This is a genomic window from Calothrix sp. UHCC 0171 (assembly GCF_034931845.1).
Taxonomy (GTDB): domain Bacteria; phylum Cyanobacteriota; class Cyanobacteriia; order Cyanobacteriales; family Nostocaceae; genus Brunnivagina.
The window spans coordinates 1-57,671 of sequence record NZ_JAYGHN010000034.1; the positions used below are offsets into that span (position 1 = coordinate 1).

Sequence of the window (57,671 nt, forward strand, 5' to 3'; positions counted from 1 at the left end):
AGTTTATTTCCACCGTTCTACTTAGTTAACTATTAGCTTTTCTGAGACTGCTAGAATTCTGGATATTCTCAACTTTTAAATCACTAATTTTCTACACCATGAATCTACCTGCCTCCCAAACCAGGTACTCTGTTGGAAGCTCCAGGAACTCTGGAGCGAGGGCGTGTTCCTTCGGGGAAGGTGATAAATATGCGTTCACTACCTTTTAAACCCGAACGAACTTCAGTTTTATCGTTGACGGTGAGTCCTGTGCTAATTTGTACAAATTTGGGACGGTTATTTTCTCCTTGTACGTATACTCCTGTACCTTCGGTTTGGCGAACAATCGCCACTGTGGGCACAACTAAGACATTTTCTAAGGTGCCGGCATCGAATGTGACGTTAACATTCATACCGGAACGTAAAAGTTTCTCCTTGTCGTCCAGAATTTTGACTTTAACCTCAAAACTGGTAACGTTTTGGACAACAATCGATTGGGGGGAAATTTGCGTGACTTTACCTGCAAATTTCTTTCCTGGGTAAGCATCGGCTGTAATTGTCGCTTTTTGTTCCAGGCGCATTTGAGCAATGTTACTTTCGGCAACATTAACGACGATTTGATTGGCTGAGGCTAGGGAAAGTATTGAGGATGACGTAGCTGAAGATACAGCACTTCCGGCGGTAGTAGGAGTTACAAATGCCCCAGGGTCTGCATATTTACGGGTGACAGTGCCATCAAATGGGGCACGAATGAAGGTATCATTTACTTGAGTTTGGATTGTTGTCAGGGTTCCCCGTGCGGAGATAACTTGGGCGCGGGCTTGGGCAATGTCTTCGATGCGGGAGCCAGCTTTCGCCAGGGATAATGCCTGTTGTCTTTGTTGGACTGTGGCTTGGGCTTGGAGGATATCTTCGGGGCGAGAACCGACTTTTTGTAGTTCTAGGGCTTTTTGTGCCTCCAATACTTGAGACTGGGCGCGATCGCGTAGACTTTGGGAATCAAGCCAGGTACGTTCGGAGATAGCCCCTTGTTTGTAGAGGCGATCGTTTTGTTGGAAGGTTGATTCGGCTTGCTGTAATTGACTTTGGGCGTTTTGGAGTCTGGCTTGGGCTTGGGCTATATCTTGGGGACGATTGCCAAATTTTACTTTTTGGAGATTGGCTTGGGCTTCGTTTAATTGGGCTTGGGCTTGGGCAATCTCTTGGGGACGGTTCCCAGCGATGAGTTTTTGGAGGTTAGCTTCGGCTTGTGCAAGTTGTCCCTTGGCTTGGAGAAGTTGTCCTTGCAGATTTGAGTCATCCATTTTCGCCACTACTTGTCCAACCTTAACCGCATCTCCTTCTTTGACAAATAATTGTCGGAGAATTCCTGATGTTTTGGGGCTGAGGTTGATTGACATCTCTGGCTGGATGGTTCCATTCGCTGCCACTGTAACTGTCAAGTTCTCTCTGGCAATGGGAACTGTTTGGCGACTGCGTCTTGCTTGTTGACGAGGTTGAACCACTGTTTGTTGGTAAACAAAAAACCCTCCTCCACCCGCCAACAACAATAGTGATAAAAAAACTAGCCATTTTCCAAGGGCGTTAAAGTGCAGTTTCTTTTTTTGGAGTTGCTTGAGGGGTGGTTCAATTGGGTCAGAAATCATAGTGGTATTGCTATAATGGGTCGATGCAAAATAATATCAGCACTGGATTAGTTATTAATTTAACTTGTCAGAAATCTGCAAAATAATCTTGATTCTCAAACTTTAGTTGGGATATCTCCAATCTAATTCAATCTTAGTCCAATGCTTTCTACTCTATTATGTAACTTAATTTTATTTAATTTTATATATATTTAATCAGCGATCGCGAGTGAAAAAAGTCATACTATAGTCAATCATTAAAGACTGAAGACTTAATTTGTTAATTTTCAAATAATATCGAGGTGAAAATCATCAATTACATAATAATTCCATCTAAGTTTTATCAAATTTTATGAATATATTTAGGCAAAGAAAATCTCAAGCTGAAGCTAATATCAGCTAACCTACATTTCAATTGCATTGTCCCAAAATCCAAAACTCTAGTCAAAATTAAAAATATGATGGAAGAAATTAAAATACAGGGCACAGACTACTTCAAAATCGCCGAACAATTTGCCCTTAACGGCAAAATTACAGAGGCAAAAGCATTTGGTAGTGGTAATATTAATGACACTTACTTGATTAAATTAGATACAGTTGACAATACAGATTTTATTTTACAGAGAATTAATCATTATGTATTCCCGCAACCGCAACTGGTGATGCAGAATATGCGTATGCTCACAGAATATGCTGAGAATAAACTACAAAATATACATTTAGACCGGCGTTGGCAAGTTCCCCATGTCTTGTTAACCAAAGATGGTTTTGACCACTACACTGATGTAGATGGTTCATTTTGGCGGGCAATTAGCTTTATTCAAGATTCACAGACATTTGATACTATACAGAACATTGAACATAGCCAAGAAGTTGGTTATGCGTTGGGTATGTTCCACTATCTTATTGGCGATCTTTCACCGGAAAAATTCGCCGATACGCTTCCAGGATTCCACATTACACCAACTTATCTACAACAATATGAAGAAGTTTTACCTTTACATTCCAATACAAACCTGTCTGCGGAAGTCAAATATTGCTTAAAATTTGTGAGCGATCGCCAAAAATGGGCGGATGTATTAGAAAATGCCAAAGCGGAGAATAAGCTACCGTTACGTTTAATGCATGGCGACCCCAAAATCAATAATGTCATGTTTGACACTAGTACAAACAAAGCAGTTAGTGTGATTGACCTCGACACAGTGAAGCCAGGACTAATACATTATGATATTGGCGATTGTTTACGTTCTGCTTGCAACCCGGCTGGTGAGGAAGTTGAAGATTGGGAAGGAGTGTATTTTGATACGGATTTATCTCAGGGTATTCTCCAGGGTTATCTTTGCGTCGCCAAGGCTTTTCTGACGGAAAACGATTATTTGTATATGTATGATGCAATTCGACTAATTACATTTGAATTGGGATTGAGATTTTTCACTGACTATTTAGCAGGAAATGTTTATTTTAAAATTAAGTATCCAGAGCATAATCTTTTGAGAGCGTTAGTTCAGTTTAAATTGGCAGAAAGTATTGAATCGCAAGCAAACACAATTAATCAAATTATTGCAGATTTGCAAGCTTAATTTGTAAGATGCATTTGCAAAATTAATTTCCAAATCGTAATTATTCCCCCATTACTCGCCAATGGAACATCTTTTTACTCTCCAACCTTTTCCCACTCTAGAAACACTACCAAACATCACAATTATTGGTAATATTAACCAGAATGATAACTTATTAAATATTCGCTACGCTCTCAGAGGAAATATTACAGAAGTCGAAATTCCATTCCAGTCCCAAATTCCCCAGCGAAAAAATGAACTTTGGGAACATACATGTTTCGAGTTTTTTATTGGTGTTAAAAACTCACCTCGCTATTGGGAATTTAATCTTTCTCCGAGTAGAGATTGGAATGTCTACAGTTTTGAGGGATATCGTCAAGGAATGCAATCAGAAGCTGCATTGTCAATGCTACCATTTAGGATTCAAAATAGTGCGGATTGTTTAGAATTAGCTTTAAGCTTTGATTTAGATAAAATTATCCCTCCTAAACAAGATTTGGAAGTGGGGGTTACTGCTGTGATTAAATGTAAAAATAGTCAAGTTAGTTATTGGGCATTAACTCATTGTGCTGTAGAAGCTGATTTTCATCAACGAGATAGTTTTCTTTTGGATTTGAAGACTTTTTAATGTTGATAAATAACCTCTAAGATACCACTCAATACAGTTCGGTTAGAGACAATTTATAAAGTAAATATTCAGGATAGTCACCCAGGGAGAAACCCGGTTTCTGGCTTCACGTGCGTAAGTCCTGTGTAAAAATTAAGAAATGTGAAATTTAAAAAACTATTATGAATTTGACTGAAATTTTGATTTGACCTTTTGTTATCTGTTGTAGTCACTGAGAGATAAAACACTTATGCCAGCTAGCTTACAACCAACCAATTCTAATTACATCCCTCCTATATTTGAAGGTTTTTTTATTCAAATGGTGACACCAGGATTAGAGAGTAGATGTAAAGACATCGTCAATCAAGTGCTTGGTGGGGATTGGAGAGTAAAAGCAATTGGTGATAATTCAACCGAATTTGAAATCACTCTCAACGATGATGCATTAGCAGTCAAAGACGCTTGGGATAAAAGTTATGAATTGCGATCGCAACCCGGTATTATCGATGCAGAGCCTTTATTTACTGTTCCCGTACCAGAGCGTACAAACTGGGATGAACAACTAAAACCTCAACTCAGAGGGTTTGATATTCAAGCTAATCGGCAAGCTGCAAATGAAGGTGAAAATCCAGATTGGAGTCTCAGGCAACTTCGAGTCTTTGAGGCATGGGAGCGGTTTTTTCCTCACCCCAATCAATTACCTGGCGATGGAATTATTATCGGGCATCCCGATACTGGATATACACCACACCCAGAAATAATTAATAATTTACTCACCGCACAAGGTTACGATTTTATTAAAAATGATCATGATCCAATCGATGAACTGCAAAGATCGGGAGGAGAAGTTATCAACAATCCTGGGCATGGTACATCAACTGCCAGCGTTATCGTTAGTCCCCAATCTGGAGAAACTAATTATCCTAACGGTAAGTATGTGACGGGAGTTGCCCCAGGTGCAAAAATAATTCCCCTACGAGTTTCCTATTCAGTTGTACTTTTGAGCATTCGTAATCTGGCAGAAGCAATTGAGTATGCAGCAAACAATGGTGTACATATACTCACAATTAGTTTAGGTGCGGGTTTTCCCAACCAGCGTTTGCGAACAGCAATAATTTATGCTCAGAAGCGAGGTGTAATTATTGTGGCAGCATCAGGAACAACGGTTCCCTTTGTCGTTTATCCTGCGGCATACGATGAAGTGATAGCTGTTACAGGTAGTACCGTGGACAGAGGAATTTGGTGGGGTGCAACAACTGGGAAACAAGTAGATGTGGCAGCACCAGGAGATTCGATTTGGTATGCCAAAAGTCGTAGGGAAGAGAACAGTAATGAATTTAAATATAGTATCGAAAGTGGTTCTGGAACTTCATTTTCAGCCCCATTTGTTGCCGGTGTTGCCGCTTTGTGGCTTGCATATCATGGACGAGATAATTTAATTACCCGCTATGGGGCAGAAAAAATTCCCTTTATTTTCAATAAATTATTGCGTGACACCTGCGATAAATTTCCGACGTGGCAAGCAAATAAGCATGGTATGGGTATTGTGAATGCAGAGAAGTTACTTGATGCACCTTTGCCTGATAATGTGAATCAATCAATGATTGCGCCGGGGATGGCATTGCAACAGTATTCACCTGTAGATAGTGGTGGAATCGAGACGTTTAGCCATCTATTTGCATCACAGGTAGAAACAAGTGAATCGGAAAAGAATTTTCTCTTTCGAGACTATGACAAGTTGAATTCTAATCTTTGCCAAATCTTACAAGTCAGCGAAACCGAATTACCACAACAATTGCAAGAAGTCGGGCAAGAATTAGCTTTTTACTTGGCGACAAATCCAGAACTTTACAAGCAATTTGCCGCCACTTTGCATAGTCAAAAACCAGCATCAACCCAATTTAAAGCTGTGGGGAATGAGTCATTGGGCAAACTGAATAATATGAAATCTCTGCACGAAATACTTTTAAAACAAGGAATTTCTGAAGTCTTGAAAACCAAAATTGAAAAATAGTTATCGATTATCTGAACCAAGTTCTACGGCTACACCAAAGGCATAACCTACCCCGTAGCATTTCCGCAGGACTTGGTTACTGGTAGCTAAACTATCTCACTTACATACGTGACAAAGCAGCCACCTTTTTGATTTTATCTGTGTCTAACCCCGACAATTCATCAATTTTGAGCCAACCTTCTTTAACCAGACGGGCAAAAACAAAGATGAGTACAGAATACCTGTAGTCATATTTACCATCAATGTCATGTCTTCTAGCACTTAAAAAATCGTGTAAACCCCACATCTGTTCGAGATGTGCGATCGCACTTGCTTGTTCACGAACTTCTAAAATCAGAGCATTGATTTCCCGTTCATAAGCTTTATCGAAGGCTGCTTTAGCCACCTCCCGTTCTGTCTGAGACCACTGAATATCTGTCACTTGCATTATCAAATCTAAAATTTATGGGGTTATCCAAATGTTTGAGGTGATTAACTTTACCAAATTGTATTGTTAATTCCAACGCAGCGAAGCGCTCTATGAATTAAGAGCGCTCAGTCATCCAAATTTTATTTGTGTACTTCAGTACCCTTTTAGCGAACTAAATTTAGTAGTTCTTTGGGAGATGCTAACAAATCAATGGCGACAAAGAAAATTTGACCTTCAGGATTCAACAAAAATCTCCAAGCCATATTCATACCGACAGCAGCACCAAACCAAGGAGTTTGCACTTTACCAGTAACTTTGATTTGGGTGTAACCATCTTCAGCAGGTTCAACAACTCCCCGCTCTGGGATTAACTTCAGATTTTGACAATCTTCGCGGAAAAAGCGATATACCGCATCTTTACCAACAATTGGCTTTTGGAACGGAGGTTGTAAAGCTCCATCGGGAGTAAATAGCTTGATTAGTTCATCAAAGTCATTGGCATTCATGTTGTTCATGTAGTTCAACACGGTTGCATTATCAATCCCTTCAATGGTGACTTGAGTCCGCTTAGATAATTCTTGAGGAACAACTACAGGTTCAGCAACACGAGCGGCATTTCCCAATTTGTTGGGGTCAAATCCCATGTCAACTACGGAATTCCGCAACACAGTAATTTGTTGACCGGATTCCAAATTTCTAATAGCTTGTAATACTGCTGCCGCATTTGCCGAAAGTTGATAACCTTCAGGAATTGGAGCAACAATTCCTTCTTCCATCCATTTTCCTAACTGATACCAAAAACCTAACTTGATATTCGCAGACCAACTACCGTAGGTTCGACAAACTGGTGTATCAGCACGGTTTGCTAAATCACACATCACTTGTGACTGTTCCCGGAAACCCATTTGCTTGATTTCATTCATGGTTCCTTCCGCAAACTGCATATTCGCCGCACCAGGAGCCGCAATTGTAATGGTTTTACCCATTTCCAAGTAAGCAAACCAAATTAATGCTAACTGGTCTTCTGCACTGAGTTGAGTAAACCTAGCAATCGTTGCTGGTACTGCATCCGCAGATAGAGTATTGGGAAATATATTACGTGCTGAATCAATGGTAAATGGCATAGGAGATTTCTACCTTAGTATGGATTTGGATTTACGTACGTTCGTAAATAGCTGCAATCAAGAGCTTTTGGGGATGAAAATGTAACCCCCGCTACTTAAACCTATCACAATAAATTCATAAAAACACATAAAAATTTACAATAATTATCAGGTTGATTGCTTATGCAAGGAAGTAAATGCGATCGCTCGGATTGGGCAGTAATGTTTGAGTAATATTTAGAATTCTTGGCATATTTACTGGGATTTGTTTCGGAAAGGTATATTTGTTGGCTGAATCTAGTTGTATTCGGTTTAGCAAAATTCAATTACGTACAGTATTGACTAGCTGGAATCTTATCCTGTTAACTAACTGAATCTATAACCATACAAAATTTAGCCGCAGGTCGATGATGGAAAGCACTGATTCTTCTCAAAATACTCAGCAAGTGATAGATAGTGACACAGAAAATACTCCAATAAATAGTGGTGATATTACTGTTACAAATCCAGTTGATGTTTCCGCATCAGCAGATAGACAGAAATCTTCCAGTTCGCGTCAGATTTTACCCAAAATAGTTATTGGTGTAATTTTAGGTGCAGGTGCGATCGCATCGGGCATCTACTACTACCGTTGGTCACAATTTAGTCAAAGTCATCTGACAACTGATGTTGCTTACACCAATGCCGACACTTATCCTGTTACATCTCGCGTTGCCGGAATTGTCACTGAAGTCACAGTTAAGGATAACGAAGAAGTTAACCCAGGAAAGCTTCTCATCAAACTTGATCCCCGCGAAGTTCAAGCTTCTGTAGCTCAAGCAAAAGCGGCATTAGATGTTGCTAAACAACAAGCAGAAGTGGCACGGGAGAATATTAACAATGTGCCGACGACGATTATTTCCGAACCCTTGAGTCCAGTTCCCGGCGAGCAACCAAAGCTTGTGCTGCCGAAAGTAACCCAAAGTATCAACAAACAAATAGAAGTCAATCGTCAGCAGTATAAGGCAGCGCTGGCAACAGTCACACAAAGACAAGCAGAACTAAAACAAGCGGAACTTCAACTTTCCTACGCAAATATCAATGCTGTGACATCAGGTCAAATTGGCAACGTCAATGTCCGTGCGGGACAACAAGTGCAACCTGGACAAACTCTACTGGAAATCGTCCAACCAAACCCTTGGGTTGTGGCAAACTTCCAAGAAAATCAGTTAGAAAAATTACAACCAGGACAAACAGCCGAAATTAAAATTGCTGCTTTCCCCAGTCGTAAATTTGTGGGAAAAGTCGAAAGAGTATCCCCCAGTCCAGTAAATAGCGTTGCTGTTCCTTCTCCCAGTAATACTTACTCAGCTAGTAATTACACTAGTGCTGTTCGTCGTATTCCAGTCAAAATCGTCTTTGAGCCTGATAGTATACAGGGTTTTGAATCGCGAATTGCTCCGGGAATGTCGGCTAATGTCACAATCAACACAAAGTAGTTGTGGTTTTAGAGTGTTTTTATATCCCCGGTTTTCTCAAAAGTCGGGGATATTTGAGATGCGTTGCAGCTTATTAAGATCGAGTCTGGTAAGTCAGTTATCATTATTTTTTCTGTGCGTCCCTCGGAGAAACCCGGTTTTTCATCAAAAAGTCAGATGATCCTCGATACCTAAGTCCAAGAAACTGGGTTTCTTTGGTCTTAAGGTTTTACTTTATACATAACCTCTGAGAAAGAAAAAGGGTAAGAATAAGACCTAATGATCTATACGCTATTGATTCTAAAAGCTAAAAGCTAACTGCTAATAGCCCGCATCAGTTTCATCGTTGGTATTTAGGTGGACATGATATTAACCTGCCAATCCCGATTCCCACACCACACATACAAACCAGAATTTGAAAAATGCAATCAGGGAAAGGCAATTTTGCGGAAAAATGAGAAAGAGATGTTTTCGATTTGACTTGATTTATGAACATTTGCCGAACTGAAAACTGGGGAAATTGTTTGCCCATAGCCGATACCATCTTGGTAGCTGCTTAAGATTAGGCGATGCTATCCCAGGCTTGGGAGACTACTTGACTCAACCAGCGACGTTGTTGTTTGTCGAGTAAGGTATCATCTGCAAGCACTTGGGCTGTCAGTTCTTCCAGGGATTGTCCTTGGGCGCGAACAATTCTAATTACACCTGCGATCGCAGCTGCAACTAATTCTTCGTCAACGGGCTGTTGGCGCATCTCAAAAATGTCTTCGGGGTTGTCGGGAATGGGATAATTCATGGTGTGAGGTTATAAGCGAACGAATGAAAGGTATATTTGTTAAATTCTTAAGATTTCTTTACTGGATTTTCATCTAGCTGATAGCGCGGAGTTTACCGCAATTTACAGAGTTATTAAATCTGTCTTAATGAGTAGATTTATCGGAGTTTGCCAAAAAAATGAGAGAGCTACTTTATCTAGAAATCCCGACTCCCGATACAGCAAAGGTTTTAACTTGGCTGCAAAAGGAATTTGAGGTGGAATTTGGTCAAAAAATCGTGACTTATGACGGTTTTCGCCTGAGAATGGCTGATTCTACAACCGTAAATTCGGGTATTTCGGATAAATTACCGAATGAACTGTCGGTTTTTGTCTGGTCGGTACAGCGAACTACTTACCTCAAGGTTTTTCGCTGGGGAGAGAATTATAGTTCATATGAAGGGAGATTTGTCAAGCAATTAACAAAAAATATTCGCGATCGCTTTCCCCATGAATACCCGGAACCTCCTAAAATCGACTTATCGCAACAATCTATTTTTGAGGCTTTAGCACCGCGTTATCCTTTGACTGTTAAGTATTTCCAGAAAATGCCTAATGGCGAATATGATCTCAAACGTGCTTATTGGTGGGAACAGCGTTGGCGTGAAGGGGTGCGGAATCCCCAGCAACCAAAGCAGGTGATTTTTCGGGGCGAAGAAGATAAAGAAAATTTTTCTTCCCTAACTCCCCAATTTGATCTCATTTATGTTGGTGGTGCCTTGGGTGTTATCCATGCGGCGGTGATGGCACGCTTGGGTTATAAAGTCTTGCTGTTGGAAAGGTTGCCATTTGGGAGGATGAATCGGGAGTGGAATATTTCGCGGGATGAAATTCAAAGTTTAATTAATTTGGGTTTGCTGACTGCGAATGAAGTGGAATTAATTATTGCTAGGGAATATGAGGATGGATTTAATAAGTTTTTTGATGCCAATAATCCGCCACATTTAAAAGCACCGATATTGCATACACCAACTGTATTAAATATTGCTTTGGAGTCAGATAAATGGCTGCAAATGTGCGGTGAGAAGTTGAAGGTGGCAGGTGGTGAAATTTGGGGTGAGACTGAATTTTTGCGTGCGGATATAGATAATTCTCAAGTTGTAGTCACTGTCAAAGATTTAACAAGTGGTGTAGAAAAACAAGTTAGTGGTAGGTTATTAATAGATGCGATGGGGACAGCTTCACCAATCGCTTGGCAATTGAATGGACAACGTGCCTTTGATAGTGTTTGTCCAACTGTGGGTGCGGTAGTATCGGGTTTTGAACCGGGGGTTTGGGATTCGACTTATGGGGATGTGTTGTATAGTCACGGAGATATTTCGCGGGGAAGACAGTTAATTTGGGAGTTATTTCCGGCGGCTGGCGATGAATTGACGATTTATTTATTCCACTATCACCAAGTAAACGCTGAAAATCCCGGTTCATTATTGGAGATGTATGAGGACTTTTTCACGATTTTGCCGGAATATCGACGCTGTGATATGGACAAGTTGGAGTGGAAGAAACCGACATTTGGTTATATTCCCGGACATTTTAGTACCAATGCTGGCGATCGCACTGTGGCTTTTGATAGGATTATGGCGATCGGTGATGCTGCTTCGTTACAGTCTCCCCTCGTTTTTACTGGGTTTGGTTCCTTGGTTCGCAATTTGGAACGTTTGACGAAGTTACTGGATGTGGCTTTGAAACATGATTTACTCAGTTTCCAACATTTAAATAAAATTCGTGCCTTCCAAAGTAATATTGCTGTCACATGGATGTTTTCCAAGGGGATGATGGTTCCCACGGGGAAATTTTTACCCCCGCAACGGATTAACTCGATGTTAAATAATTTCTTTGGTTTGTTGGCAGATTCATCCCCGGAAGTGGCGGAGAATTTTATTAAGGATAGATTTGATTGGCTCACATTTAATAGTTTGGCATTAAAGGCTGCCAAGAAAAATCCTTTGTTATTACTGTGGATTTGGGAACTGGCGGGAGCAAAAGACTTATTTCGCTGGTTAGGTAATTATGTCAATTTTACCCGTCATGCGATCGTTTGTGCTTTACTTGGTTTTTGGTTTCCTGGTTTCCTCAAGCAAAATCAAACTTGGTTAGAATCTCGTTATCCTGGCTTCTGGTTGCGACTTTTAGCGATTAATTATGCTATTAACACAGGTAAACCACCCTCAAAGCAGCAAGTCAAACAGGGAAAACTTCTCCACACTGTTTCTACTGTACAGGGATGCGATCGCACTGAGGAGGCGTAATTATAGATTTTGTCGGTTGGGTACAGGCGCATGATAAATATTCACATCGATAACGATTAAGTATATGGGTGCGCCAAACCCGAATCTAATCTCAACATCCTCACATGGCAATATCTTGGTGTTAGGTTCAAGACAATCAAGAATCCCTTAATTTTGCATTACCGCATCCAATAACTTATTTGCACCAAATCGAATTACATCCGTACAAGGTAAACCTGTCTCATCCTCCACCTTGAGAATTTCCTCTTTTGCCGTCACCTCATCCAAATGTCCAGTATTCAAAGCAACAGCAGCAATCGGTACATTCGCGAATGCTCCCGCCCCTGAAGCTACCATCTCATACATCTTGACAACTTCAGTTAATGCCGGGATTGGTACACCTTCCATTACCTCAGTTTGCCCTGCCCGATGTACCAAAATCATCTGTGTGGGCTGCGAACCCCGTATTAATGGTAACGTTGCCGTCGATGCTGGATGCAATAACGAACCTTGTCCCTCAATATGCAAAATATCGTAATTCTTGCCATACCGCAGCATCATTGCTTCGACTGCACCTGCTGCATAATCTACACGGATAGCATCTAAGGGCACACCATCGCCCTCTAACATTAAACCAGTTTGTCCTGTTGCCAAAAATTTAGAGCGCCATCCCCGTAATTTTGATGCATGATGTAATTCCAAACTCGTAGACATTTTCCCTACTGCCATATCCGTACCCACCGTCAACACACGACGACAGCCCAGATTACGTGCTAATGCTTTGGCAACACCTAAATTTGGCGGCTCCTTACGCACATCCCAAATTACCTGTTCTGGTTTGACAAGGAGCGATCGCAATTCTGGTATATTTGCCAAAGGTGTATGCAAACCGTTCACAATCGACATTCCCGCCTTGAGGGCATCCTTAAGTTCATGCCAGTAATCATCTGGTAAAGCGCCACCTTTAGGAGCAATGCCAATTACCAATACCTGGGGTTGAAACTTCATCGCCTCCATAAACGATGCCACAATCGGCACATCCCTCTGAATTCCTGTCAACTCAGTCAGAGATTTTCCGGGGCATTCTTTGTCGATGACTGCCACAATTGGGGCTTCACTATAACGCAATAACGATAAGCCAGTTTTCCCAATCGTACCTTGAATACCCCCATGTAACAGAATGATAATTCTTTGATTAAGCGCTAGCCGCACGATATTCTACCCCCAAGCCTGGTAAGTCATTTGGAAACAAACATCCCTCGTGCAGAATAGCACCACAAAAGGGGTCATTAACTAGATTAAGATGACTATCCAAATCTAGATAGTCTGCCAGTGGAGAAAGTTGTGCCGCAGCTGTATTTGTTAATGCACTATCAGAATAGCAGCCAAACATTACCTGCAAACCACATGCACGGGCTGTATGTACCATCCGCATTGCTTCAGTTAAACCACCGGACTTCATCAGCTTGATATTAACACCATCCACAGCAGTTGCCAGTTGGGGAATATCAATACTGGTAAAGCAGCTTTCGTCAACAAATATTGGTAAGGGCTGATGTTGTTTTAATTCCCTCAGTTCAATTTCGTGTCCCTTTGCTAGGGGTTGTTCAATATATTTAATCCCCATTTCCGCCAGCCAATTACCCATTTTCACCGCATCTGCGAGACTCCAACCACCATTGGCATCCACAAATACTTCCTGGGCTGATGCGGCTTCCAACACCGCCAAAAACATTTTCTTGTCAGCTTCAATACCATTTGGACTTCCCAGTTTCACCTTGAAGACTTTAATATCAGCATATTCCAACCATTTTTTGGCACGTTCCTTGGCAGCCTCAGGTGTATCAATTCCAATTGTGACAGAAGTTGGTGCGATCGCATGTTTATCTAATCCCCAAATTTGCCACAGGGGTAAACCAACTCGTTTTCCCAACCAGTCATATAAGGCAATATCAATTGCCGCGCGGGCTGAGGATGGGAGATTTGCGTTGATTAAAGTCTGTTCTATTTCTTGCTTTTGATGTGGATGAAATTTTTCTAAGGTAGGGGCTATTTGCTGGATGGAGTTTTTAATTATCTCCGTTGTCAGTGGATTTCCCCCAGCACTAAATGGTGATGCTTCTCCCCAGCCTTCAATCCCATCTTCAGAAATTTTTACCCAAATGTTAGTAGTTTGTGCCGTTGTTCCGTAACTGATTGTTAAGGGAAATCGTTTATTGACAGTAAATAGTTCAACATCTATTTGCATGTTTAGCTATGCAGGTATCTTTATTTAGCAGCACTTTGATTATCAGGATGATCGTACCTTTTTTAAGCGCCATTTGTTTGATACGAAAGGTAAAGTCTTCTAATTTTATATAAGTTAATTGTGTTTATTCTTGCTTTTTTTGTATAAATGTTGCAACTATATCTCGTGTAAATCCTTCACCTTCGGTATAAACACATCTTGTAATCATAATTGCTTACTGTCTTCTACTAAGGCATATAACTGAACTGTCTCCAAGGAGATTTTTTGGGTATTTTTGCTTTTGTAACTGAAATCTACATATAGGACTCACATTTGATTTCTGAAAATCTAAATTATCTAGAAACTTGCCGTACAAAGCTTTGTTTCTCAGTATACTTAGCAAGATTCAAGTACGATTCCTATATCATCTTGATATGATTAATATATTGCTAGATTTAGGTGTGAGAAAAATAAGCTAAATCTACACTAGGATATAATTTGCTTTTTTGGATAATTTTCATCGGTACGCCTCCAGAAGGAACAATTGTAATTCCGCGACGTACTGGTTTGACTGGACGATTATCAAGCAGTTCCAATTGAAATTGTGATAATATGCTGGCGACAACTAACTTCATTTCATACATTGAAAAAGCTGAACCGATACAACCTCGATAACCACCGCCAAAAGGTAAATATTCAGTTGGAGAATATTTTTGATTTAAGAATCTTTCAGGCATAAATTTTTCGGGTTCAGTATACACTTGACGACGACGATGTGCCAGATAAATGCAGGGTACTAAAACAGTTCCAGATTTATATATATTCCCTGCTATTTCTAACTCTTCTTTTACCATTCGTGGTGTACAAATTAAGGCAATCGGATGCAGACGCATGGCTTCTTGACAGACAGCAGACAAATATGGCATTTGGGTTATTTTTGCTGCTGTGGGATTTTCGCCTAAATGATTTAATTCATTAATTATCTTTTTCTTAACATGGGGATGTGAGTGAATGAGATAAAATAACCAAGATAAAACACCTGCCGTTGTTTCATATCCTAACAGCAAAAGGGAAATCAATTGGTCTTTTAATTCTCTGTCACTCATGGATTGTCCATTTTCATCTTTGGCTGATATTAAAAGGCTGAGGATATCACTTCTGGAAGTATCATTAATTAATCTTCTTTCCGCAATCTCTGCATAAACTAATTCGTCAATTTCTTGCTTGCGCTGTAAATAATTTCCCCAGGGACTCCACCTCCCTAAATTTTGCTGTAATGGAGGAAAGAAAAATAAACTGGAATACCAAGGCTTTGTAATATCATCAAGTAACTTGCTAAGTAATTTCTTCAGATTTTGATATCTTTCCCCAGGAGTAATTCCAAATACAACTTGCAGGATAATTTGTAATGTAATATCCGGCATGATTGTTTGCATAGAAATAACGTTGCCAACTTGCCAATGTTTCGTTAATTCTTGAGTAATTTGACAAATAATCTCACCATATGACTTCATTCTATCCCCGTGAAAAGGAGGCATTAATAAACTGCGATCGCGGTTGTGTTTTTGCCTTTCTTGTAGGACAATAGAATTATCACCAAATATGGGTTGAAATACATGTGTTGCTTTCCGAAAATCTAATTTTTGGGCAGGAATTGCAAAACATTCGGCGATTGCTTCCCCATGACTAAAAAAGACTACTGGTGGCGAGTTTATGCCTAGCACTTGCATAGTAAATGTATCGCCATATTGGAGAGCGCAATTATCGAGAAATTTTGTGGGATTAGCGATTAATTGCAGTGTTTGGATTAAAGATTGCATCTTCAGAAAAATTTACTCAACATGAAATAAATATTACCTCATGATGTTCAATTATTAATCACAAATTTTCTATCGCTTATCTCCGAATTATCTCATAAGTTAAAGATTTTTATTTTGATGATAAATATTGTAATTTATTTGATTTTTTTTAAATTGTTTAAATAAAAAAATGCCCGAATCATGGTATAATTAGAAGTAATCAACTCCAACGTAATCGCCTGATATACTAAAAGAATTGCAGTACAATTAGTGATTCATAATTTAACGTGATCGCTAACTGTGAGTATCAAGAATTACAATTTCCTCAACAAATAGAGCAAGCCCATGATTTCGGGATGTCATCCCTTTAAACCTTGGGCAAAACTCCCATAAACCACTAATTCTTATTTTTAACCTTTGAGCGCCTTTCTAAAATTACGACGATAGGATTTATTGGCAATAACCAATGCAGGCCAAAATAAAGATAAGAGTAAGCGATTCGGTAAAGTGCGTTGAAAGTTCGTTCGTTCAAACCCATTCCAAAACTTCCAAACTCCACCGGCATAAATCACAATTAAAGCCAAAATAATTAATTGAGACATTTCATTAACTCCCAAAGCAACTGGTAGAATTCAAATTAAATATTATCTACACCTATATTGGCATTTGATTAAACAACTGAGAAGTCATTACTTGTTTATAAATTTTTGTTTATAAATGTTGAGCCAGAACGATCGCAATTAGACTCAATAGCCAAAACCAACGCGCTAGCTACAAATATAACTCACATTTTCTAGCTCTCGACAACTAGATATTAGTTTTACTATCCACAGAACCATTCCCATCAACTCCGTAGTTAATGACTGGAGTTTGATTCATCCAAATTGCTTGCTGGGGTATGGGGATGGAAATTCCGGCTTGATCAAAAGCTATTTTCAGACGACGGCGAAACTCCCGTGATACATCCCATTGTTTAAGGGGCTGTGTTTTAATCCATACACGAATAATTAAACCGCGATCGCCAAAATTATCGATGCCCAAAACTTCAGGAGTATCGACAATGTGCTGTTTCCAATCCTCATCTATTTGCATTTTAGAGGCAACGCCTTTAATCAAATCCAAAGCCTTGTCAACATCAGCTTGATAGGTTACTGGGACGGTTAAATCGGCGCGAGACCAACGGCTGGAAAGATTAGCAACAACTTTAATTTCACTGTTAGGAATAGTAATTAAGCGCCCTTCCGCATCCCGTAACTGAGTCATCCGCAAATTCAAATTTTCTACTAATCCCCCCACATCCCCAACAGCAATCACATCACCCAAAGCATATTGGTCTTCCATAATAATCAGAAAGCCGTTAATTGCGTCTTTAATCAAACTTTGGGATGCCAGAGAAACAGCAACACCAACTAAACTCGCTCCAGCCAGCAAAGGAATTAAATCTATACCCAAAGTTGCTAGAGCCGCCAAAATACCTACTCCTATCCATACGGCTGTGACAACACTTTTGGTAATTCCCGAAATAGTAGAGACCCTTAACTGGAGTCGTTTAGATGTTTCGGGAGTGAGTAAAACACGACTTTTGACTAAAGCAGATGCAAAACGGTCAATCAAAACATAGCTAAAACGCACTCCTACATAAAGTAAAAGTCCGATAAATCCTAATCTTAAAGGAATTTGCACAACCGCAGGAATTGCCACTTGCAACCATCGTGTCTGGGGAAATAAACCCAAGATGAAGTAAGTTCCCCCTCCCCAAATACCCCCTTGGGTTAGCTGAACAAGTCGCCGTTTGACCTCTTTTAAATTTTGGTGTTGTTTAAGATTAAGTAAATTAGAAATTGGTTGTACTGTCTGTGAAGTTGACAGGATTTTTTGGGATTGATTCTGTTTGGAGCGATGCCACAAGCAAGCAACTCCCCAACTCATGAAAATCATTGCCACTCCAGTGCCAGTGGCTACTAATCCCTGTTGGAGTAAAAATTGTGTCTGGCGTTCTTGTTTTGTCTTTTGTAAACGTTGTTGTAATAAATCCTTGATTTCTTGGTCGAAGTTGCTAAAGTTGAGGCTCTGCGCTCTCATATCTTGTTCAGAGAGAGTGACAAGGTATTTACCGTTAACAGTAATTTCTTTGGCTGTTTTGATATCCTGAACCTTAATATCCAGTAATCCATCCTGGTTCTGGAGATAACTTTCCTTAATTTGAGCTAAATTTTCTTGAATTGTCTCTATTCTCACTCCCAGGTTTGCCGGAGTTGAAGTCACCTGAAATAAACGCCGACCATCCAAGTAAACCCAATCTGTGACGATTTTATTGTCTGAATTATTACTGTTTAAGGTGGGTGTTTGCAGGTTCGGGATCGGAAGAATTGGCAACTGCGCGGTGGCTTTTGGCATCACTCCTACAGCGATCGCTATTGAAGATAGAGTTATTGCCACAAATTTATAGCGCAATGGATACCCCCCTATTTGCTCAAGATACTGTTAAGTCAGCCATTTCTAGGTTGCCACATCAATCGTATAAACGTACCTATCTAAAGTAGAGGTTTGCTGAAAATTGTTGAGTTTGAGAATATTTCCTTTCTTATCTCAGTAATTATACGTATAAAAAGCAAATCCAGCTGGAAATCACAAAAAACCTGGCAAGAGTTCTATAGACTAGAACCCAGCAACCCTAATTTCGGAGATATCTAATTTTGATTTGACAACCGCAAACCAAATTTTTGCCCTTGCTTGATTTTGGCTTTACAAACAAGTTAGTGTTCGATTAGCTCGACTCTCACATTCATGCAGATGCTTCTTAGGGAAGTTCCTCAAACCCAAACCTCTATAGGAAACTAAAGAAGGAAAATAGTCATTAAGAGCGATCGCTCTTGGGGTTGCATCTGGTGAAATTAGTAAAGGAGGATTTATGCGTGCAGTATTAATGGCAGGTGGTTCCGGGACTAGGCTTCGTCCTCTAACTTGCGACTTGCCCAAGCCAATGGTACCGATTTTGAATCGACCAATTGCCGAACATATCATCAATCTTCTCAAACGGCATCATATTTACGAGGTGATTGCAACGCTGCATTATTTACCAGATGCCATGCGCGATTATTTCCAAGATGGTAGCGATTTTGGCATACAAATGACCTATGCTGTTGAGGAAGACCAGCCTTTAGGCACGGCGGGCTGTGTGAAGAATATAGCCGAACTTTTAGATGAAACTTTTTTAGTTATCAGTGGCGACAGTATAACAGATTTTGATTTAACCGCAGCAATTGAATTTCACAAACAACACAAGTCAAAAGCAACTTTGATTTTAACTCGCGTCCCCAATCCCATCGAATTTGGAGTCGTCATTACAGATAAAAATGGTAAAATAAACCGTTTTTTAGAAAAACCTTCCACCAGCGAAATTTTTTCCGATACCGTCAATACAGGTACATATATTCTCGAACCAGAGGTTTTAGAATACCTACCAGCCAACACCGAATGCGATTTTTCTAAAGATTTATTTCCTCTGCTTTTAGCCAAAGATGAACCAATGTATGGTTACATTGCTCAGGGTTATTGGTGTGATGTTGGACACTTGGATGCTTACCGCGAATCTCAGTACGATGCATTAGAACGCAAGGTACAACTTGATGTTGCTTACAAAGAAGTATCTCCCGGTTTATGGGTTGGTCAAAATACCTACATTGAACCCAGTGCCCAAATCGAAGCTCCGGCGGTAATTGGTGACAACTGTCGCATTGGTGCTAGAGTACAAATCGAGGGTGGTACAGTCGTTGGGGATAATGTGACCATTGGTGCTGATGCTAACCTCAAGCGCCCGATTGTTTGGAATGGTGCAATTATAGGTGATGAAGCTCAACTGAGTGCCTGCGTAATTGCACGGGGAACAAGGGTAGATCGTCGTGCCCATGTATTGGAAGGGGCGGTAGTCGGTTCTCTTTCCAGTGTTGGCGAAGAAGCACAAATTAGCCCATTTATACGGGTATGGCCCAGTAAAAAAATTGAATCTGGGGCAATTTTAAATATTAATTTAATTTGGGGAAATACAGCACAGCGCAACCTCTTTGGACAACGTGGGGTACAAGGATTAGCAAATATTGATGTCACTCCAGAATTTTCCGTGAAACTCGGCGCAGCTTATGGTTCCACTTTGAAACCAGGTTCTAAAGTTGCAGTTTCTCGTGATCAACGGAATATTTCCCGTATGGTAACGCGATCGCTGATTGCGGGTTTAATGTCTGTTGGTATAGATATTCAAAATCTCGATGCCACAGCTATCCCTATTACCCGTACCGTAATTCCGACAATGGGCGTTGTTGGCGGGATTCACGTGCGTGTGCATCCAGATCGACCCGATTACATCCTCATTGAATTTATGGATGCTCAGGGTATAAATCTTTCTAAGTCCAAAGAGAAAAAAATCGAAGGGGCTTATTTTAAAGAGGATATGCGGCGATCGCAAATTCAGGAAATCGGAGATGTGGCATATCCTAGCCAAGTTGCTGATAACTATTGCACAGCTTTTGAAAATTGTTTACATATCGATAGCATTCGTAACAGTCGTGCCAAGGTGGTAATTGATTACGTGTATGCGGTGTCGGGGGCAGTATTGCCGCAAATGTTAGATAATTTTGGTGCAGATGCCGTGGTACTCAACGCCAGTTTGAATAAAAGTACCATGTCTGCAATGAACCGAGAAGCTTTGCTCACGCAGTTGGGGCATGTTGTTGAGGCATTAAAGGCAAATTTTGGTGTGCAGGTATCGGCAAATGGCGAACAACTAATTTTAGTTGACGAGTCGGGGATTCCAATTCGTGGCGAAATGCTGACAGCGTTGATGGTGGATATGATGTTGACATCCAATCCACGGGGTACGGTGGTTGTTCCTGTTCACGCATCCAGTGCAGTCGAACAAATAGCCCGTCGTCACGACGGTAGGGTAATTCGCACGAAGGCAAATCCGACGGCATTAATGGAAGCTTGCCACAAAAATCCGAATGTTGTCTTGGGTGGTAGCGGTGACACGGGCTTTATTTTCCCCGAATTGCACCCCGGTTTTGATGCCATGTTCTGCATTGCGAAATTAATCGAAATGCTGACAATACAAGAACGTTCCCTGGCATCGGTGCGTTCCGAGTTACCCCGTGTTATCCATAAAGCTTACACTATGCGTTGCCCTTGGACTGTGAAAGGTTCGCTAATGCGCTATTTAGTGGAGACACACCCAGCACAAAACCTGGAATTAATCGATGGGGTAAAAATTTGCCAACCCTACGATGATAGTTGGATATTGATGTTACCGGATGCCAGCGAACCACTTGTGCATCTTTATATCAACAGTAACGATCGCGAGTGGGTAGATGATACATTAAGAGATTATCGTGCCCGCGTGCAAATGTTTATTGAGAAAGAAGAAGAAGAGATGGTAGCGGAAGTTTAGGTTATTTTTTGCTAGTTGATGGTTGCTTGTAACTATCAGCTAGCAATGTAAAATTCTCGGAAGCAACTTAAAATTATTTAATTTTATTTAAAATTATAAATTACAAAATTATATTTATTATGTAAGATTGAACAAATCAATTATCATTAATTCTCTCCCCATCTCCCCATCTCCCCATCTCCCCATCTCCCCATCTCCGCGTCTCCGCCTTATCATTAATCCTGTTTTGGAAACTTAATTTGATTTCCCTGAGGAGTCTGAACTATTCGACCACCTAATGCTTCTATCGCCATAATAGCGCGTTTTTGAGTTTCTTGATCTACTCCATTTTGTAAAACCATTGTCCATGCGGAAATTTGAGCATATTTACTATTGGGATTTTGACTCAAAAAGTTGGCTGTATTTTGAGAAATCATTGCTGATATTTGGCTTTCTGTATCCGAGTGTTTTTTTGCCCAATCTGCTGCATTTTGCAGTGATTTTCTGGCAGCTTGGGAATTATTTAAAAATAATAATTCATCAATTCCCTTGTACCGCCATATATAATAAGAATCTTTGGGAACCCAAGGATTTAATGATTTTAAACCGCGTTCTGTGATACTGACAGTTCGTTCGGGTTTGCCGGCATATATTGATGTGCTTGTGGAAAGACCAAGGTATGCTAATCTAAAGCGTGGGTCATGTTTTAAGATAATTTCAAAATATTCTGGACTCAATTGATAACCTGTTTTGGCACGAACTTCGTCATCACCAAAGTATTGTAAAAAATTTAAATATACCCAATTTGCCAGAACATTATTAAATCCAAATGCCGGAATTTTTTTGAAAAAATTCAAGCGACTTTTTTCTAAATTTTCTTCTCTTTCTAAACTTTGTAGCGACAATTTTTGTTTACTCATAATTAGTTGTTGCATTCGCGGAAATTGCAAGCAGGCAACTCCCGTAAAGCACAGGCAAGAAATTAGTGATGTTCCCACAATTTGACGAGAGAATCCCAGCATTTGGCTTTAGTTATAAATTCATATCTGACTGCGGTTCTATAATTCCCAAAAATCATGTAAAAGTAACAGTTGTGAACAAGCAACTACTTCCATTGAGCATTACCCCCCAGAAAACTTTATGGCACGCACAGGTTATACTCTCCCAGTTTTCGCAGTTGCAGCAGCTAAAGCAGCTTTGATTTATCTGTGTGAAAAGATGGATTCTTTAGCAACTGTGGAAATCGACTTGCTTCCCGACATCGCCGAAATTTCTATTCCTCAAGTAGCAATATTAGATACTCACAGTGCTTTAGCGATTACTATCAGTGAGCCTGGAGATAATCTCGATTTGACACGAAATACCCCCATTTGGGCTTGGGTGCGGTTATCGCCTCGACAGTCGCAAGCTTTAATTTTAGAAGCTGGTGAGGGTTTGGGGAAAACTAGTTCTGGAGAAGCGGCGATTTATAACTATGCTCGTCGTTTGTTTGATGCGAATTTATTACCACTGATTCCCACAGATAAGACAGTGACAGTTTCAATTATCCTCCCTGAAGGTCGTCAATTAGCACAACGAACTTCTAATGAAGCATTTGGGGTGTTAGAGGGATTGTCTTTGTTAGGTACTAGTGGAATTTCTCAACCCTTATCTGCTGCTGACTATTTGGAAGAATTTCGCTTACAACTTCAACAAAAAGTGAAAACTTGCTCAAATTTAGTTTTTTGTATAGGTAGTAATGGGATGCAAGTTGCTCAACGTTTAAATATACCGGAAACTGCCATTGTTCAAACTGGAAATTGGATTGGTGCAATGTTGGTAGAGGCGGGATTGTATCAAGCGAGTTCTGTATTATTGTTGGGTTATCACGGTAAGTTAATTAAATTGGCGGGTGGAATTTTTAATACTTCTAGTCATTTAGCCGATGGAAAATTGGAAACTATGAGCGCGGCTGTAGTTGCATCTGGGGGAGATTTAGAGACTGTCAAAACTGTTTTAGCATCCAAAACGGCTGATGCTGCCCAAAAAAAATTGTTAGAGTTGGGATTCTCGGAATTAGTATTTACGCATTTGGCAACCAAAATTAGTCAAAAATCCCAAGTTTACGTGCAGAAATATGCTAACTACAATCTGAAAGTAGGTACGATTTTATGCGATCGCCAAGGTGCTATTATTAGTCAAGATTCGTTAGCATCAGAACTAATCAGCCATTTTCAGTGAAATTGTTAAGATTCATAATCTTTTCTGAAAATATCTTCTAAGATTTACTTTGAAACTCTGCAAGATAGTTTGCGGCTGCTTGGCATAAAATATCGTGGTATTTGCCATTACTAGCTAGCAAGCCACCCCATTGATTTGCATCTCCAGTGTTATATTGCAATAAGGAGCGATTGTAATTGGTATATAATCCTCCGGCTTCAGTTAAGATTAGTTCTGGTGCGGCAATATCCCAATCTTTGGGGGCAGATTTACCTGATAGGGAAATGTATACATCGGCTTTTGCTTCCACTATTGAGGCGATTTTACAGCCAATACTACCAAGATTTTTATGATTTTTACAGGGCAAATTACTTAATATATAATCTAAAGGTTCGCTACGATGCGAGCGGCTCACTAATACTATTAATTCTTCAATTGTTTTCGTGGTGGAAAGTTGTAATTTCTGTATAATTCCGTCCCTCGTTTCGACAAATGTGCCTCCATCTTTAGTTGCATAATATATCTTTTCTAACTCAGGTACAGCAATTAATGCTAATACTGGACGACCAGATTTTACTAAGCCAAGATGTATGGCATATTCTCCAGTTTTATCAATAAAATCTTTTGTGCCATCTAAAGGATCAATTATCCACACAAATTCATTTTTTAATTGCTCGCCTTGATAAGTTTCCTCACTGATATATCCAAAATCTTCTGTTCCTAATTCTGCCTGTAAATTTTCAAGTAAATAATTACTAACTGCAATATCTGCGGCTGTGACTGGGTCATCTATTTTACCATCTTTATATTGAATGTTTAGGTTTTGATTCGCAGTCCCTTGATAAAAAGAACGCAGCAATTCTGAAGCTTTCCAAGTAATCGGACGGGCAATTTCTAAGATTTCTTTTGGTGTTTTCATGCTTTTTTCTGATTTTGCGATCGCAACCTTACTATTTTCACTTTTTAATATTGTGTCACTTTTTGTAAATTTTTATTTAAAAGAAGAATTTATTGGACATTTTCAGGGATAATTAACTGTATGGAACTATTTTCACTATAATTGAGATTAAGCAATATTTTTAAAGACAGTAATATTACCATTATAAAAATTTCCTAAATTAATAATAGCATTTTATCGCTTCAATGTAAACTAAATTCTCACAAAAAAGCGCTGTATTTCGATAGATATTGCTCTTCCTATCCTTAATTTTGCCTTCACTACAGCATCCAGCGACGAGTACCGAAAAACTGACAAGAATAGGCTGCGATTTGAGCAGATAAAGTCAGCGCTTCGGTAAATGTTTCGCGTAATATGTAATGGCAGAAAGCACCGTGAAAAATATCTCCCGCACCCAGTGTATCAACTGCTTGAATACTGGGTACATCAATCAATGACTTAACTGCCAATCTTTCTGTATTCAACGAGAAATCTGAGATGAGATATTCAATGGAGTCGCCACCGTGGGTAATGGCGATGTGAGGTATGCTGAATTGAGAAAGATAGGTAAAAACGTCTTCGCTATTGTTGCAATTGGGAGGATAAAAGTTAGCTGAACAAATAGCATAATCAACAAACGGTAAAATTTTCTCAAATCCCGGTTTCCAACTGCCACCATCAATGACAATTGGAATATGTTTGGATTTGGCAACTTCAGCAATATGATAGCTAATTTCCAGTTGATGTCCATCGATGAGAATCAGATCAAAAACATCAATATGTTGGAGAATATCTGCGGGGATAGCCTGGATACTAGCAGGAATTTTGACTGCATTGATAGAAATTACTGCTCTTTCACCTGTTGCTTCGGTGACAATAATTGAGGAAACTGGAGGTGGATTTAGATTTGTTGGTTCTAAGTCAATAATCTTAATTTGGTAATTCTGATTTACTGTACAATTTTCTAAATCGCTGCGAATGAGTTGCGTCATCGGATGAGAACCAACTACACCCAATATTGTTGCTGAATTACCCAAATAATTAAATGTCACGGCAGCATTTGTTGCTGGACCTCCCGCCGCAACAGTATAATCTAAAGCTACTATTTTTTGGTTATTTTGAGGCGGTGAATTAGCAAGATAAATTAAATCTAAAGTTGTTAAACCTATAAATAATCCGTTCATAAAAAATTATCAGTTACCAATTACAAATTACCTAAAATATGGAAATTAAACCAGGTACACTTTACATTGTCGGTACACCAATTGGCAATTTAGAAGATATGACTTTTCGGGCTGTAAAAACACTACAAAACGTCGATCTAATTGCTGCGGAAGATACTCGCCATACTGGTAAATTATTACAACATTTTCAAGTCAAAACTCCGCAAATCAGTTACCACGAACATAATAGTAGTAGTCGTATTCCTGAATTACTCCAAAAACTCAGTGAAGGAAAAACGATCGCACTTGTTTCCGATGCAGGGATGCCTGGCATTTCTGACCCTGGTTACGAACTGGTAAAATCTTGTGTTGATGCTGGTATTCTGGTTGTACCTATCCCTGGTGTCAGTGCTGCAATTACAGCCTTATCTGCAAGTGGTTTACCCACAGATAAGTTTGTGTTTGAGGGATTTTTACCACCAAAAACCCATCAAAGACGCGAACAATTGGAAATTTTGCAAACAGAAACCCGCAGCTTAATTTTCTACGAATCGCCCCATCGTTTACGAGCAACTTTACAAGACTTTGCAGAAGTATTGGGAAGACAGCGACAAATTGTTTTGGCACGAGAATTAACAAAATTTTATGAACAATTTTGGCGAGGTACAATCGCAGATGCCTGTAAGTATTATCAAGAAAAAGAACCACAGGGTGAATATACATTAGTCGTCGCCGGAGTAGAAGCGGATAAACCTCAGCTTTCGGATGCCGAAATAGTTGTCGAACTCAAGAAAATTATGAGTCAAAAAGTGTCGCGATCGCAAGCAAGTCGTCAGTTAGCACAGTTGACTTCGATGAATCGTCGCCATATTTATCAAATTGCCTTGGGTATTGAACTTGCGGATGCGGAAATTGAGGATGATTAGTTAATATTTCGATATCTCACCAGCAATTAAACCTTTTTCTATGGCAACGGCAACTGCTTGAATGCGATCGCGTGCCTCTAATTTATGTAAAATTGTATGGACGTGGACTCTGACTGTCCCAGAGGTAATATATAGTGCATTGGCAATTTGTTGATTAGTTTTGCCTTGTGCCAATAATACAAGGATTTCCTGTTCTCTTTGTGTGAGTGGATTTGCTGCAATTGAGGTATTGGCAATGTATTCTATTTCGGAAACATTGGAGTTAAATGTGAATTTCGAGCGAATTTCTTTGGTTGCCGTTTCATCCCACCAAGATGCACCAGCAGCAACAGAACGCAATGCTAACACCAATTTTTCGGCAGGTATACCCTTTAAACAATATCCTTGAGCGCCAGCTTCAATCAAACGGGAAATCAATGCTTGTTGAGAGTGGGAGGTTAAGACTAGTACAGGTAATTGAGGATGTTGCTGTTTTATTTGACGACAAGCTTCGATACCTCCAATTCCTGGTAATCCGACATCCAAGAGAACAATATCAAGAGGATACTGGGAAGTTAATTCTATGGCAGTTTCCCCATCTTCCGCTTCAGCTACAATTTCTAATCCTGGTTCCTGTTGTAATCTGACGCGTAACCCCAATAAAAACAATTCATCATCCTCAACCAAGAGGATTTTTAGTCGAGTAGATGACATCTTATCAATCCACGTTTCTTAGGGAATTAAGGTGGGAACAGATGCACTGGCAGCTTGAAGGCAAACATCGCTCCTGTTTCCACATCAATTCTGTTCTCTGCCCAAATTATACCCCCATGAGCGGTGATAATTTGCCGTGATAAATAAAGTCCTAACCCTGAACCTTTGGCTTGTCTGTCGCTGTATCCCTGATAAAATCTTTCAAATAAATAGGGAAAATGTTCTGGTAAAATACCTGCACCCGTATCCAGAATTTTCACTACCTGGTATGATGCTTGGGAGTCAAACACCACTTCAATGCGATCGCCTCTGCAAGAATGGTTGATGGCATTGATGAGAAGGTTTGTAAATACTCTTTGGAGTTGGAATGTATCGCCTAATACCCATAGCGAACGCCGAAAATCTGACTCTCCATAATTCAAAGATATATGAATGCGGCGTTTAGCTGCTAAAGGAATCAAACTCGCGACGACAGTTCCCGCTAAATCTACTAAGTCCACAGGTGATAAATTTAACTTGATACCTTCAGCATCATTTCGATAAACATCCAATAATGTTTCCACAAATTTTAACGAAGTCTCATGACTGCGTATCATCGTTGCTAAAACTTGTTGCTGAGTCATGCTAACTGCACCAAATTCTTCCTGTTGAAAAGCTTTGATGGTTTCAATTGCTCCGAGAAGGGGTGTTTTCAAATCGTGGGTGAGGGTAGAAGCAAAGTCTTCCCGTAGTCGGGCTAATTTTTCCTGCGCTTCTAATTTAGCCGTAGTGGTATTAATAGCTTCCTGCGATCGTTGTAATTTTTGGCTTAAAAAACCTGTTACAATCAAAGCTATTGAAGCGATCGCGCGACTAGCGATTGTGGAAACTATAACAGCTTCTCCTCCTGGTATCCAGATATTTAACATCGTTAAGCTGACTGCAAACAATGTTGCTTGTAAAGTGGCAACTTCCCCAAACCAAGAACTTACCAGTAATATGGCTCCGCTATAGAGATAGCCAAAAACGTAATCATTTGGGGTGGAATATTCAAGAACTCCCAAAAGTAGAAATATTCCCACAATTAGTAATGTTTTGCTCAAACGTGAGCTATTTAATAGGGATTTGGCTTTCCCAAACATCATTCACGCTAATCTCCTATGTTAAATAATCATTGTTGATGAAGTAGATATTTATTTTTGTTGATTTTTCGTCCATATATAGCGCTTCTCGGTTGCATCCAATACACCAACCTAACCCCAAACCCCTGCAAGGCAATGGGAGCAAGAAAAACTTATTTCACTTATATAAAAACCTCTATATCCATATATATTTATTTTAACTATTTTAGACTTAATCCTATCATAACTATATTCATAAATATTCTTTCAATTGAGATTTGTATACCCATTTTCTGCAAGGGCTGGGAGGATATTGATTAGTGTTCATCAAGATATATCTCTGCTTCTAAACATTCCCTAAACACTAAACGAAAAAGTAAACACATTTTTATATCATCTAATTACTTGTTGTTTTCAGAAAATTAATCAATAATTGAAGTTGAGATATAAATCCCTAGAAATAAATCAAATCCAATACCAACACATTTACCAAAAAATGTAAAAAATATTTTTATGTCAGTGAGATTCACTACAGTTAAAATTCAGGTAAATAGTATGTTTTGCGGTGTATCTGTGAATAAGTTACAGCTACCTGAAAACTGTTTTATCCTGGCGATTGTGAGAAATAGTCGAGTTATTTTAGCGAGTTAAGAACTAGAAATTCACTGCGGAGATGATTTACTCGCTGTGGCGTTATATTATTCACAAATTCCAGAGATAAATTACATTCTCAAACAAACTCATCCGATTTATTATTCATTCGATGAGTATTTTCTCCAATATCAACTTACACACAGTTGTAATATCATTTCTCCAAAATCTGGCAACACATAAAATAAATCTCCGTGTCTCTCTATCTCCGCGTCACCGCGTCCCTATCTGTTACTTTCTTTTGGAGAATTGGTATAACTTATCTTATTAGGAACTTTGATAATTAATGCTACAAGGATGGATGCAAATAGCTTTGACATTACTTCTTGTCATTGCTTCTACTCCCTTTTTAGGGAAATACATGGCGAATGTATATATGGGGCAGAAAACATTTATTGACCCAGTAATTTCCCCCGTAGAAAAGATAATTTATCCTCTAATTGGAGTCAATCCCCAACATGAGATGACGGGAAAACAATATGCGATCGCAGTAATTTACAGTAATATTGCAATGGGAATTTTGGTATTCCTCATTCTCATGACTCAAGGAATATTACCACTCAACCCCACCGGACTTAGTGCCCCTTCTTGGGATTTAGCATTACACACCACAATTTCCTTTGTCACTAATACAAACCAACAACATTATTCTGGGGAAACAACCTTTAGCTATGCCAGCCAAATGTTTGCGCTCGGCTTTCTCATGTTTACCTCATCTGCAACGGGTTTGGCAGTAGGTATTGCTTTTATTCGAGGTTTAACTGGCAGAAGTTTAGGTAATTTTTATATTGATTTGACTAAATCAATTACCCATATCCTTTTACCGATTTCCCTAATTGGTGCATTTTTCTTAATATTTGCAGGTGTACCCGAAACCCTGGCAGCACCAGTTCAAGCCACAACTTTGGAAGGTGTCACTCAAACAATTGCCCGTGGACCAGTTGCCCATTTTGAAATCATAAAACAATTAGGTGAAAACGGTGGTGGATTTTTTGGCATCAACTCAGCCCATCCCTATGAAAACCCCAATGGTTTCTCGAATCTGCTAACAACTTGGGCAATGATAGCTATTCCTTCAGCATTTATCTACACCTATGGCATGTTTGCTAACAACCTGAAGCAAGCATGGTTAGTATTTTGGCTGGTTTTTGTGATTTTTGTTTTCCTGATAGTAATTACAGCTATCGGTGAATTTAATGGGAATCCTCTAATTAACAATTTATTAGGAGAACAACAACCTAACTTAGAAGGAAAAGAAGTTCGTTTTGGTTGGGCACAAACTGCATTATGGGCAGTCACCACAACCGCCACCATGTGCGGTGCTGTTAACGGAATGCACGACTCTTTAATGCCTCCTGGCGGTTTTTCAACCCTATCCAATATGTTTCTGCAAATAATTTGGGGAGGACAGGGAACAGGTACAGCATACTTATTTATTTACCTAATTTTGGCAGTATTTCTGACTGGGTTAATGGTAGGAAGAACCCCAGAATTTTTAGGCAGAAAAATCGAAAAACAAGAAATTATCCTGAGTAGTGTTGTCCTATTAGTTCATCCCTTCGCTGTTTTAATTCCTTGGGCAATTGTCTTTGCTTTCCCTGACACATTAGGAGGTATCAGTAACCCAGGTTTTCATGGTGTCTCCCAGGTGGTTTACGAATATACCTCTGCTGCTGCTAATAACGGTTCTGGTTTTGAAGGACTAGGAGATAACACCCTGTGGTGGAACCTCAGCACAAGTATCAGTATCTTACTTGGACGATACATACCTATCCTTGCCTTGCTATTACTAGCTGATGGGATGTCCCGCAAACAAGCAGTTCCCATGACATCAGGAACCCTGCGAACCGATACCGGACTTTTTACTGGGGTTACAGGTGGGGTGATATTGATTCTTGGTGCATTAACATTTTTCCCCGTTTTGGTTTTGGGACCCATTGCCGAGGCATTTTTAATTGCCAAGGGGGGATGAAGTTGAGAATGCAGATTTCTTAATCACAAATTGCCAATTAACCCATTCCCAAATCAACTATGCAACCCACAACAAAAACTCGTCAAGAACGCAAACATACCCCGAAAGTCAAAACCTCTGGACTCTACTCAAAGGCATTTCAACAAGCATTCGTCAAATTATATCCCCGTCACATGCTCAAGAACCCGGTGATGTTCTTGGTTTGGGTAAGTACAATTATCACCGCACTAGTAACAGTCGAACCAAACCTATTTGGCATCTCCCCCGGAGAAAATCCGCGATTATTTAACGGTTTAATTACCGTGATTTTGTTCTTTACCGTAGTTTTTGCTAATTTTGCTGAAGCTGTCGCCGAAGGACGGGGGAAAGCTCAAGCAGACTCATTACGGGCAACAAAATCCGATGCCACCGCCCGGAAACTCCTCCCTGATGACACAACCCAGGAAGTTAGTTCCACAGCCTTGCGTCGGGGCGATCGCGTAAAAGTGATTGCTGGTGATATTATTCCTGCTGATGGGGAAGTTATTGCTGGCATCGCTTCGGTGGATGAATCTGCCATCACTGGCGAATCTGCCCCCGTACTCAAACAACCAGGAACAGATATTGCCAGTTCTGTGACTGGCGGAACCCGCATCACCTCCGACGAGTTGATTATTCGTATCACCGCAGACCCCGGACAGGGTTTTATTGACCGGATGATTTCCTTAGTGGAAGGTGCGAACCGCAGTAAAACCCCCAATGAAATTGCTTTGACTGTCTTACTCGCTGTGCTGACACAAGTATTTTTGGTAGTAATTGCGACCCTCCCCACAGTATCCGTTTATATAAAATCACCAGTGAGTATTGCTGTATTAATTGCCCTGTTAGTGGCATTAATTCCCACAACTATCGGCGGTTTATTAAGTGCGATCGGGATTGCCGGGATGGATAGAGTTGCTCAGTTTAATGTCATTGCCACCTCTGGACGAGCGGTGGAAGCCTGTGGTGATATCAATACACTAGTATTGGATAAAACTGGGACAATCACCTTGGGAAACCGGATGGCTGAGGAATTTATCCCTGTAAATGGGCATTCACTCAATAGCGTGGCGGAGGTAGCTTTGGCATCGAGTGTATTCGATGAGACACCAGAAGGACGTTCTATTGTCAAGCTAGCTGAAAAATTGGGGGCGACGATTAATTTTGAGACTAGTAAAGCTGAAGGTCTAGAATTTTCTGCCAAAACGCGGATGAGTGGTACTGATTTGCCCGACGGGATAGAAGTACGTAAGGGTGCGGTAGATGCAATTAAAGGATTTGTGCGTTCACGAAGTGGTTCCGAAGGAACATCGCGAAATGGGAAATTAACTTCCGAACTCGATACTGCTTTTGAAAAGGTTTCCCGTTTGGGTGGAACTCCCTTAGCGTTGTGTAAAGATAATGACCTCTACGGTGTCATTTACCTCAAGGACATCATCAAACCAGGAATTCACGAACGGTTCGACCAAATGCGACGGATGGGGATTAAAACCATCATGTTAACTGGAGATAATCGGGTTACAGCATCGGTAATTGCCGAGGAAGCAGGAGTTGATGATTTTATTGCTGAAGCTACCCCCGAAGATAAAATTGAGGTCATTCGCAGCGAACAAGCGCAGGGTAAATTAGTGGCAATGACTGGAGATGGTACCAACGACGCACCCGCACTTGCTCAAGCCAACGTCGGTGTTGCCATGAATTCCGGTACGCAAGCAGCAAAAGAAGCCGCGAATATGGTGGACTTAGATTCAGACCCAACAAAGTTAATTGATATTGTGACGATTGGCAAACAGCTATTGATTACCCGTGGAGCTTTAACGACTTTTTCGATCGCCAATGATGTCGCTAAATATTTTGCAATTATTCCGGCTATTTTCCCAGGAATTGGTGTGAGCGCTTTGAATGTGATGGGTTTGGCAAGTACCCAATCTGCGGTTTTATCAGCGTTAATTTATAATGCTTTGATTATTCCAGCTTTAATCCCTTTAGCATTAACTGGTGTGAAATTTAGACCTCTGAGCGCCGACCAATTATTACAACGAAACATTTTTATTTATGGTTTGGGTGGGGTAATTGCTCCTTTTATTGCTATCAAATTTATTGATGTTTTGATTACTGCGATTGGGTTAGCATAATTTAATTTAGGAAGGAACGATATGAAGTATTTTTTGGTAGATTTTTCAGAATTATTTGTATTCTTAGGGAGAAAAGATAACAGAATTCCTCTCGGTTTATTGATCGTACTTTGCTTTAATTTATTTCTAGCTCCCGTTGTACAAGCGTCAACACCAGGGGATACACCACGCTGGCAAGCATATACCATAGGTCTTTTGGGACTTGCGATCGCATCTTTGTCTATTTATTTATTTGTTGTGATTTTTCAACCGGAGAGATTTTAATTTTTGGGAATGAATATTTTTAAACGTAGAGTTTTGTAAATGGGAGCATCCCAAATGTGTAAATTGTTTTTTTGTAGTGCAGTCTTCTAGCCCGCTTCCTGGAGATTAGGGAGCATCTTGCTCCCTCATAAATAGATTCTCTGCGACACTTGACGTTAAGTAGGAAGGTGCAATTAAATATAAAACCTTTGTAGGATGGGTTAGCGCAGCGTAACCCATGCAGAAGAAGACTTTGATGCGTTACGGCTACACCTAACACATCCTACTTTTAACTAAACCTGGCTACTTAACTGTGAAAGTTATTTTACACAAACAAATGGAGTTAAAAAAATGAGTCAAACACGTCAAATTAGTAAAGCGATTCGTTCTACTTTGGTTTTATGGTTGTTAACAGCATTTATTTATCCGTTTTTCATGATTTTCTCTGGGCAAATCTTACTTCCCTATCAAGCGAATGGTAGCTTAATGACAAAGAATAATACGGTGCTGGGTTCGGCTTTAATTGGTCAACCTTTTACCCAAGAAAAATACTTTTGGAGTCGTCCAAGTGTTGTTGACTACAGTACAAACACAGACATTGAGAAGACAGGAACCTCTGGAGCTAGTAACCTCGCACCTAGTAACCCAGATTTGCAAAAACGTATCCAAAAGGAAACCGCACGTTTAAAACAATTTGGAGTCACAGCAACTGCCGATTTAGTTTATACTTCCGCTTCAGGTTTAGATCCTCATATTAGTATGGCTGCTGCCGAAGCCCAAATTCAACGTGTTGCTAAATCTCGGAATCTTGACCCAAACCAAATTAAAATTTTGGTACAACAAAGTATAGATAATAGATTCTTGGGTATTTTTGGTGAACCTGGAGTCAACGTCCTCAAACTCAACTTAGCCTTAGATAGTTAATTTTCCTGACTTCTAATATTATGTTCGGCTAATCACTTACAATTAAAATTTCTTCGCGTCCCCGGGTCTCTAAGTCTCCGTGTCAGTCTTAATAATTAAGTATTCAACTAGACATGATATAACTTCTCTATTCTTCTTTATGTACTACTCGTCGAAACCCTCACCCGATACATCCTACATTCGTCCTCATCAGCGTGGCAAACATAAAATTTTTATCGGTATGGCTCCAGGGGTAGGAAAAACCTACAAAATGCTGGAAGAAGCCCATCGCCTCAAAGAAGAGGGAATTGACGTAGTTATAGGTATTTTGGAAACCCACGGACGCAAAGAAACCGCAGAAAAGGCAATGGGATTGGAGGTGATTCCGAGAAAAACGACAGTAGTTAAAAATGTTACATTGGAAGAAATGGATGTGGATGCTATTATTGCTCGCTCCCCACAACTAGTTCTAGTTGATGAACTGGCTCATACAAACGTCCCCGGTTCTCCACGGGAAAAACGCTACCTGGATGTAGAGATAATTTTAACGGCAGGTATTGATGTGTACTCCACAGTTAACATCCAGCATTTAGAAAGTTTAAATGATTTAGTGGCGAGGATTACCAGTGTCGTGGTTCGCGAACGTATTCCCGATCGCCTACTTGATGAAGCTAATCAAGTAGTAGTAATTGATGTTACTCCAGAAACTTTAGAAGAGCGTTTGCGGGAGGGTAAAATTTATGCTCCAGCAAAAATCGAGCAATCCTTAGAGAATTTTTTCCAACGACGCAATCTTATTGCCCTCCGGGAACTAGCATTGCGAGAAGTCGCCGATACAGTTGAAGAGGAGGCAAATTCCTCACCCTCACCAGGACAGAGTTGCAGCGTTCATGAGCGAGTATTAGTATGTATATCCACTTATCCAAATTCCGTACAATTATTACGTCGGGGAGCTAGAATTGCTAATTATATGAATGCGCGACTCTATGCTGTTTTTGTTAATGATCCGGAGCGCTTCCTCACCAAAGAAGAAAGTTTGCATGTTGAAACCTGCTGGAAACTATGTCAAGAATTTGGTGGTGAGTTTTTCAAAGTGAGTAGTCACAATGTTCCTAGGGAAATCGCAAATATCGCCACCGAGTTACATGTCACCCAGATTGTTATTGGTGAAAGTCAGCAATCCAAATGGAGAAGGTTTTTCAAAGGTTCGTTTACGCAAAAATTAATGGAGCTAATCAGACATCAACACATTGATATGCACATTATTGCGACGGATAAATAAGAAGTAAAACATTGATTTTATGATCATGGGTATTAAAACAATTCGCAATTCGCAATACTCGCTCCGCGAGAAGCAAGCTACGCAATTCGCAATTGCGTTTTGTGACGGGGATTTTACCCGGACATAAAACAAGCTGTCTGTAGAGCAGGGGAATTAAACCCCCAGACTTTGTTAATAGTATCCTTTTAGTAAGTACCGCACTTTTGAGTGCGTACTTTTCATTTTGTGTATAAATATCTTAATATTGAAATATGCAAAAAAACTTCTAGAAATATCAAAAAATCAGCCCATTAATCCCTATTAAAAAATCTCACAAATACACCAATAAGGAGTAAATAATGTCTCAAAACACTGTTACCCACCTCATCCACGATCGCAATCATCGCGGGACTACAAAAATTGGTTGGCTGGATAGCCGTCACACATTTTCTTTTGGTAATTTTTATGACCCTGACCGGATGGGATTTCGCTCTTTGAGAGTTATTAATGATGACCAAATTGCTCCAGGAGCGGGATTCGCAACCCACGGTCACAAAGATATGGAAATTCTCACTTATGTTTTAGATGGTGCGCTAGAACACAAAGATAGCTTGGGTACAGGCTCAGTGATTCTCCCAGGTGAAGCACAAGTCATGAGTGCTGGCACTGGGATTATGCACAGCGAATACAATCATTCTCAAACTGAGGCAGTTCACTTATTACAAATCTGGATTTTACCAGATGAAAAAAATCTCAAACCAAGATACGAACAAAAAGCATTTCCCATCGAAGAACGTAGCGGAAAATTACGTTTAATTGCGGCAAAAGATGGACGTGATGGAGCGGTAACAATTCATCAAGATGTAGATTTGTACGTATCAGTTTTAAATACTGGTGATGTCATCAATTATCATCAACAACCACATCGTCATGCATGGTTACAAGTAGCTAAAGGAATAGTAACTTTGAACGGTGAAGAACTGCGTGCAGGTGATGCTGTACAAATTAGTGGCGAAGAAAAAATGGAAATTAGCACCGAAGTTGGTGGAGAAATTTTATTGTTCGATTTAGCTTAATCTCTTCATTCTAGTAATGTTTGATAGGGAGTATTCCAATTTTGCAAAAATAAAATTTGTAGTGGGAGCATCTTGCTCCCTAATTCAGGAAACAGGCTAGAGAGCCATCACTACAAAAAAGCTAATTTACACATTTGGGATGCTCCCTGTTTGATACTAGTACAGTACGGCGGAAATGAAGCAACCATTCTAAAATGACAAAAAGCTTCTGAAATAAGCTTTATTCCTTCTGCCTTCTGCCTTCTTACTTCTGCCTTCACGTACTAGTCGTTGTCAGAACTTCTTCCAGCTTCCAAACAACACTACTTTCTACTAATTCCTCCAGCCAAGCTTTTATGGCACTACGTATGTACGTAGTGCTTTTTGTTTTTTTATCGTCAGTTCATACCTCTCAAAAACTTCCTTTTTCCAATTTCTGCATTAACCCACCCCCAAATTTAGCTTTCCATTTCAATACAGCAGGATTCTCAGGATCAACACCTTCCCACATCCGCAACCAAGCTTTGGCACCTTCACGCTGTTTCTTCGCTAGTAATAACTCAATCAAGGTATCGCAAAATGCGGCAAATTCTTGGAAATGAAACCGTTTTCGCCGCTCCAATGGTTTAAGTAACTCTTCTGCTGCATCAAGTTCCCCATTTTGTAGATGTCTGCTAGCCAGCACAACCCGCGACATGACGTAATCGGGAAACCTCTGCATATTTTCACGTAGTAACTTTTCTCCTTCTTCACTACGCCCTTGATACTGGTAACAAAGTGCTAAGTTATTTAACAAGTCTGGAGAATCAGGTTCAATCGCGAGACAATCTTTCAGCAAAACTTCAGCATGTTTCAATTTTTGCTGTTCACCTGTCTTCATTAACGATATCGCTTGTGCCATGATTTTCAGAACTTGGCGAGAATGTTTAATAGTCGGTTCTTCGTGAAATTCATAACTAATTAACTTAATTTCTTGCCATTTACCCTGCAACCACATGCGGATAGTTTCTGGTAAAACACCTTCTTCTGATAGCTTCAGGGCTGCTTTGTGGCGCATCTCGTCGGTTCCACGTTGACTCAAGGCAAACTCGCGCAAAACAGCTTGCATTTCTGGCGTTTTCACCGCTAAAGCCAAACTAAAAGCAAATTCCCGTCCCTGGCGATCGCCTCTGTCTAGCAAGGCAGATATAATATTGATAAATTTGGGATGATCGGCAAAATATTGCTGTAAGGCTTGTGATACCTGTGCTTCATTCTGAGATTTCCCACTCACAAGGGTGACTTGTTTGAGTTCATCGAGGGTTTTTTGTGTCACCCATTGCCCAAAATGAAAAGCCCAAGGTGCATGACGCTGGGAAGGCGATTTTTTTAAGTCATCGAGATTTTCTTGAGCTAGTTGCTTGCTGATTAGGGAATCCAAAGCTTTTTGCCAATGTTCGCGAGCTGCATCGACTTTACCCAAGCGCATCATTGCTACCGCTAGCCAGTGATAAAATGTACCAGCGCTAGCTTCTAAGTCGGAATCATCAGCTGCTTTGGCTGTTTCATATATCTGTACAATACCTTCATCATCACCCACATAGCTTAACCCTTCAGCTTTTTTCGTTAAAACGTCCCAAGCTTGAGCCTTAGAGGCTTTGAGAATTTCCGCAAATTCCTTTGCCCGTTCAAAATCTCCTTGCAGGCAATAGTAATGTACTAAATTCGCTAGGGCATGAACATTATCGGCTTCAATATTGAGAACTTGCTCACAAATTTGAATAGCTTCATCCAAATTTCCTTCGAGGAAACTCAGCAAACTCAAGTTATTGTATGCTGAAACAAAATTAGGACGTAATTGCACTACTGTTGCTTCTGATTGCCGTGCTTTCACGTATTCACCTTGTTCTAAATATACTTGACCCCGTTCGTGCAGCAGTGCTATCTTATAGCCCTCTTCGCCATCTAAACCAATATCCGCCAGTAATTTGTCCAAACCTAATTCCAATCTTTCCACTTCTTCCCCAGCCATATCAGCCTTTTCATGGCTAGGAAAATTGCTTAAGGCATGACGGAAGGCTTCTAGAGCCATCAGTGGATGCCTAGTAATTAAATATGCACCACTGAGTCCATAGGCAACATCAGCATTTTTTGGCTCGATCGCCAATAGTAATTCGCAAGCACGTCCATAATTAGGAATATCCTGCAAATCGTAGCAAACATTAACCAAATGCGTTAGTATCTCATGATTTTGGGGAAAATCCAGACTCAACTGGTGGAGAATGTGTCGTGCTTCTGCTAATTTTCCCTTTCTAATCAATCCTTCCGCTTGGCGAAGTTCGGGATTTGGATTCTTCGCGCCAAATCCCACATGCTTGTTTTTCTTAACTACCATTCTCTTACCCGCATCCAAACCCACTTTTTTTGAGTCTATTCAGATTCACGGAAATTGGCGCATAAACTTAGTTTTTCTTTAGATGAGCATGAGCAAGATGAGGAAAGAGGTGATATCAGCTTCGCCTAAATAATTACGCAAAAACTTATAACCAACTTGCGTAAATCTCGCTAATTTGAACTAATACATTTTTTGAGCAGATTGTCAATACATCTTTTCTGTCATCTTAAGCTGTCAGTCTCCAGTCGAAATAAAGTAACATTCAAGATGGATTTGTGCATTAGTGCATTAGTAAAGTAAAATATTTATCCGGCAAACATGAAAGAAATTCTACATTTTACTGGCTTTATTAGGGGAGTAAGTTATAAAACTTATCTAAACCAGGAGCTAAAAAAGGTTAATTTCGATGATTTTGATGTTAATAGAGCAAATACATTTGGATTACTTAAATTTCCTAATACTGAAATAGCTTATTCACAATGGGTATCACCTAAAAGAACTAGAAGCTATCCTTTTGCTAGAATTTACAATACTTATAATTCCTCTAAAGTAATAACAATTATTCCAGTGATTAAAGATGAAGGAATTGATGGAGATAGGGATAGAATTCAGTATTCAACTATTTCATGGATGAATTTACTTAATATTTATATTGTACTTGCTTATTATGAAAGTGCTGATAAAAGTTCAAAGAGAAATCAGAGTAACAAACAGAAGTTGACTAATCAAAAGTTTAATCAAGAATTTGTTAATTTACAAATTAATGAGATTTTAGCATATCACCAAAGTGCACTTCATTGGAATAAAAATCTCTTTGAAGAACGTTTTGTAGAAATTTTTACAAAAGCTCTTGATTGCTATGATTCAATTTCCAAAACAGTTGGGGTTTCAATTCACTCTCGACAGGGAATGGATAGCTATAGCGCTTCCCAACCTAGTGAAGTACATTTTAGCGGCTTATTCTTAGTTAGAAAGGTTTATGCGTACCTCAGTAGCCTAGGAAAGGCTATATTTACAAAAAATTATAGAAGAGTTTGAAGAGTTTAAAAATATTTCTTTGAAAGGTTCTCAGAATGCTAGCAAAAGGGAAGCCCTGACATCCCATAAGCTAGAATATTTAGTTGATGGTTTAAAAGCAACTTTTAGTATTGAAAATTATTTAGGAGGTGTTTACTATTTAACACCAGATGAAATATTTCATGAAAATGATACTTATATTATTCAAGAATCTAAAAATACTTCTCAAGATTCTTTGCCAAAATTACCAGATATTCAAGATGGATTATTTAAATTGATATTATTTTCTAATCTAGATTCACTTACTCTAAATGGAGAATCGGTCTCTTTTATAGCTAAGTTAAAATTAACTGCTAAAAATATAGTAGGGTCTATAGTTTTTCCTGATGCTTCTCCCTTAGAAATCGAATCTTTTCTAGAGAATAATTCAAAAATATTTAAAAATAATCAAAAAGAAATAATTAAAAAACTCGCTTTGGAAGCAGAGAATAATCACAAGCTAAAAATAGAAATATCAAGTAATTAGCAAGTATATATTATGAGATATAATTTATTTGCGATATCTAAAATGAGAAAGTTATGGCAGTAGTTATGATAAAAAGTCCATTACGCTATCCAGGTGGTAAATCAAAAGCCATCAACCAAATCGTTGAATGTTTACCAGATGATTTTTCCGAATATAGGGAACCTTTTGTAGGTGGTGGTTCTGTATTTATATACTTAAAACAAAAATTTCCCCACCTCAAAATTTGGATTAACGATTTGAATCGCGAACTCTTTCTATTTTGGAAATATTCACAATCTCACTTACCAAAATTAGTAACAGAGATACGCTATGTGAAAAAAGAATATACAAATGGAAAATCATTATTTGAGGAATTAACAAGTGTAGATGTTAACAAATTAGCCGATTTTGATAGAGCAGTACGCTTTTTTATTCTCAATCGAATTACTTTCTCTGGGACTGTAGAATCTGGAGGTTTTTCTGAGCAAGCTTTTCATAAACGTTTTACTGACTCGTCTATAGTTCGTCTTGAAAAATTAGAAAAAATATTAACACCAGATATAAAAATTACTAATTTAGATTATAGCGAATTACTACATCCATCAAATGAAAGTTTATCCGTTGAGGGTTCTGGCTACTCAAACTCTCCAGATGAGAAATATTTATTTATATTTTTAGACCCACCTTACTTTACAGCAACTAAATCCAAATTATATGGAAAAGATGGTTATTTACACACATCTTTTGACCATCAGAGATTCGCATCCTCAGTGATAAATTGTCAACAAAACTGGTTAATAACCTATGATGATTCTCCTTATATCAGAGAAAATTTTAAAGTAGCACATATTCGAGAATGGGAATTTCAGTATGGAATGAATAACTACAAACAAGGTTGTGCCGCTAAAGGTAAAGAATTATTTATTACTAACTATCAAATTGTAGTTAAGTCAAATATGGCTAAAAATAGCCGTAACAATCAACGGTTACAATCCCAGCTAGTCCTTGAATTCTCTTACTAAGCTATGTACGTACATCCTGTATTGCCGTCATCCAAACCCTACTGTGTGATGACGCTCCACAGTCCAAGATGGGTGATGGGCTTTTGCACCTATACTTCAAACTGCTTCTCAATTTGCAAATATTCCGGTACACCAATCAATTCTTTAAAATCGCTAAAATCTACCATTTCTGTAAAATTTGCCGTTGTTCCCTGCGCTTTCAACTCCTGTAAACAAGATTTCATCACCTTGGTGACAGCAAGCAAAGTAGAGAGTGGGAAAAAGACAATTTTGAAACCCATTTCCTGTAACTGGATTGCCGAAAGTTGGGGAGTTTTACCGCCTTCAATCACATTTGCAACCAACGGGACACCAGTAAATGCATCAGCGATCGCTTGCAATTCTGCCACAGATTGAGGAGCTTCGACAAACAACACATCCGCACCCGCTTCAATATAGGCACGTCCCCGCAGTATCGCTGCATCCAAACCCAAGACAGCGCGGGCATCAGTACGGGCAATAATTACTAAACCGCTATCACCTCGTGCTGCTACGGCAGCCTTGATTTTACTCACATGTTCCTCAGTGGGGATAACGCGCTTACCCTCAAAATGACCGCATTTTTTGGGAAACTCTTGGTCTTCTAAAATGATACCTGCAACTTGCGATCGCACTGCATCCTCAACAGTTCGCATCACATTCAAAGCATTCCCGTAGCCGGTATCCATATCCGCAATCAGGGGAATAGTCAAAGACTGAGCAATTCTGCTGACAGAATACATAACCTCAGTGGCAGTCATCAAGCCATAATCAGGTACACCCAAGGTAGATGCAGCAATACCAAAACCACTTGTTGCAGCCACATCAAAACCTAATTGTTCGACAAGTTTGGCGCTGAGGCAATCGTAAACACCGGGGATGACGATTATTTCGGGGCTAGCTAACAATTGTCGTAGTTTTTCAGGAGAGGAAATCATACTAATTCACAATACTCGCTGTCGCGAGAAGCAAGCTACGTAATTCGCAAGTCGCAATTAATCAATCCAAGTCTGACAAGCGTTTGAGAACTTAGATATTTTTAAGGTTTTTCGTGAAATGGTATCACAGTAGGAAAACCAAGATAATTTTTGCAAATCTAAACCGCTCCAATTATACGGTAAAGCCTGACAAACCCCAGCGCCCAAACATTTACCAAGTAATTTGCGATCGCCATCGCACTCAAGTTAAATTAGGTTATTCGGCTCCCACCTCAGTAAGTAGAACGGTGCAAATAAACCGTAGACGCGGAGCGGCTTCTCGCAGAGTAGTATATAGAGAAAAGTAAATTTATCTAAAACCCTCTTCCCTTCTGCCCTCTGCCTCCTGCCTTGTCATAACGACAGTTTTTAACACCGACCTACTTAACCACTTTATTGATACAGTGATGCTTTGTTAATCGCCCTTCATCATTTATGCCTAAGGTATTGCTCCCCCAATCGCTGCATCCAGATTTGCCCCTCACGGCTCTTGCTCCCATGCAGGACGTGACAAACCTCTGGTTTATGAAGGTTATTGCTCATTATGGTAGTCCTGACTACTTCTTTACCGAGTATTTTCGCGTCAATGATACCTCACGCCTGAATCGTAGTATTTTGGCAGCAATCACTGAAAATGATACAGGTCGCCCCGTTTTTGCTCAAATGATTGGCGAAAGCATTCCCGACTTAGTGAGAACTGCACGGGAACTCTGTCGCTATAATATAGCTGGAGTTGACTTGAATATGGGTTGTCCGGCTCCTCGAATCTATCGCAAAAATGTTGGCGGTGGATTATTACGTGAACCGGAAAAAGTGGATCAGATTTTGGCGGAACTGCGTTCTACAGTCAACGATCGCCCTTTAACTGTGAAAATGCGTGTAGGCTTTGAAAATACGGATAACTTTTACAAAATTTTAGATATCATTGCTCGCCACAACATTGATTTACTTTCTTTGCATGGTCGTACGGTGAAAGATATGTACCACGGAGAAGTCAAGTATGATTTGATTGCGGAAGCTGTGAGCCGGGTTGATTGTCCAGTTCTTGCCAACGGCAATATCACTTCTGCCACAACTGCCCTATCTGTACTTGCTCAAACAGGTGCGGCGGGTGTGATGGTGGGGCGTTGGGCGATCGCAAATCCTTGGATTTTTAAGCAAATTCGCCAGGCTTTGCGAGGAGAAGTGATCGCACCTGTGCCTTTGGTAGAGGTACGCAACTATATTGACCGTTTATGGCAAACCCCTAACTCAGTAAATATACCCGTGCGATCGCGTGTCGGCTACCTGAAAATGTTCCTCAATTACATTGCCCTCTTAGTCGATGCTGAAGGTCAGTTTCTGCGCCTAATGCGACAAACACAGACTGAGGTTGAGTTACTTAACCTGTGCGATCGTGTTTTCCTTACCGATGTGACGAAAACTTTAGCCTTAGCACCTTATTCAAAAGGATGATACCGTGCTTGGCTAATCCCTGAGCATGAAAATTTCTCCACCTCCCCTCGCCCCTAAGTCTTCGTGTCACTCTTAATAATTAAACTTGGGCTAATTGACTTTGTGGGAAAATGGCTGAAAAAAGTTCATACAGTTTTTGTGTCATTTTTGTTTTGTGCTTGCTCTAGGATTCCAGCAGAAATGTCTATTTCAACAACTACGGTCGGGTGCATGGGCGTTGTTAGACCGCCTCACCACGGGAGATACTGAACTTGCCCTTCCAACTCTCCATCCTGACTGCACTCTACTAATACAAGCAAATCCTCAATAACCCGACCGATGGGAGCATCTGTGCTGATTTCGATTACTCCTGGCATGGGCTGACCTTCCCTTACTCGATCGTAGGCATAGCGAGTAATCGTAGCGACATCGTGAGTTAGCAAAATTCGTTCCTCTTGTGCCGTCCACTCCAAAACCGTCGGATCATCTTTGCCTGATAACCCAACATCTTGCACACGAACGATGTCAAGTGTCGGATTACGGCGAAATAACCCTCGAACGATCGTATTATCGAAGTTCTCATCAGCAAGAAATTTCAACATGCTTCTTGCTCGGTTTTACGGGCAAGTAGGCGATCGCGCAAACCTTGTGGGTCAAATCTCGCTTGATTCATTGCACGAATCTCTTGCGATCGCTGCTGTCGCTGGTGTAGGTAGACTTCTACTTCCGATTGATGATTAAGGTAGAAGGCGATTGTGGCGTAGATATCAGCTAGATTTAAGGACGGATACCGATGAGCAATTTCCTCGGCTGTTGCGCCTTGATTAAAGACCGCAACTACAGTATCTAAGGTTACACGAGTTTTTCCGACGAGAATTACACCATCTTCATTTGCTTGCAGAGGAGCCGCTTCAGCCACGATTGCTAGTGTCATAAGCACCTTTAAGTTCACTATCTTGATAGTAGCAAACCTTCGGCTTCCTCAGAAGGTGCTACTAGTTCACCCGAAAAACACATGAAAACTTGTTAAGCTGTTAACACTACCAAACAACTTCAACCTGATCCAATATAACAAGTATCCAAATAATGAACATAAGCCCAAAAAGAAAAAAAAACGTAGCTAATCGAATAGACGGGAAAAATTCACCAATCACATAAATAAACATAGCCGTAAAGATAGCCATCAAGAAAAAGATACTTACTTTTATGCGTCTTGACTTATCATTTCTCTTTTCTGCAAATTTACCACCTAGAACTCTGCCACTAACCACAATCGTTTCAGGCTGTGTAACTAAAGCAGATATCACAAATGAGTCTCTGGGATTAAGCTGTACCGGAGGCACCTCAATTTTGTTGAGTGATATAGGTTGACCATCAAGAATACGACTAAGCTGCTCAAGTCCGTTTGAAGCCCAAGTTGGATTTATTTGAAGATTTCGCGGAGAACGCTCTTCGATGGTGGCTCCTAAAACCCTGGCGTTTTTTCCAAATTCCACTGTGATTGTTGGTGGATCAAAATCACTGACCTTAGTTTCAACATCTCCTGCATTGAAGATTCTTATCTTAAACAAATACAAATTTTCTATAACGTCATACTGATTCTCTGTAGTTAAGTAGCGTACTTGTATATGCTGCCTTGCATTTTCGTCTGCAATATTCAGCAAGTTATCTTCAGCTAACACTTTATATAAAACAATCTTTTTCCTGACAAAAAATTTCATCCCTAGCCACAAAAGGATTATACCCACCACCAATTGTGCGGCAAAGTCGGGGGACTTGCTCAGAAGAAAATTCCAGATTCCATTCATTGTGAAGAACACCCTCATGAAATATCTTTACAAGCAACCTTTAACTACGTTCTCACTGGCAATCTGTCGGTCTAACTATTTATTATATGGAAACTTACCGCATAATCTTTTTCTTAATCCTAATACATCAACCATTACAACGGATTCTTGTCTGAATATACGGAAAACTTCTTTTTTACCCTTCTATTTAGGTATTATACAGAATTTTTCCGTGTATCTTCTACTGCGGAGCAGTAACTTATTGGGCTAAATTCTTAATTCTTTTGCGATCGCTGCAACTAACTGATCCATTTCTGATTCTAAGGTAAAATAATGTACACAGGCACGAATGCAATCAGGGTTAGCAATTGTCCGGGTGAATATGCCTTGGGATTCGAGAAAATTAACTAATTTTCGGCTAGTTTGTGCTGGCGAATTCTGAATTTGAAATGAGACTAAACCGCTTTCTGGTGGTGAAGATAACCAGCATTTAACTTCGGGAATATCCTGTAATTTTTCCCACAAATATTTACTATTTTTCAGTATTTGTTCGTGACGTAATTGAATATTTCCCCATTGTTCATGAATATCCATTGCCACTTTTAAAGCTGCAAATAAGGAATTATCGGATGTGGCAATTTCGTAACTACGTCCATCTGCTTGAAACGCTTGGGGATACCCTTGTGTATCTGTAATCACACTCCGCCAGCCAACAAATGTCGGTAGTAATTTCTCTTTAGCTTGAGGACTGACATACAATCCCCCCAAACCAGCAGCACCACACATCCATTTATGTCCCGTAAAAGCGTAGAAATCGACTCCTAATTGCTGCATATCAAGGGGTATAGAACCAAATGACTGTGCAGCATCTACTAATAACAGGGTATGATTTTGGGCACATATTTGCGAGATTTTTTCGAGTTCTAAAACCTGTCCTGTATTCCAAAGAATGTGACTGACAACAAGCAAACGAGTATTTGGTTGAAGATATTCAGCAATCACATCCACCGGATTATTGGCATTGAGAATTGGACAGGTTGTGACTTCAACTTGGAAGCGCTTGCCGATGGTTTGAGCAATTCCCACCACAGCATGATGTTCGCAGTCCGTAAGTAATAAATTGTCACCTACTCGCCAATCAATACCCCACATGGCAATATTACAGCCAAGAGTGACATTTTCAGTCAGGGTGATCGTTTCTGGTGTAGTCTGAATATGAGATGCGATCGCATTTCTCACTGAAAACATTTGTTCATTCATCCAAGGAACAACCCCATTCCCAAAAGGTCCCAACTGCTGCATTTTCATTTGAGATTCCATAATTGCATCAATTGCAGCTTGTGGCATTGGTCCCTGTCCGCCATAATTAAAATAAGCTTTGTTGGCTAAAGCTGGAAATAAAGCGCGATGGTTCATAGTTACTGTTAATAGTAATTGTGTTTAAGTTTTATCTCTCACTCGCAGTATTACTGACTCCTATTCAAAGATTAATTTAAGCATTAACGACATCATCAATTTAAATTTATTTATTTGTTTAAGCGTTAAATTCAGATATTTTTGTTCTATTACCAAATGAATAAATTTATCATCCGGTGCAGGGAATGATAATATGATGCACGGAACTTTCTACCCATTAGGTAAAACTATGAGTAACTTACTTCGTAATGTATTAGTTGGTGCAGGTGTTGCTGCTGTGGGTGCAATTGGAACGAAAGCAGCAGTTGATTATTTTCAAAATCGTGGAAAAGAAGAAGTAGTTGACGAAAGTCAAGGAGATGCCGAAGCAACATCACCCGATGAGGTTGCCTATGCGACTGTAGAACCATCTTCCGTACAAGCTTTTTTAGATGCTAGCTTTGGCAATGCCGGTAGATATACACCCAATCGTCCGCCCAAAATTTTTGACTATCAAGGTCAACAATACATGGTAATTTGGGCTTTTGATAACACACAACAAAAAAATCAAATGATGGCGTTCCAATACACAGATGCGGGACGTAAAATGGTTGCCAGTGTTGGCTATACAGGGGATAAAACTGATTACAATCTCAATTTAGCTGGAACCCCCTTTGCTGTTGATGTAAATGGAGAATTATTAACATCTGGGCAATCAGAAACTGCTGGGACTAATGATGTTGATTTTGTCCTTGCTTAGTCAATTTTCTGACAATATCTAAAGAATCATAACCCCAGTTAGCAAAATAATTATTTTGGTGAGACTATTGAAGCTAGTCTCACCCTTGATTTATTCCATTTATTCTTCTATGGATGTTTCCAAAACTTAAGGATATTTTCCCTGAATAACTGAGAAATCCCAGATTAATTAATTTAACCATAATTGAATCAATTACCAGGCGATCGCAAATATTTGACCATATTTGATTATATCTAAATCTAATAACTTCAATCTGGGAATGAAACGCCATGGGATTCATCAGTTTATACCAAACAAAATATAACACTGATATCTTCAGCCTCTAGCCGGAAGTGTACTCATAGTGTCACAATGATTCTAATTTAATGCTTGACACACTAACTATGACGATGCATTCTACACTTCAACGTGCATTTGCAATTCGCCGCGCCCTCAAAGTAATAAGCGGTTTAAACAACTTCGATGCGGCAAATGTTGCAGCAGTGGTAAAAGCTGCCGAAATTGGTGGTGCCACTTTTGTCGATATCGCTGCCGATGTGGAATTAGTGAAATTGGCTAAAAGTATCACTAGTCTACCTGTGTGCGTTTCCGCCGTCGAACCAGACAAATTTCTCCAAGCTGTTGCGGCTGGTGCAGATTTGATTGAAATCGGAAATTTTGATTCCTTCTACGCCCAAGGTAGAACATTTGCAGCCCCAGAAGTTCTCGCACTCACCCGAACAACCCGTGCATTACTTCCAGAAATCACTCTCTCAGTTACAGTACCCCACATCCTCACGTTAGATAAGCAAGTACAACTCGCTGAAGAACTAGTCAAAGCTGGTGCTGATATTATTCAAACCGAAGGTGGGACAAGCAGTAAACCAACACATGGCGGCACTCTGGGATTAATCGAAAAAGCAACACCAACCTTAGCTGCTGCTTACGAAATTTCTCGCGTTGTTTCTGTACCCGTACTTTGTGCTTCCGGCATTTCTAATGTCACAGCACCTTTGGCTACTGCTGCTGGCGCTGCTGGTGTTGGAGTTGGTTCTGCAATTAACCAACTTAATAGCGAAATTGCCATGATTGCTGCTGTACGTAGTTTAGTTGAGGCTTTAGCAACCACCAATACCTCATCGCATAATTTTGCTTAATTCAGTTTGCTGAATTTACTTTGCTTAGGAATGTGGATTAAATAAAGTACAAAAGTAGGGTGCTATTAGCGGAGCGTAACGCACCATTCCCCAGCAAATCGAAAATTGTAGGTTATTTAATTTTCATTCCTTAATTTAGAATCTAGGGAATGGGAATTACAAATTCCCTCTTCCCAATTCCTAACCCATTACTTCTTTAACCGCATAGATTACTTGATCTTGTTGTTCTTCACTGAGTTCGGGAAACATCGGTAATGAGGTTACTTCATGACTCAATTGCTCGGCAACTGGTAATTGACCTGATTTATACCCTAAATCTTCATAAACAGGCTGTAAGTGTAATGGCATCGGGTAGTAAATCATTGTATTTACGCCCTTCTCTTGTAGCATTTTACGCACCTGTTCCCGTTGCCCATCAAGAATACGAATTGTATATTGGTTCCACACACTTTCACCACCGGAAATTTCTTGAGGTGTGAGAATGTCGGGAATTTGAGATAAAAATTGATTGTAGCGAGATGCAATTAATTTTCTTTTGGCATTCCAATTATCTAAATATCGCAATTTAATGTGGAGAATTACAGCCTGAATGCAATCCAAGCGGCTATTTACCCCCACTTCACTGTAATAATATTGGTTCGATTGTCCATGATTTTTGATCACTCGCATTCTCTCAGCAATCTCGGAACTGTTAGTGGTAATCGCACCACCATCCCCACAGCCACCTAAATTTTTCGTCGGGTAAAAGCTAAAACAGCCAATATCGCCAATACTACCAACTTTTTCACCATTCCAAGTTGCACCTGTTGATTGCGCGCAATCTTCAATCACCTTTAAATCATGCTGCTTCGCTAATGCCATCAAAGCTGTCATATTCACAGGTTGACCGAATAAATGTACTGGAATAATTGCTTTGGTTTTAGGTGTAATGGCTGCTGCGACTTGCTGTAAGTTTAAGTTGTAGGTATTTGCGTCAACATCAACAAAAACAGGCTTGGCACCCACCGCGCTCACGACTTCAGAAGTCGCAATAAAGGTAAAAGGTGTAGTAATTACTTCATCTCCCGCACCAATATCAAAAGCACGTAAAGCTAAGTAGAGAGCATCTGTGCCTGAGTTACAAGCAATACAATCTTTGACCTGGTGATAGGTGGCAAATGCTTGTTCAAAGGAACTAACTGCTGGTCCACCGATGTAGCGACCCGATGCTAAAACTTCTAGGACAGCAGCACTAATTTCGGCTTCGATAGTAGCGTATTGTTGCTTGTTGTCAAAGGCTGGGATAGATTTTACACTTTGAATCATGAGTTTTGTAGAAATAGAAAATTGACGCAAACAAGTTTTTCTGATGGTTGAATTTTTAACCCAATAAGACTAGAAATACTGTTTTCTAAAATACGCTTTTTTGAGCATTTTTACTTATTTTTAATTCAATGTAACAAAAATGTCAGCAGAAAATAATACATATCGACTAAGAATTAATCATGATCAACTAGGTTCCCACTGATATCATGTCCGCCTACATACAAACGATAAAACTGACGTGGAGATGGGGAGATAGAGGGACACACAAAAAAACTAATCATAACTGACTTACCAGACTCGATATGACTCAGTAATCAGGATTTAAGAGAATTAGGAACAGCGACATGGAAATTAAAACCGAAAAAGGTGGGCATTGTGCCCACCCGAATATGCAAAACATTAATTGCGAGAGTAGAAAATGACAAAATCAAGAATTACAGCTTTTATGCAAAGGCTGCGGTTTGTACATCGTTGTTAGCAAGTAATTCTTGTAATTCTTCCGCGTCCACAGTCTCTTTTTCTACCAACATCTCTGCAAGTTGGTCGAGAACATGTTTGTTACTAACCAGCACTTGCTTGGCTCTATCATAAGCAATATCAACTAACTTACGCACTTCTCCATCAATTGCAGATGCAGTTTCTTCGGAGAAATCACGTTCTGACATGATATCCCTTCCCAGGAACATATTACCTTGCTGACGACCGAGAGCAACAGGTCCCAACTTATCGCTCATACCAAAGCGCATTACCATTTGACGAGCAACTCGCGCCACTTGCTGTAAGTCTCCAGAAGCACCTGTAGTTACTTCCTCGTCACCAAAAATTAATTCTTCAGCAATGCGTCCACCCAGAGCCACAGCCATTTGGTTTTCCAAATAGGAACGACTGTAGAGTCCGCTATCCATCCGGTCTTCTGAGGGGGTAAACCAAGTTAAACCACCTGCACGACCGCGAGGAATAATGCTAATTTTCTGTACAGGGTCGTAGTCGGGCATCAAAGCGCCAACCAAAGCATGTCCAGCTTCGTGGTAAGCTACCAATTGCTTGCGACGTTCGCTCATAACTCGGTCTTTCTTCTCAGGACCAGCTAATACACGATCGATCGCATCGTTAATTTCATCCATGGAAATTTCCGTCAGGTTACGACGTGCAGCCAAAATTGCGGCTTCGTTGAGCAAATTCGACAAGTCTGCACCTGTAAAACCAGGGGAACGACGGGCAATGCGTTCGATATCCACATCTTTACCCAAGGTTTTCCCACGGGCATGTACCCGCAAAATTTCCACCCGTCCAGCGTAGTCTGGTCTGTCTACCACTACCTGACGGTCAAAACGTCCGGGACGTAATAAAGCTGCATCAAGTACGTCAGGGCGGTTGGTGGCGGCGATAATGATGATGCCGGTATTACCTTCAAACCCGTCCATTTCGGTAAGTAACTGATTCAGGGTTTGTTCCCGCTCATCGTTACCACCACCTAAGCCAGCGCCCCGTTGACGACCAACTGCGTCAATTTCATCGATGAAGACGATACAGGGTGCATTGGTTTTTGCTTGTTCAAATAAGTCGCGGACACGGGATGCACCCACACCAACGAACATTTCCACAAATTCCGAACCGGAGATGGAGAAGAAGGGTACACCAGCCTCACCAGCAACAGCACGAGCTAACAAGGTTTTACCAGTACCAGGAGGGCCGACTAACAATACACCTTTAGGAATCTTGGCACCAACGGCGGTAAAGCGATCGGCGTTTTTGAGGAAGTCTACGACTTCGTTCAGTTCGAGTTTAGCTTGGTCAATTCCCGCAACGTCACCAAAGGTGACTTGAGTTTGGGGTTCCATTTGTACCCTAGCGCGGGACTTGCCAAAGTTCATCGCTTGGCTACCGGGACCATTTTGAGCACGTCGTAGCAGGAAGAATAAACCTACCAATAGCAATACTGGGAAAAATAAGGTGCTGAGTGCCTTAAACCATAATCCTTCGTCGGTTTGGGGCAAAACGCTGATATCTATCTTCTTCTCGGTAAGCGTATTAATTAATGTTGGGTCTTCAACTAAATTTACATCATACTGATTACCATTCTGGTCTTTAACCCTAGCAGCACTACGATCAGGAAACAGTTTTACCTGAGCAACATCACCCTTGTTTATTCTCTCAAGAAAGTGACTGTAAGTCCATCTAGCATTACTTGATGGCTGTTTGTCAAAAAACGCCGTAACCAACGCAATGACGACTATTAGTAATAGCGCGTATAGTCCCGCATTTCTCCATCTTTTGTTATTCACCGAGGTCAATCCTCCTGTACTTGTTATGCGTTTCTCTTAACGTAGAGAATGACGTTGCGCTCCCTTCGGATTCGCCTTATGCCCTGCGGCTAACTGCTTATCACCGCAACTTGCTGGGTGAGAAGGTAGTAATTAAGAAATATGTTAACTTATCTTAAGGTATCGCATAATGCCTTAATTTTCATGTAAGAAAAAAATTCTGTGTTCGCTGAGAATAAAGTGGACTGGGATTATATTGTAGCGAGGTTGCAAGGTATGCGATCGCTTGCTTTGGGGCGGTTTCCACTACAATCAGAGCAAATTTTGCTGTAATTGTTTTAAGCAAGGGTGGTGGGGGTTATATTTCAATTTGCCTGTAGATTGAGTAACGGTGTGAATGGGGATAATTTCCACCACGGAATTACAGTAAGCAAGGGTTACTAAACTCCGAATTAATTCTTGTGTCCAAGGTTCTTCGCGGACTGTTTGATGTTGATTCCTGAGACAATTTAGCAGATGCGATCGCATGATTCCTGGTAAAATGCCCGCATCAATTGGAGGTGTCCACCAACAACCATCTTTCCATCCGCAGAGATTTCCTGTTGTGGTTTCTAGCCAGTTTCCTGACTCATCGACAAATATTGCTTCCTGAGAAGAATCATTTTCAGCAATTGATTTTGCTAACCAAGGTGTGAGATAATTACCTGTCTTGTAATTCGGTAGCGATCGCGATAAATTTGGGTTGGCAATAATGGCGGCAATGCCATGTTGTTGTTTTGCGGCTAAGTTTGCTGGTAAGTTTCTCCCGATTATCCATTCTTTCCCATCCGGAAAAACAGTAATTCGCAACACGGGGAAGTGTTGTTTCATGACTTCACAACCTTGATTTATGTGCTTGTAATTGGGTTGATACCAGTTGCAGTATTGATTGAAAAAATCTACGGAAGTATGAATCCGGTGAAGATGCGCTTCCCAGTTTGTGAGAGGGTGACTGAGAGAATCATTGTAAACTCGCAGCGTTGTCAATATAGTCGCGCCATAAAGTAAACCGGGATTATAAATATCTAATTCGATGGATTGGGAATTAATGAATTTACCGTTGTACCAAAAAATAAATTTCACCCCTTTGATTGATATTTTATTGATATTTTGCAGATTTTCAGATGAGGGAGAAACTCGGTTTTTTTGAGTTTCTAGATTTTTGTAATTTTTTGTGAATAAATTTTGCGGTGTCACCCTATCGCCAAGACAATGGCAATTTTGGAGCAGAAAAATAGACATGTGAATTTGTCTACCCTACTTGTATTGAAGCGCAAGGGCAGATTAAGTCAACAAAAATCAAACTAAATTCATATAAATGTAAATGCCACACAAACAAATACTCTGAAAATTAACCCACACATTTGATGGTTCTTAATTCCATCGCATCAGAAATAAAGCAGGAACCACCATACTTATTGAGAATTGCACGAATTGCCTCAGATGCGATCGCAATTTTTTCTGGTTTACAAAAGGCAATGATATAGATGTTATCAAGCATAGTCATGGCTAAATCGTGTTTGCCGTCCTCTCGCGTACTTTTACCAGCAACATCGCGAATCACAGTATAGTCTTCAATCCCAGATTTTTCTAATCCATCTAAAATCTTGCCTAGTTCCACATAGTTGGCAATGATTTCCATACGTTTAACGGACAACATAATATTTATCTCCAAAAAAGATTAATTGCATATAAATAAAGTGGGATACCAACAATAATATTAAAAGGGAAAGTTACTGCCAGCGCCGTTGAGACATAAAGACTAGGATTGGCTTCGGGGACAGTAATTCGCATGGCTGCGGGTACAGCAATATAGGAAGCACTCGCACACAAAACAGAAAATAACAGGCTATCTCCCTGCTGCAAACCAATGAATTTAGCAATCAACAATCCAATGATTGCATTGACTATGGGAACAATAATGGCAAAGGAAATCAGAAATAATCCTGCTTTTTGCAAATCTTTAATTCTTTTGGCGGCAACAAGTCCCATATCCAGTAAAAAGAAGGTAAGAACTCCATAAAACATGTCTTGGGTAAAGGGTTTTAATTTTTCCCAACCATGTTCCCCTGTGAGTAAACCCATTACCAAACTACCAACAAGCATGTATACAGAACTGTTGAGGGTGGCTTCGTGTAATACTTCCCCCCAAGCAAACTCACTCTTTTCCTGTTTGACTGCAAATACATTCACTAAAATCAAACCGATGATAATTGCTGGGGATTCCATCAACGCTAAGGCAGCTACCATAAAGCCATCGAAATGGATGCCCAATTGGTTCAAAAAAGAACCTGCCGTAATAAAGGTGACTGCACTAATTGAACCATATGTCGATGCGATCGCAGCTGCATTATAGGTATCAAGTTGCGACCTGAGGATAAAAAAGGTATATATGGGGACAAGTAAGGACATCAATACAGCTGCGAGTAGTGTCAAAAACACCTCTTGACTAACTCCGCTTTTAATTAGTTCGACACCACCTTTGAAACCGATGGCAAATAGTAAGTACAAAGAGAATAGCTTTGGTAGGGGTGGGGGAATTTCTAAGTCAGACTTGAGAAATATCGCCAGCATTCCCATAAAGAAAGCCAAAACAGGTGGATTTAAGATGTTTGACAAAATTAAACCGACATCCATAATCCACTAATCCTTTTTACGCGATCATTAATTATTGTTTGTAATTTAGTTTTGCATGATAGGTGCTAGTTAGGGTAGTGGTAGATGTTTATTTGCAAAAATCATTTACAACTGCCTGTTTTTGCTCTTTCTCTTGTAATATTGCGATCGTATTTTGCATCAAATCACTTAAATTTACGTCACCTCAACTGACTGTTGATATTGTTACTTTAGTCATATTGCAATAATGACTTTATGCTCATGTATGATTCCTATTCAAACCTTTACAGTAATATCACCTGCATAAATCTACTGAATTGTCCACAGTTCAAATACTGTGGAACTAGTAAAGGTAGCAATCAGATTCCATAAATCTACTGAAAAAGTATACAACTTCATTTTAAATTTTGATTGGGAACGTCCACCACATATCTGATGCTCCCAAAATTTAGATTTGCAGGTTTCAAAGTTGACACTCCACTATGAGGTAATTTGATGATGAAACGTGCGATTATTGCCACTACTCTAATTGCAATTCCACTTGGATTTGCTTCCTTATTACCAAAAACGGCATCAGCCGCAGAGGTTAGATTGCAAGCTGGAGGTTCTCATTCGTCTGTAATTATTACTCAACAACGTGGCTATAGTGTGCCACGTAATCAGGTTCGGCGACCAAATGTGCGACGACCAAATGTTCGACAACGCCGAGTAGTTCGTCGAGTTTGGGTTCCTGCTTATTGGGAAAACACAACCTCCGGTCGCAGATGGGTTCCAGGTCGCTGGGTTTATCGTCGTTAATCGCAATGACTAAATAAACCCAGAAAATTGTTAGAGGCGTACGAGGGCTACGTCTCTACAACTATCTATATATTCATAATCTTGTTAGTTTTTCACCCATTACTTGGGCTGTTGTAAATTACCTTTAACTAACCCCATTTGGAAAAATCTTGTACATATTGTCCTAACGATAATAAACTAATACGCGGTTCATTATGAGCTACTAATCGCTCAGAAGGAGTATTATAACCCCAATCAGCAAGGAACAATTGCACATCCTCTAAATCACTTTGTTGCTTAACTAATTGTAAAGTATTTAACCGATCTTCAATAAACCACATACTAACTTGCGAACCTCCAGCTTTCTGCTTCAATTCACGTAAAATCTCGTATTTTGGACGTTTAGCTTCTTTTCCAAAAATAACTTCTCGCGGTAATTCGATTCCTTCTTTTTGCAATAACTTCTGGGCAAAACGTCCTTCTTTCGTAGTCACAATATATAACTGTGTGCCACTTGCAAGAATATTTCTAATTCTGTCAACAACACCAGGATAAAATCTATGCAAACTCATCCAATCTTCCAAATCGCTTGCAATCCACTCATCGCGTATTTTATCTAAAGTAAATGCAATTTCTGAAGATTTTAAATTATAACCTGCAAGGATTTTTTGAGTAATATTAAGCCAATCTTTAAAAATCTTTTCTTCAGGTATTTCGTCTACCACAGCTTTGATTAAAACAGGCATTTCCCAACCCGTTTCAATAACTGGTCTCAGACTATAGAATTTTGATGCTAATGCATCTGATGGTATTTGCTTTTTCGGTGTCCAGATTTGGCAATAGGTTCGCCATGCCACCTCAAAGTATTCAACCATACCATCGCAAATTACGCCGTCAAAATCAGATGCTAAAATAGTGGGGATAATTGCCGTCATTTTGTTGTACGCCTTAAACCAGACAGTCTCTGTCTTGATTAAAGTCAATTTAAATTAATTCGACAGTAATCTTGACAGCATTTATAATAAATTGAAATCAATTTTATCGCTTTCAACTACAATCTAGCCGCAAAATTTATAATTGATTAAGTATAATAGCTTGAAGTTACTCAATTGTGCCAGCTTCGGAATTACCAGCTTTGTATAAAACCCAAAAAGCAAATTAATTTATTTTTTTCATTTAAACTTCAAATCAAGGTTTAAATTGAACTCTTAGACCTGAACTGACGGCTGCTAAAAATACCATGTTGCGGACTAAATAATAGTGCCAGTATAAATAATCCCGAAACAACTAATACAATAGCAGGACCAGAAGGGAAGTTATAAAAATAACTTAAATACATGCCACTAATGCTAGAAAAGACACCGATAAATGCACCTAAAATCATAACTTGATGTAGTCTTTTCACTAATAAGTATGCTGTGGCTCCCGGAGTAATGAGCAGTGATAAAACGAGGATGACACCAACAGCTTTCATACTGGCAACAATGGTTAAAGAAATTAACAACATCAAGCCAAAATTGAGGCGATTTACGGGTAAACCTGCGGCTTGAGCGCCTTGGGGGTCAAAAGTATAAAATAATAATTCCTTATAAATAGCAAATATAGTTACTAATACAACTACAGCAATAATCGCAGTATCGCGAACTTCGTCAGTAGTAACACTCAGAATATTCCCAAATAAAAAATGATTAAGGTCAATTTTATTACTTTTTTGGATTACAGTAATTAGCGTTACCCCAAGGGCAAAAA

48 protein-coding genes (1 of these 48 running past the window's edge) are annotated in these 57,671 nt (G+C 39.9%); 21 read left to right on the plus strand and 27 right to left on the minus strand.

The genetic code is table 11. The features are described 5' to 3' along the window. Positions 1–104: 104 nt before the first annotated feature. On the minus strand, positions 105–1,625 hold the full coding sequence (locus tag VB733_RS21195) for an efflux RND transporter periplasmic adaptor subunit (RefSeq protein WP_323342040.1): 1,521 nt from the start codon (positions 1,623–1,625) through the stop codon (positions 105–107). A gap of 437 nt (positions 1,626–2,062) precedes the next feature. On the opposite strand from VB733_RS21195, the gene VB733_RS21200 reads away from it, so the two are divergent. The 3 genes from VB733_RS21200 (at position 2,063) to VB733_RS21210 (ending at position 5,784) form a co-directional block, all read left to right on the plus strand. Further along, entirely contained in the window at positions 2,063–3,184 is a 1,122-nt protein-coding gene (locus VB733_RS21200) for an aminoglycoside phosphotransferase family protein (protein ID WP_323342041.1), read from the plus strand. 61 nt (positions 3,185–3,245) lie between these two features. Next, positions 3,246–3,791 (plus strand): DOMON-like domain-containing protein, encoded by a 546-nt coding sequence (locus tag VB733_RS21205; RefSeq protein ID WP_323342042.1) that lies wholly within the window; start codon positions 3,246–3,248, stop codon positions 3,789–3,791. A gap of 229 nt (positions 3,792–4,020) precedes the next feature. Further along, positions 4,021–5,784 carry a S8 family peptidase gene (locus tag VB733_RS21210; RefSeq protein WP_323342043.1) on the plus strand — a complete coding sequence of 588 codons (1,764 nt, stop codon included), beginning with the start codon at positions 4,021–4,023 and terminating at the stop codon, positions 5,782–5,784. A gap of 100 nt (positions 5,785–5,884) precedes the next feature. On the opposite strand, the gene VB733_RS21215 is transcribed toward VB733_RS21210, so the two are convergent. Together VB733_RS21215 and VB733_RS21220 are read right to left on the minus strand one after the other, a co-directional pair. Further along, on the minus strand, positions 5,885–6,211 hold the full coding sequence (locus tag VB733_RS21215; protein ID WP_323342044.1) for a hypothetical protein: 327 nt from the start codon (positions 6,209–6,211) through the stop codon (positions 5,885–5,887). 146 nt (positions 6,212–6,357) lie between these two features. Next, positions 6,358–7,317, minus strand: coding sequence for an orange carotenoid-binding protein (locus tag VB733_RS21220; RefSeq protein ID WP_323342045.1), 960 nt, complete (start codon positions 7,315–7,317; stop codon positions 6,358–6,360). Between the two features lie 386 nt (positions 7,318–7,703). Between VB733_RS21220 and VB733_RS21225 the strand changes: the two genes are divergently transcribed. Continuing rightward, positions 7,704–8,774, plus strand: a complete 1,071-nt coding sequence (locus VB733_RS21225; RefSeq protein ID WP_323342046.1) for an HlyD family secretion protein — start codon at positions 7,704–7,706, stop codon at positions 8,772–8,774. 541 nt (positions 8,775–9,315) lie between these two features. Here the strand turns inward: VB733_RS21225 and VB733_RS21230 are convergent. Continuing rightward, positions 9,316–9,549: a hypothetical protein gene (locus VB733_RS21230; protein ID WP_096612734.1), complete on the minus strand. Its 234-nt coding sequence runs from the start codon at positions 9,547–9,549 to the stop codon at positions 9,316–9,318. 158 nt (positions 9,550–9,707) lie between these two features. On the opposite strand from VB733_RS21230, the gene VB733_RS21235 reads away from it, so the two are divergent. Next, entirely contained in the window at positions 9,708–11,816 is a 2,109-nt protein-coding gene (locus VB733_RS21235; RefSeq protein ID WP_323342047.1) for a flavin-dependent dehydrogenase, read from the plus strand. A 147-nt stretch (positions 11,817–11,963) separates the two neighbouring features. On the opposite strand, the gene VB733_RS21240 is transcribed toward VB733_RS21235, so the two are convergent. The 5 genes from VB733_RS21240 to VB733_RS21260 form a co-directional block, all read right to left on the minus strand. Further along, positions 11,964–13,007 carry a DUF1611 domain-containing protein gene (locus VB733_RS21240; protein WP_323342048.1) on the minus strand — a complete coding sequence of 348 codons (1,044 nt, stop codon included), beginning with the start codon at positions 13,005–13,007 and terminating at the stop codon, positions 11,964–11,966. Beyond that, positions 12,991–14,043: a dipeptide epimerase gene (locus VB733_RS21245; RefSeq protein WP_323342049.1), complete on the minus strand. Its 1,053-nt coding sequence runs from the start codon at positions 14,041–14,043 to the stop codon at positions 12,991–12,993. Before VB733_RS21245 ends, VB733_RS21240 begins: the two co-directional genes overlap by 17 nt. 434 nt (positions 14,044–14,477) lie before the next feature. After that, a complete protein-coding gene (locus VB733_RS21250; protein ID WP_323342050.1) occupies positions 14,478–15,842 on the minus strand; it encodes a cytochrome P450 in 1,365 nt (454 codons plus the stop codon). Positions 15,843–16,231: 389 nt separating this feature from the next. Next, positions 16,232–16,423, minus strand: coding sequence for a hypothetical protein (locus VB733_RS21255; protein ID WP_323342051.1), 192 nt, complete (start codon positions 16,421–16,423; stop codon positions 16,232–16,234). 205 nt (positions 16,424–16,628) lie between these two features. After that, positions 16,629–18,218 carry a mechanosensitive ion channel family protein gene (locus VB733_RS21260; RefSeq protein WP_323342088.1) on the minus strand — a complete coding sequence of 530 codons (1,590 nt, stop codon included), beginning with the start codon at positions 18,216–18,218 and terminating at the stop codon, positions 16,629–16,631. A gap of 514 nt (positions 18,219–18,732) precedes the next feature. Here VB733_RS21260 and VB733_RS21265 point away from each other — a divergent pair. Further along, entirely contained in the window at positions 18,733–21,261 is a 2,529-nt protein-coding gene (locus VB733_RS21265; RefSeq protein WP_323342052.1) for a mannose-1-phosphate guanyltransferase, read from the plus strand. Between the two features lie 215 nt (positions 21,262–21,476). On the opposite strand, the gene VB733_RS21270 is transcribed toward VB733_RS21265, so the two are convergent. After that, on the minus strand, positions 21,477–22,262 hold the full coding sequence (locus tag VB733_RS21270; protein WP_323342053.1) for a hypothetical protein: 786 nt from the start codon (positions 22,260–22,262) through the stop codon (positions 21,477–21,479). Between the two features lie 118 nt (positions 22,263–22,380). Here VB733_RS21270 and cbiD point away from each other — a divergent pair, with 118 nt between their 5' ends. Beyond that, a complete protein-coding gene (gene cbiD / locus VB733_RS21275) occupies positions 22,381–23,460 on the plus strand; it encodes a cobalt-precorrin-5B (C(1))-methyltransferase CbiD (RefSeq protein ID WP_323342054.1) in 1,080 nt (359 codons plus the stop codon). A 37-nt stretch (positions 23,461–23,497) separates the two neighbouring features. On the opposite strand, the gene VB733_RS21280 is transcribed toward cbiD, so the two are convergent. Together VB733_RS21280 and VB733_RS21285 are read right to left on the minus strand one after the other, a co-directional pair. Next, on the minus strand, positions 23,498–24,358 hold the full coding sequence (locus VB733_RS21280) for a 3'(2'),5'-bisphosphate nucleotidase CysQ (protein WP_323342055.1): 861 nt from the start codon (positions 24,356–24,358) through the stop codon (positions 23,498–23,500). Positions 24,359–24,657: 299 nt separating this feature from the next. Further along, the gene (locus VB733_RS21285) at positions 24,658–25,560 is read right to left on the minus strand and encodes a sugar kinase (RefSeq protein ID WP_323342056.1); all 903 of its coding nucleotides are present in this window, start codon (positions 25,558–25,560) and stop codon (positions 24,658–24,660) included. A 38-nt stretch (positions 25,561–25,598) separates the two neighbouring features. On the opposite strand from VB733_RS21285, the gene rsmI reads away from it, so the two are divergent. Next, the gene (gene rsmI, locus VB733_RS21290; RefSeq protein ID WP_323342057.1) at positions 25,599–26,465 is read left to right on the plus strand and encodes a 16S rRNA (cytidine(1402)-2'-O)-methyltransferase; all 867 of its coding nucleotides are present in this window, start codon (positions 25,599–25,601) and stop codon (positions 26,463–26,465) included. Here rsmI and VB733_RS21295 read toward each other — a convergent pair whose 3' ends face one another. Together VB733_RS21295 and VB733_RS21300 are read right to left on the minus strand one after the other, a co-directional pair. Next, a complete protein-coding gene (locus tag VB733_RS21295) occupies positions 26,466–27,158 on the minus strand; it encodes a response regulator transcription factor (protein ID WP_323342058.1) in 693 nt (230 codons plus the stop codon). Between the two features lie 26 nt (positions 27,159–27,184). Further along, positions 27,185–28,282 carry a HAMP domain-containing sensor histidine kinase gene (locus VB733_RS21300; protein ID WP_323342059.1) on the minus strand — a complete coding sequence of 366 codons (1,098 nt, stop codon included), beginning with the start codon at positions 28,280–28,282 and terminating at the stop codon, positions 27,185–27,187. Between the two features lie 913 nt (positions 28,283–29,195). On the opposite strand from VB733_RS21300, the gene kdpA reads away from it, so the two are divergent. The 6 genes from kdpA to VB733_RS21330 all read left to right on the plus strand — a co-directional run bounded on the left by kdpA (position 29,196) and on the right by VB733_RS21330 (position 36,517). Continuing rightward, a complete protein-coding gene (gene kdpA, locus VB733_RS21305) occupies positions 29,196–30,881 on the plus strand; it encodes a potassium-transporting ATPase subunit KdpA (RefSeq protein WP_323342060.1) in 1,686 nt (561 codons plus the stop codon). Positions 30,882–30,940: 59 nt separating this feature from the next. Then, on the plus strand, positions 30,941–33,034 hold the full coding sequence (gene kdpB / locus VB733_RS21310) for a potassium-transporting ATPase subunit KdpB (protein WP_323342061.1): 2,094 nt from the start codon (positions 30,941–30,943) through the stop codon (positions 33,032–33,034). 21 nt (positions 33,035–33,055) lie between these two features. Beyond that, positions 33,056–33,298: a potassium-transporting ATPase subunit F gene (locus VB733_RS21315; protein WP_323342062.1), complete on the plus strand. Its 243-nt coding sequence runs from the start codon at positions 33,056–33,058 to the stop codon at positions 33,296–33,298. Positions 33,299–33,628: 330 nt separating this feature from the next. Continuing rightward, complete coding sequence (gene kdpC / locus VB733_RS21320; RefSeq protein ID WP_323342063.1) at positions 33,629–34,201, plus strand: K(+)-transporting ATPase subunit C; 573 nt, start codon at positions 33,629–33,631, stop codon at positions 34,199–34,201. Positions 34,202–34,340: 139 nt separating this feature from the next. After that, the gene (locus VB733_RS21325; protein WP_323342064.1) at positions 34,341–35,462 is read left to right on the plus strand and encodes a sensor histidine kinase KdpD; all 1,122 of its coding nucleotides are present in this window, start codon (positions 34,341–34,343) and stop codon (positions 35,460–35,462) included. 338 nt (positions 35,463–35,800) lie between these two features. After that, on the plus strand, positions 35,801–36,517 hold the full coding sequence (locus VB733_RS21330; RefSeq protein ID WP_323342065.1) for a pirin family protein: 717 nt from the start codon (positions 35,801–35,803) through the stop codon (positions 36,515–36,517). Positions 36,518–36,908: 391 nt separating this feature from the next. Here VB733_RS21330 and VB733_RS21335 read toward each other — a convergent pair whose 3' ends face one another. After that, on the minus strand, positions 36,909–38,870 hold the full coding sequence (locus VB733_RS21335) for a tetratricopeptide repeat protein (RefSeq protein WP_323342066.1): 1,962 nt from the start codon (positions 38,868–38,870) through the stop codon (positions 36,909–36,911). Between the two features lie 318 nt (positions 38,871–39,188). On the opposite strand from VB733_RS21335, the gene VB733_RS21340 reads away from it, so the two are divergent. The 3 genes from VB733_RS21340 (at position 39,189) to VB733_RS21350 (ending at position 41,414) form a co-directional block, all read left to right on the plus strand. Beyond that, entirely contained in the window at positions 39,189–39,908 is a 720-nt protein-coding gene (locus VB733_RS21340) for a hypothetical protein (RefSeq protein WP_323342067.1), read from the plus strand. Between the two features lie 19 nt (positions 39,909–39,927). Then, a complete protein-coding gene (locus tag VB733_RS21345; RefSeq protein WP_323342068.1) occupies positions 39,928–40,413 on the plus strand; it encodes a hypothetical protein in 486 nt (161 codons plus the stop codon). 65 nt (positions 40,414–40,478) lie between these two features. After that, positions 40,479–41,414: a DNA adenine methylase gene (locus VB733_RS21350; RefSeq protein WP_323342089.1), complete on the plus strand. Its 936-nt coding sequence runs from the start codon at positions 40,479–40,481 to the stop codon at positions 41,412–41,414. A gap of 89 nt (positions 41,415–41,503) precedes the next feature. Here VB733_RS21350 and VB733_RS21355 read toward each other — a convergent pair whose 3' ends face one another. Beyond that, entirely contained in the window at positions 41,504–42,367 is an 864-nt protein-coding gene (locus VB733_RS21355) for an oxaloacetate decarboxylase (protein ID WP_323342090.1), read from the minus strand. 477 nt (positions 42,368–42,844) lie between these two features. Between VB733_RS21355 and VB733_RS21360 the strand changes: the two genes are divergently transcribed. Continuing rightward, positions 42,845–43,864 carry a tRNA-dihydrouridine synthase family protein gene (locus tag VB733_RS21360; RefSeq protein WP_323342069.1) on the plus strand — a complete coding sequence of 340 codons (1,020 nt, stop codon included), beginning with the start codon at positions 42,845–42,847 and terminating at the stop codon, positions 43,862–43,864. 230 nt (positions 43,865–44,094) lie between these two features. On the opposite strand, the gene VB733_RS21365 is transcribed toward VB733_RS21360, so the two are convergent. The 4 genes from VB733_RS21365 to VB733_RS21380 all read right to left on the minus strand — a co-directional run bounded on the left by VB733_RS21365 (position 44,095) and on the right by VB733_RS21380 (position 47,046). Further along, entirely contained in the window at positions 44,095–44,445 is a 351-nt protein-coding gene (locus VB733_RS21365) for a DUF5615 family PIN-like protein (RefSeq protein WP_323342070.1), read from the minus strand. Then, the gene (locus VB733_RS21370; protein ID WP_323342071.1) at positions 44,439–44,777 is read right to left on the minus strand and encodes a DUF433 domain-containing protein; all 339 of its coding nucleotides are present in this window, start codon (positions 44,775–44,777) and stop codon (positions 44,439–44,441) included. Before VB733_RS21370 ends, VB733_RS21365 begins: the two co-directional genes overlap by 7 nt. 106 nt (positions 44,778–44,883) lie before the next feature. Beyond that, the gene (locus tag VB733_RS21375; protein WP_323342072.1) at positions 44,884–45,651 is read right to left on the minus strand and encodes a hypothetical protein; all 768 of its coding nucleotides are present in this window, start codon (positions 45,649–45,651) and stop codon (positions 44,884–44,886) included. Between the two features lie 246 nt (positions 45,652–45,897). Continuing rightward, positions 45,898–47,046 carry an aminotransferase class V-fold PLP-dependent enzyme gene (locus tag VB733_RS21380; protein ID WP_323342073.1) on the minus strand — a complete coding sequence of 383 codons (1,149 nt, stop codon included), beginning with the start codon at positions 47,044–47,046 and terminating at the stop codon, positions 45,898–45,900. Positions 47,047–47,275: 229 nt separating this feature from the next. On the opposite strand from VB733_RS21380, the gene VB733_RS21385 reads away from it, so the two are divergent. Together VB733_RS21385 and VB733_RS21390 are read left to right on the plus strand one after the other, a co-directional pair. After that, entirely contained in the window at positions 47,276–47,785 is a 510-nt protein-coding gene (locus VB733_RS21385) for a hypothetical protein (RefSeq protein WP_323342074.1), read from the plus strand. 383 nt (positions 47,786–48,168) lie between these two features. Then, on the plus strand, positions 48,169–48,921 hold the full coding sequence (locus VB733_RS21390; protein WP_323342091.1) for a DUF561 domain-containing protein: 753 nt from the start codon (positions 48,169–48,171) through the stop codon (positions 48,919–48,921). 180 nt (positions 48,922–49,101) lie between these two features. Here VB733_RS21390 and VB733_RS21395 read toward each other — a convergent pair whose 3' ends face one another. The 5 genes from VB733_RS21395 to VB733_RS21415 all read right to left on the minus strand — a co-directional run bounded on the left by VB733_RS21395 (position 49,102) and on the right by VB733_RS21415 (position 55,166). Further along, positions 49,102–50,226 (minus strand): DegT/DnrJ/EryC1/StrS aminotransferase family protein, encoded by a 1,125-nt coding sequence (locus VB733_RS21395; protein WP_323342075.1) that lies wholly within the window; start codon positions 50,224–50,226, stop codon positions 49,102–49,104. A 443-nt stretch (positions 50,227–50,669) separates the two neighbouring features. Continuing rightward, complete coding sequence (gene ftsH3, locus VB733_RS21400; RefSeq protein ID WP_323342076.1) at positions 50,670–52,511, minus strand: ATP-dependent zinc metalloprotease FtsH3; 1,842 nt, start codon at positions 52,509–52,511, stop codon at positions 50,670–50,672. A 291-nt stretch (positions 52,512–52,802) separates the two neighbouring features. After that, complete coding sequence (locus tag VB733_RS21405) at positions 52,803–53,603, minus strand: aminotransferase class IV (protein WP_323342092.1); 801 nt, start codon at positions 53,601–53,603, stop codon at positions 52,803–52,805. Positions 53,604–53,880: 277 nt separating this feature from the next. Continuing rightward, entirely contained in the window at positions 53,881–54,189 is a 309-nt protein-coding gene (locus VB733_RS21410) for a P-II family nitrogen regulator (RefSeq protein WP_323342077.1), read from the minus strand. Between the two features lie 5 nt (positions 54,190–54,194). Then, positions 54,195–55,166 (minus strand): sodium-dependent bicarbonate transport family permease, encoded by a 972-nt coding sequence (locus VB733_RS21415; protein WP_323342078.1) that lies wholly within the window; start codon positions 55,164–55,166, stop codon positions 54,195–54,197. Between the two features lie 474 nt (positions 55,167–55,640). On the opposite strand from VB733_RS21415, the gene VB733_RS21420 reads away from it, so the two are divergent. Then, positions 55,641–55,943 (plus strand): hypothetical protein, encoded by a 303-nt coding sequence (locus VB733_RS21420; protein WP_323342079.1) that lies wholly within the window; start codon positions 55,641–55,643, stop codon positions 55,941–55,943. 128 nt (positions 55,944–56,071) lie between these two features. On the opposite strand, the gene VB733_RS21425 is transcribed toward VB733_RS21420, so the two are convergent. Both VB733_RS21425 and VB733_RS21430 read right to left on the minus strand, forming a co-directional pair. Beyond that, the gene (locus VB733_RS21425) at positions 56,072–56,857 is read right to left on the minus strand and encodes an HAD family hydrolase (protein WP_323342080.1); all 786 of its coding nucleotides are present in this window, start codon (positions 56,855–56,857) and stop codon (positions 56,072–56,074) included. A 260-nt stretch (positions 56,858–57,117) separates the two neighbouring features. Beyond that, a protein-coding gene (locus VB733_RS21430) for a metal ABC transporter permease (RefSeq protein WP_323342081.1) crosses the window boundary here: on the minus strand, positions 57,118–57,671 show its 3' portion. Its footprint extends 301 nt past the window's final position; the window shows 554 of its 855 coding nt (coding positions 302–855); the start codon falls outside the window, past its right edge; it ends in the stop codon at positions 57,118–57,120.

Excerpts from the sequence above, each read along its gene's own strand:
- VB733_RS21195 (WP_323342040.1), bottom strand. The coding sequence starts at position 1,625 with ATGATTTCTGACCCAATTGAACCACCCCTCAAGCAACTCCAAAAAAAG.
- VB733_RS21200 (WP_323342041.1), top strand. The coding sequence starts at position 2,063 with ATGATGGAAGAAATTAAAATACAGGGCACAGACTACTTCAAAATCGCC.
- VB733_RS21205 (WP_323342042.1), top strand. The coding sequence starts at position 3,246 with ATGGAACATCTTTTTACTCTCCAACCTTTTCCCACTCTAGAAACACTA.
- VB733_RS21210 (WP_323342043.1), top strand. The coding sequence starts at position 4,021 with ATGCCAGCTAGCTTACAACCAACCAATTCTAATTACATCCCTCCTATA.
- VB733_RS21215 (WP_323342044.1), bottom strand. The coding sequence starts at position 6,211 with ATGCAAGTGACAGATATTCAGTGGTCTCAGACAGAACGGGAGGTGGCT.
- VB733_RS21220 (WP_323342045.1), bottom strand. The coding sequence starts at position 7,317 with ATGCCATTTACCATTGATTCAGCACGTAATATATTTCCCAATACTCTA.
- VB733_RS21225 (WP_323342046.1), top strand. The coding sequence starts at position 7,704 with ATGATGGAAAGCACTGATTCTTCTCAAAATACTCAGCAAGTGATAGAT.
- VB733_RS21230 (WP_096612734.1), bottom strand. The coding sequence starts at position 9,549 with ATGAATTATCCCATTCCCGACAACCCCGAAGACATTTTTGAGATGCGC.
- VB733_RS21235 (WP_323342047.1), top strand. The coding sequence starts at position 9,708 with ATGAGAGAGCTACTTTATCTAGAAATCCCGACTCCCGATACAGCAAAG.
- VB733_RS21245 (WP_323342049.1), bottom strand. The coding sequence starts at position 14,043 with ATGCAAATAGATGTTGAACTATTTACTGTCAATAAACGATTTCCCTTA.
- VB733_RS21250 (WP_323342050.1), bottom strand. The coding sequence starts at position 15,842 with ATGCAATCTTTAATCCAAACACTGCAATTAATCGCTAATCCCACAAAA.
- VB733_RS21255 (WP_323342051.1), bottom strand. The coding sequence starts at position 16,423 with ATGTCTCAATTAATTATTTTGGCTTTAATTGTGATTTATGCCGGTGGA.
- VB733_RS21260 (WP_323342088.1), bottom strand. The coding sequence starts at position 18,218 with ATGCCAAAAGCCACCGCGCAGTTGCCAATTCTTCCGATCCCGAACCTG.
- VB733_RS21265 (WP_323342052.1), top strand. The coding sequence starts at position 18,733 with ATGCGTGCAGTATTAATGGCAGGTGGTTCCGGGACTAGGCTTCGTCCT.
- VB733_RS21270 (WP_323342053.1), bottom strand. The coding sequence starts at position 22,262 with ATGCTGGGATTCTCTCGTCAAATTGTGGGAACATCACTAATTTCTTGC.
- cbiD (WP_323342054.1), top strand. The coding sequence starts at position 22,381 with ATGGCACGCACAGGTTATACTCTCCCAGTTTTCGCAGTTGCAGCAGCT.
- VB733_RS21280 (WP_323342055.1), bottom strand. The coding sequence starts at position 24,358 with ATGAAAACACCAAAAGAAATCTTAGAAATTGCCCGTCCGATTACTTGG.
- VB733_RS21285 (WP_323342056.1), bottom strand. The coding sequence starts at position 25,560 with ATGAACGGATTATTTATAGGTTTAACAACTTTAGATTTAATTTATCTT.
- rsmI (WP_323342057.1), top strand. The coding sequence starts at position 25,599 with ATGGAAATTAAACCAGGTACACTTTACATTGTCGGTACACCAATTGGC.
- VB733_RS21295 (WP_323342058.1), bottom strand. The coding sequence starts at position 27,158 with ATGTCATCTACTCGACTAAAAATCCTCTTGGTTGAGGATGATGAATTG.
- VB733_RS21300 (WP_323342059.1), bottom strand. The coding sequence starts at position 28,282 with ATGATGTTTGGGAAAGCCAAATCCCTATTAAATAGCTCACGTTTGAGC.
- kdpA (WP_323342060.1), top strand. The coding sequence starts at position 29,196 with ATGCTACAAGGATGGATGCAAATAGCTTTGACATTACTTCTTGTCATT.
- kdpB (WP_323342061.1), top strand. The coding sequence starts at position 30,941 with ATGCAACCCACAACAAAAACTCGTCAAGAACGCAAACATACCCCGAAA.
- VB733_RS21315 (WP_323342062.1), top strand. The coding sequence starts at position 33,056 with ATGAAGTATTTTTTGGTAGATTTTTCAGAATTATTTGTATTCTTAGGG.
- kdpC (WP_323342063.1), top strand. The coding sequence starts at position 33,629 with ATGAGTCAAACACGTCAAATTAGTAAAGCGATTCGTTCTACTTTGGTT.
- VB733_RS21325 (WP_323342064.1), top strand. The coding sequence starts at position 34,341 with ATGTACTACTCGTCGAAACCCTCACCCGATACATCCTACATTCGTCCT.
- VB733_RS21330 (WP_323342065.1), top strand. The coding sequence starts at position 35,801 with ATGTCTCAAAACACTGTTACCCACCTCATCCACGATCGCAATCATCGC.
- VB733_RS21335 (WP_323342066.1), bottom strand. The coding sequence starts at position 38,870 with ATGGTAGTTAAGAAAAACAAGCATGTGGGATTTGGCGCGAAGAATCCA.
- VB733_RS21340 (WP_323342067.1), top strand. The coding sequence starts at position 39,189 with ATGAAAGAAATTCTACATTTTACTGGCTTTATTAGGGGAGTAAGTTAT.
- VB733_RS21350 (WP_323342089.1), top strand. The coding sequence starts at position 40,479 with ATGATAAAAAGTCCATTACGCTATCCAGGTGGTAAATCAAAAGCCATC.
- VB733_RS21360 (WP_323342069.1), top strand. The coding sequence starts at position 42,845 with ATGCCTAAGGTATTGCTCCCCCAATCGCTGCATCCAGATTTGCCCCTC.
- VB733_RS21365 (WP_323342070.1), bottom strand. The coding sequence starts at position 44,445 with ATGTTGAAATTTCTTGCTGATGAGAACTTCGATAATACGATCGTTCGA.
- VB733_RS21370 (WP_323342071.1), bottom strand. The coding sequence starts at position 44,777 with ATGACACTAGCAATCGTGGCTGAAGCGGCTCCTCTGCAAGCAAATGAA.
- VB733_RS21375 (WP_323342072.1), bottom strand. The coding sequence starts at position 45,651 with ATGAATGGAATCTGGAATTTTCTTCTGAGCAAGTCCCCCGACTTTGCC.
- VB733_RS21380 (WP_323342073.1), bottom strand. The coding sequence starts at position 47,046 with ATGAACCATCGCGCTTTATTTCCAGCTTTAGCCAACAAAGCTTATTTT.
- VB733_RS21385 (WP_323342074.1), top strand. The coding sequence starts at position 47,276 with ATGAGTAACTTACTTCGTAATGTATTAGTTGGTGCAGGTGTTGCTGCT.
- VB733_RS21390 (WP_323342091.1), top strand. The coding sequence starts at position 48,169 with ATGACGATGCATTCTACACTTCAACGTGCATTTGCAATTCGCCGCGCC.
- VB733_RS21395 (WP_323342075.1), bottom strand. The coding sequence starts at position 50,226 with ATGATTCAAAGTGTAAAATCTATCCCAGCCTTTGACAACAAGCAACAA.
- VB733_RS21410 (WP_323342077.1), bottom strand. The coding sequence starts at position 54,189 with ATGTTGTCCGTTAAACGTATGGAAATCATTGCCAACTATGTGGAACTA.
- VB733_RS21415 (WP_323342078.1), bottom strand. The coding sequence starts at position 55,166 with ATGGATGTCGGTTTAATTTTGTCAAACATCTTAAATCCACCTGTTTTG.
- VB733_RS21420 (WP_323342079.1), top strand. The coding sequence starts at position 55,641 with ATGATGAAACGTGCGATTATTGCCACTACTCTAATTGCAATTCCACTT.
- VB733_RS21425 (WP_323342080.1), bottom strand. The coding sequence starts at position 56,857 with ATGACGGCAATTATCCCCACTATTTTAGCATCTGATTTTGACGGCGTA.